At 63.0% G+C, this 54,123-nt stretch carries 60 protein-coding genes; 31 read left to right on the plus strand and 29 right to left on the minus strand.

The window, feature by feature from the left end; genetic code table 11:
* Positions 1–177: 177 nt before the first annotated feature.
* Genes ACGYK7_RS10780 through ACGYK7_RS10790 form a run of 3 tightly spaced genes read left to right on the plus strand, consistent with a single transcriptional unit; the run spans position 178 to position 2,270 of the window.
* The gene (locus ACGYK7_RS10780; RefSeq protein ID WP_394402055.1) at positions 178–1,308 is read left to right on the plus strand and encodes a bifunctional 2-C-methyl-D-erythritol 4-phosphate cytidylyltransferase/2-C-methyl-D-erythritol 2,4-cyclodiphosphate synthase; all 1,131 of its coding nucleotides are present in this window, start codon (positions 178–180) and stop codon (positions 1,306–1,308) included.
* Complete coding sequence (locus ACGYK7_RS10785; protein ID WP_394402057.1) at positions 1,305–1,796, plus strand: phosphatidylglycerophosphatase A; 492 nt, start codon at positions 1,305–1,307, stop codon at positions 1,794–1,796. Before ACGYK7_RS10780 ends, ACGYK7_RS10785 begins: the two co-directional genes overlap by 4 nt.
* Complete coding sequence (locus ACGYK7_RS10790; protein WP_394402059.1) at positions 1,797–2,270, plus strand: CinA family protein; 474 nt, start codon at positions 1,797–1,799, stop codon at positions 2,268–2,270. It begins immediately after the preceding gene.
* Here the strand turns inward: ACGYK7_RS10790 and ACGYK7_RS10795 are convergent.
* Entirely contained in the window at positions 2,267–2,719 is a 453-nt protein-coding gene (locus ACGYK7_RS10795) for a type II toxin-antitoxin system RatA family toxin (protein ID WP_168613460.1), read from the minus strand. The genes ACGYK7_RS10790 and ACGYK7_RS10795 overlap by 4 nt on opposite strands.
* Before the next feature lie 69 nt (positions 2,720–2,788).
* On the opposite strand from ACGYK7_RS10795, the gene hpt reads away from it, so the two are divergent.
* From hpt to ACGYK7_RS10815, 4 genes are all read left to right on the plus strand, one after another.
* Positions 2,789–3,325: a hypoxanthine phosphoribosyltransferase gene (hpt, locus tag ACGYK7_RS10800; protein ID WP_394402061.1), complete on the plus strand. Its 537-nt coding sequence runs from the start codon at positions 2,789–2,791 to the stop codon at positions 3,323–3,325.
* Positions 3,322–3,498 carry a hypothetical protein gene (locus tag ACGYK7_RS10805; protein WP_394402187.1) on the plus strand — a complete coding sequence of 59 codons (177 nt, stop codon included), beginning with the start codon at positions 3,322–3,324 and terminating at the stop codon, positions 3,496–3,498. The genes hpt and ACGYK7_RS10805 overlap by 4 nt, the downstream gene beginning before the upstream one ends.
* 92 nt (positions 3,499–3,590) lie before the next feature.
* Positions 3,591–4,070, plus strand: a complete 480-nt coding sequence (locus tag ACGYK7_RS10810; RefSeq protein WP_394402063.1) for a c-type cytochrome — start codon at positions 3,591–3,593, stop codon at positions 4,068–4,070.
* Between the two features lie 3 nt (positions 4,071–4,073).
* On the plus strand, positions 4,074–4,961 hold the full coding sequence (locus ACGYK7_RS10815; RefSeq protein WP_394402066.1) for a c-type cytochrome: 888 nt from the start codon (positions 4,074–4,076) through the stop codon (positions 4,959–4,961).
* Positions 4,962–4,981: 20 nt separating this feature from the next.
* Here ACGYK7_RS10815 and lipA read toward each other — a convergent pair whose 3' ends face one another.
* The gene (lipA, locus tag ACGYK7_RS10820) at positions 4,982–5,935 is read right to left on the minus strand and encodes a lipoyl synthase (RefSeq protein ID WP_394402069.1); all 954 of its coding nucleotides are present in this window, start codon (positions 5,933–5,935) and stop codon (positions 4,982–4,984) included.
* Positions 5,936–6,177: 242 nt separating this feature from the next.
* Between lipA and ACGYK7_RS10825 the strand changes: the two genes are divergently transcribed.
* Complete coding sequence (locus tag ACGYK7_RS10825; protein WP_394402071.1) at positions 6,178–6,726, plus strand: peroxiredoxin; 549 nt, start codon at positions 6,178–6,180, stop codon at positions 6,724–6,726.
* A 67-nt stretch (positions 6,727–6,793) separates the two neighbouring features.
* On the opposite strand, the gene ACGYK7_RS10830 is transcribed toward ACGYK7_RS10825, so the two are convergent.
* Positions 6,794–7,711, minus strand: coding sequence for a LysR substrate-binding domain-containing protein (locus tag ACGYK7_RS10830; protein WP_394402074.1), 918 nt, complete (start codon positions 7,709–7,711; stop codon positions 6,794–6,796).
* A 95-nt stretch (positions 7,712–7,806) separates the two neighbouring features.
* Between ACGYK7_RS10830 and ACGYK7_RS10835 the strand changes: the two genes are divergently transcribed.
* Positions 7,807–9,303 (plus strand): catalase, encoded by a 1,497-nt coding sequence (locus tag ACGYK7_RS10835; RefSeq protein ID WP_394402077.1) that lies wholly within the window; start codon positions 7,807–7,809, stop codon positions 9,301–9,303.
* A gap of 56 nt (positions 9,304–9,359) precedes the next feature.
* Here ACGYK7_RS10835 and ACGYK7_RS10840 read toward each other — a convergent pair whose 3' ends face one another.
* The gene (locus tag ACGYK7_RS10840; protein WP_394402180.1) at positions 9,360–10,448 is read right to left on the minus strand and encodes a DUF6456 domain-containing protein; all 1,089 of its coding nucleotides are present in this window, start codon (positions 10,446–10,448) and stop codon (positions 9,360–9,362) included.
* Between the two features lie 279 nt (positions 10,449–10,727).
* Here ACGYK7_RS10840 and ACGYK7_RS10845 point away from each other — a divergent pair, with 279 nt between their 5' ends.
* The gene (locus ACGYK7_RS10845) at positions 10,728–11,024 is read left to right on the plus strand and encodes a DUF6477 family protein (protein ID WP_394402079.1); all 297 of its coding nucleotides are present in this window, start codon (positions 10,728–10,730) and stop codon (positions 11,022–11,024) included.
* Positions 11,025–11,056: 32 nt separating this feature from the next.
* Here ACGYK7_RS10845 and ACGYK7_RS10850 read toward each other — a convergent pair whose 3' ends face one another.
* Positions 11,057–12,595, minus strand: a complete 1,539-nt coding sequence (locus ACGYK7_RS10850; RefSeq protein WP_394402081.1) for a trimethylamine methyltransferase family protein — start codon at positions 12,593–12,595, stop codon at positions 11,057–11,059.
* Positions 12,596–12,794: 199 nt separating this feature from the next.
* Between ACGYK7_RS10850 and guaA the strand changes: the two genes are divergently transcribed.
* The 10 genes from guaA (at position 12,795) to ACGYK7_RS10900 (ending at position 22,093) form a co-directional block, all read left to right on the plus strand.
* Positions 12,795–14,357: a glutamine-hydrolyzing GMP synthase gene (guaA, locus tag ACGYK7_RS10855; RefSeq protein ID WP_394402083.1), complete on the plus strand. Its 1,563-nt coding sequence runs from the start codon at positions 12,795–12,797 to the stop codon at positions 14,355–14,357.
* Position 14,358: 1 nt separating this feature from the next.
* On the plus strand, positions 14,359–14,637 hold the full coding sequence (locus ACGYK7_RS10860) for a putative quinol monooxygenase (protein WP_394402085.1): 279 nt from the start codon (positions 14,359–14,361) through the stop codon (positions 14,635–14,637).
* On the plus strand, positions 14,634–15,503 hold the full coding sequence (locus ACGYK7_RS10865) for a DMT family transporter (protein WP_394402087.1): 870 nt from the start codon (positions 14,634–14,636) through the stop codon (positions 15,501–15,503). Before ACGYK7_RS10860 ends, ACGYK7_RS10865 begins: the two co-directional genes overlap by 4 nt.
* Positions 15,504–15,624: 121 nt before the next feature.
* Positions 15,625–16,710 carry an OmpP1/FadL family transporter gene (locus ACGYK7_RS10870; RefSeq protein WP_394402089.1) on the plus strand — a complete coding sequence of 362 codons (1,086 nt, stop codon included), beginning with the start codon at positions 15,625–15,627 and terminating at the stop codon, positions 16,708–16,710.
* 110 nt (positions 16,711–16,820) lie between these two features.
* Entirely contained in the window at positions 16,821–17,753 is a 933-nt protein-coding gene (locus tag ACGYK7_RS10875; RefSeq protein ID WP_394402092.1) for a DMT family transporter, read from the plus strand.
* Between the two features lie 12 nt (positions 17,754–17,765).
* Positions 17,766–18,626 carry an ATPase gene (locus ACGYK7_RS10880; protein ID WP_394402094.1) on the plus strand — a complete coding sequence of 287 codons (861 nt, stop codon included), beginning with the start codon at positions 17,766–17,768 and terminating at the stop codon, positions 18,624–18,626.
* A 56-nt stretch (positions 18,627–18,682) separates the two neighbouring features.
* Positions 18,683–19,600, plus strand: coding sequence for a homoserine O-succinyltransferase (gene metA, locus ACGYK7_RS10885; protein ID WP_394402097.1), 918 nt, complete (start codon positions 18,683–18,685; stop codon positions 19,598–19,600).
* Complete coding sequence (locus tag ACGYK7_RS10890; protein WP_394402100.1) at positions 19,584–20,564, plus strand: alpha/beta fold hydrolase; 981 nt, start codon at positions 19,584–19,586, stop codon at positions 20,562–20,564. The genes metA and ACGYK7_RS10890 overlap by 17 nt, the downstream gene beginning before the upstream one ends.
* A gap of 49 nt (positions 20,565–20,613) precedes the next feature.
* Positions 20,614–21,483 (plus strand): polyphosphate kinase 2, encoded by an 870-nt coding sequence (gene ppk2 / locus ACGYK7_RS10895; RefSeq protein WP_394402103.1) that lies wholly within the window; start codon positions 20,614–20,616, stop codon positions 21,481–21,483.
* Entirely contained in the window at positions 21,476–22,093 is a 618-nt protein-coding gene (locus ACGYK7_RS10900; RefSeq protein ID WP_394402105.1) for a TetR/AcrR family transcriptional regulator, read from the plus strand. Before ppk2 ends, ACGYK7_RS10900 begins: the two co-directional genes overlap by 8 nt.
* Positions 22,094–22,105: 12 nt before the next feature.
* Here ACGYK7_RS10900 and ACGYK7_RS10905 read toward each other — a convergent pair whose 3' ends face one another.
* Positions 22,106–23,101, minus strand: coding sequence for an LLM class flavin-dependent oxidoreductase (locus ACGYK7_RS10905; RefSeq protein WP_394402107.1), 996 nt, complete (start codon positions 23,099–23,101; stop codon positions 22,106–22,108).
* A 236-nt stretch (positions 23,102–23,337) separates the two neighbouring features.
* Between ACGYK7_RS10905 and ACGYK7_RS10910 the strand changes: the two genes are divergently transcribed.
* The gene (locus ACGYK7_RS10910; RefSeq protein ID WP_394402110.1) at positions 23,338–23,805 is read left to right on the plus strand and encodes a hypothetical protein; all 468 of its coding nucleotides are present in this window, start codon (positions 23,338–23,340) and stop codon (positions 23,803–23,805) included.
* On the plus strand, positions 23,802–24,041 hold the full coding sequence (locus ACGYK7_RS10915) for a hypothetical protein (RefSeq protein WP_394402113.1): 240 nt from the start codon (positions 23,802–23,804) through the stop codon (positions 24,039–24,041). Before ACGYK7_RS10910 ends, ACGYK7_RS10915 begins: the two co-directional genes overlap by 4 nt.
* 148 nt (positions 24,042–24,189) lie before the next feature.
* On the opposite strand, the gene rpsI is transcribed toward ACGYK7_RS10915, so the two are convergent.
* From rpsI to ACGYK7_RS10930, 3 genes are all read right to left on the minus strand, one after another.
* The gene (rpsI, locus tag ACGYK7_RS10920; protein ID WP_067266905.1) at positions 24,190–24,690 is read right to left on the minus strand and encodes a 30S ribosomal protein S9; all 501 of its coding nucleotides are present in this window, start codon (positions 24,688–24,690) and stop codon (positions 24,190–24,192) included.
* Positions 24,691–24,692: 2 nt separating this feature from the next.
* Positions 24,693–25,154, minus strand: coding sequence for a 50S ribosomal protein L13 (gene rplM, locus ACGYK7_RS10925; RefSeq protein WP_067266879.1), 462 nt, complete (start codon positions 25,152–25,154; stop codon positions 24,693–24,695).
* 160 nt (positions 25,155–25,314) lie between these two features.
* Complete coding sequence (locus ACGYK7_RS10930) at positions 25,315–26,730, minus strand: PLP-dependent aminotransferase family protein (RefSeq protein WP_394402116.1); 1,416 nt, start codon at positions 26,728–26,730, stop codon at positions 25,315–25,317.
* Between the two features lie 143 nt (positions 26,731–26,873).
* Between ACGYK7_RS10930 and ACGYK7_RS10935 the strand changes: the two genes are divergently transcribed.
* Positions 26,874–27,071 carry a DUF1127 domain-containing protein gene (locus ACGYK7_RS10935; protein WP_333909710.1) on the plus strand — a complete coding sequence of 66 codons (198 nt, stop codon included), beginning with the start codon at positions 26,874–26,876 and terminating at the stop codon, positions 27,069–27,071.
* 253 nt (positions 27,072–27,324) lie between these two features.
* Here ACGYK7_RS10935 and ACGYK7_RS10940 read toward each other — a convergent pair whose 3' ends face one another.
* Positions 27,325–27,753: a PaaI family thioesterase gene (locus ACGYK7_RS10940; RefSeq protein WP_209218884.1), complete on the minus strand. Its 429-nt coding sequence runs from the start codon at positions 27,751–27,753 to the stop codon at positions 27,325–27,327.
* 58 nt (positions 27,754–27,811) lie between these two features.
* Between ACGYK7_RS10940 and ACGYK7_RS10945 the strand changes: the two genes are divergently transcribed.
* The 4 genes from ACGYK7_RS10945 (at position 27,812) to gluQRS (ending at position 31,709) form a co-directional block, all read left to right on the plus strand.
* Positions 27,812–28,597 carry an enoyl-CoA hydratase gene (locus ACGYK7_RS10945; RefSeq protein ID WP_394402119.1) on the plus strand — a complete coding sequence of 262 codons (786 nt, stop codon included), beginning with the start codon at positions 27,812–27,814 and terminating at the stop codon, positions 28,595–28,597.
* Between the two features lie 249 nt (positions 28,598–28,846).
* A complete protein-coding gene (gene trmFO, locus ACGYK7_RS10950) occupies positions 28,847–30,187 on the plus strand; it encodes a methylenetetrahydrofolate--tRNA-(uracil(54)-C(5))-methyltransferase (FADH(2)-oxidizing) TrmFO (protein WP_394402121.1) in 1,341 nt (446 codons plus the stop codon).
* Positions 30,188–30,240: 53 nt separating this feature from the next.
* Positions 30,241–30,855, plus strand: a complete 615-nt coding sequence (locus ACGYK7_RS10955; protein ID WP_394402122.1) for a class I SAM-dependent DNA methyltransferase — start codon at positions 30,241–30,243, stop codon at positions 30,853–30,855.
* Positions 30,852–31,709: a tRNA glutamyl-Q(34) synthetase GluQRS gene (gene gluQRS / locus ACGYK7_RS10960; protein ID WP_394402124.1), complete on the plus strand. Its 858-nt coding sequence runs from the start codon at positions 30,852–30,854 to the stop codon at positions 31,707–31,709. Before ACGYK7_RS10955 ends, gluQRS begins: the two co-directional genes overlap by 4 nt.
* Before the next feature lie 9 nt (positions 31,710–31,718).
* Here gluQRS and hisI read toward each other — a convergent pair whose 3' ends face one another.
* The gene (gene hisI, locus ACGYK7_RS10965) at positions 31,719–32,078 is read right to left on the minus strand and encodes a phosphoribosyl-AMP cyclohydrolase (RefSeq protein ID WP_394402125.1); all 360 of its coding nucleotides are present in this window, start codon (positions 32,076–32,078) and stop codon (positions 31,719–31,721) included.
* A gap of 75 nt (positions 32,079–32,153) precedes the next feature.
* Here hisI and ACGYK7_RS10970 point away from each other — a divergent pair, with 75 nt between their 5' ends.
* On the plus strand, positions 32,154–32,615 hold the full coding sequence (locus tag ACGYK7_RS10970; RefSeq protein WP_394402127.1) for an iron-sulfur cluster assembly scaffold protein: 462 nt from the start codon (positions 32,154–32,156) through the stop codon (positions 32,613–32,615).
* Between the two features lie 189 nt (positions 32,616–32,804).
* Here ACGYK7_RS10970 and ACGYK7_RS10975 read toward each other — a convergent pair whose 3' ends face one another.
* From ACGYK7_RS10975 to ACGYK7_RS10995, 5 genes are all read right to left on the minus strand, one after another.
* A complete protein-coding gene (locus ACGYK7_RS10975) occupies positions 32,805–32,933 on the minus strand; it encodes a hypothetical protein (RefSeq protein ID WP_269451604.1) in 129 nt (42 codons plus the stop codon).
* A 99-nt stretch (positions 32,934–33,032) separates the two neighbouring features.
* Entirely contained in the window at positions 33,033–35,123 is a 2,091-nt protein-coding gene (recG, locus tag ACGYK7_RS10980) for an ATP-dependent DNA helicase RecG (RefSeq protein ID WP_394402129.1), read from the minus strand.
* Positions 35,120–37,240 carry an NAD-dependent DNA ligase LigA gene (gene ligA / locus ACGYK7_RS10985; protein ID WP_394402131.1) on the minus strand — a complete coding sequence of 707 codons (2,121 nt, stop codon included), beginning with the start codon at positions 37,238–37,240 and terminating at the stop codon, positions 35,120–35,122. Before ligA ends, recG begins: the two co-directional genes overlap by 4 nt.
* 101 nt (positions 37,241–37,341) lie before the next feature.
* Positions 37,342–38,049, minus strand: a complete 708-nt coding sequence (gene ctrA / locus ACGYK7_RS10990; protein WP_394402133.1) for a response regulator transcription factor CtrA — start codon at positions 38,047–38,049, stop codon at positions 37,342–37,344.
* A gap of 104 nt (positions 38,050–38,153) precedes the next feature.
* Positions 38,154–38,423 carry a DUF1153 domain-containing protein gene (locus ACGYK7_RS10995; protein WP_394402182.1) on the minus strand — a complete coding sequence of 90 codons (270 nt, stop codon included), beginning with the start codon at positions 38,421–38,423 and terminating at the stop codon, positions 38,154–38,156.
* 120 nt (positions 38,424–38,543) lie between these two features.
* Between ACGYK7_RS10995 and mnmA the strand changes: the two genes are divergently transcribed.
* Positions 38,544–39,686, plus strand: coding sequence for a tRNA 2-thiouridine(34) synthase MnmA (gene mnmA / locus ACGYK7_RS11000; RefSeq protein WP_394402135.1), 1,143 nt, complete (start codon positions 38,544–38,546; stop codon positions 39,684–39,686).
* A gap of 6 nt (positions 39,687–39,692) precedes the next feature.
* On the opposite strand, the gene lpxB is transcribed toward mnmA, so the two are convergent.
* From lpxB to pyrH, 13 genes are all read right to left on the minus strand, one after another.
* The gene (lpxB, locus tag ACGYK7_RS11005; protein ID WP_394402137.1) at positions 39,693–40,844 is read right to left on the minus strand and encodes a lipid-A-disaccharide synthase; all 1,152 of its coding nucleotides are present in this window, start codon (positions 40,842–40,844) and stop codon (positions 39,693–39,695) included.
* Positions 40,841–41,641 carry an LpxI family protein gene (locus ACGYK7_RS11010; protein ID WP_394402138.1) on the minus strand — a complete coding sequence of 267 codons (801 nt, stop codon included), beginning with the start codon at positions 41,639–41,641 and terminating at the stop codon, positions 40,841–40,843. The genes lpxB and ACGYK7_RS11010 overlap by 4 nt, the downstream gene beginning before the upstream one ends.
* Entirely contained in the window at positions 41,638–42,420 is a 783-nt protein-coding gene (gene lpxA / locus ACGYK7_RS11015) for an acyl-ACP--UDP-N-acetylglucosamine O-acyltransferase (RefSeq protein ID WP_394402140.1), read from the minus strand. The genes ACGYK7_RS11010 and lpxA overlap by 4 nt, the downstream gene beginning before the upstream one ends.
* Positions 42,417–42,887 (minus strand): 3-hydroxyacyl-ACP dehydratase FabZ, encoded by a 471-nt coding sequence (gene fabZ, locus ACGYK7_RS11020; RefSeq protein ID WP_271687454.1) that lies wholly within the window; start codon positions 42,885–42,887, stop codon positions 42,417–42,419. The genes lpxA and fabZ overlap by 4 nt, the downstream gene beginning before the upstream one ends.
* Before the next feature lie 82 nt (positions 42,888–42,969).
* Entirely contained in the window at positions 42,970–43,554 is a 585-nt protein-coding gene (locus ACGYK7_RS11025) for an OmpH family outer membrane protein (protein WP_394402142.1), read from the minus strand.
* Positions 43,555–43,558: 4 nt separating this feature from the next.
* A complete protein-coding gene (gene bamA / locus ACGYK7_RS11030; protein ID WP_394402143.1) occupies positions 43,559–45,937 on the minus strand; it encodes an outer membrane protein assembly factor BamA in 2,379 nt (792 codons plus the stop codon).
* 171 nt (positions 45,938–46,108) lie between these two features.
* The gene (locus ACGYK7_RS11035; RefSeq protein WP_269451576.1) at positions 46,109–46,234 is read right to left on the minus strand and encodes a hypothetical protein; all 126 of its coding nucleotides are present in this window, start codon (positions 46,232–46,234) and stop codon (positions 46,109–46,111) included.
* Positions 46,235–46,370: 136 nt separating this feature from the next.
* Entirely contained in the window at positions 46,371–47,723 is a 1,353-nt protein-coding gene (gene rseP, locus ACGYK7_RS11040; protein WP_394402146.1) for an RIP metalloprotease RseP, read from the minus strand.
* 4 nt (positions 47,724–47,727) lie between these two features.
* On the minus strand, positions 47,728–48,903 hold the full coding sequence (gene dxr / locus ACGYK7_RS11045; RefSeq protein WP_394402149.1) for a 1-deoxy-D-xylulose-5-phosphate reductoisomerase: 1,176 nt from the start codon (positions 48,901–48,903) through the stop codon (positions 47,728–47,730).
* 6 nt (positions 48,904–48,909) lie between these two features.
* Positions 48,910–49,701, minus strand: a complete 792-nt coding sequence (locus ACGYK7_RS11050) for a phosphatidate cytidylyltransferase (RefSeq protein WP_394402152.1) — start codon at positions 49,699–49,701, stop codon at positions 48,910–48,912.
* 11 nt (positions 49,702–49,712) lie between these two features.
* Positions 49,713–50,450, minus strand: a complete 738-nt coding sequence (gene uppS, locus ACGYK7_RS11055; RefSeq protein WP_067261562.1) for a polyprenyl diphosphate synthase — start codon at positions 50,448–50,450, stop codon at positions 49,713–49,715.
* 47 nt (positions 50,451–50,497) lie between these two features.
* Positions 50,498–51,064: a ribosome recycling factor gene (gene frr / locus ACGYK7_RS11060; protein WP_007120421.1), complete on the minus strand. Its 567-nt coding sequence runs from the start codon at positions 51,062–51,064 to the stop codon at positions 50,498–50,500.
* Positions 51,065–51,237: 173 nt separating this feature from the next.
* The gene (gene pyrH / locus ACGYK7_RS11065) at positions 51,238–51,963 is read right to left on the minus strand and encodes a UMP kinase (protein WP_394402156.1); all 726 of its coding nucleotides are present in this window, start codon (positions 51,961–51,963) and stop codon (positions 51,238–51,240) included.
* A 130-nt stretch (positions 51,964–52,093) separates the two neighbouring features.
* Here pyrH and miaA point away from each other — a divergent pair, with 130 nt between their 5' ends.
* Together miaA and ACGYK7_RS11075 are read left to right on the plus strand one after the other, a co-directional pair.
* Positions 52,094–52,984: a tRNA (adenosine(37)-N6)-dimethylallyltransferase MiaA gene (gene miaA, locus ACGYK7_RS11070; protein ID WP_394402158.1), complete on the plus strand. Its 891-nt coding sequence runs from the start codon at positions 52,094–52,096 to the stop codon at positions 52,982–52,984.
* A 100-nt stretch (positions 52,985–53,084) separates the two neighbouring features.
* Positions 53,085–53,861, plus strand: coding sequence for a helix-turn-helix domain-containing protein (locus ACGYK7_RS11075; RefSeq protein ID WP_394402160.1), 777 nt, complete (start codon positions 53,085–53,087; stop codon positions 53,859–53,861).
* The last annotated feature ends 262 nt before the right edge of the window (positions 53,862–54,123 follow it).

Below are 54,123 nucleotides of genomic sequence, written 5' to 3' on the forward strand. Positions count from 1 at the left end.
ATCCTTGTGCGGTCCCTTGCTGTGTAGCTCTGCCACGGGGTGACCTCAATAAAACTACCCGGAAAAGCAGCTATGCGCCAAGCCGCTGCCCATTTTTTAGGCAGCCACCCCAGATTGCACCCCGCCGCCGCATTGCCTAGACAGGGTCATGTTCGCCACCTTTTCCGGATTGCCCAAATGAGTATCGCAGCTCTGATCGTTGCCGCAGGACGCGGCAGCCGCGCCGGCGGTCCGCAGCCGAAACAGTGGCTGGCACTGGGAGGGGCACGGGTGATCGACCACACGCTAGCCGCCTTTCGCGCCCTTCCCCAGATCACCGAGATCGTGCTGGTGCTGAACGCGGACGACATGGATCAGGCAGCGGCATTTTCGGCGGATGGCATCACCGTCACCACCGGCGGGGCGGAGCGCGCGGCTTCGGTCCAACGCGGGCTTGCGGCGATCCGGGGGGCGAGGAAGGTGCTGATCCATGATGCGGCACGGCCCTGCGTTTCGGCGCAGATCATCTCAGGCGTGATCGACGCGCTCGACCACCATCAAGCCGCCGCGCCGGGGCTGCCGGTGAGTGACGCGCTTTGGCAGGGGCACGAGGGCCGCGTCACCGGCACCCAAGACCGCAGCGCCCTTTTCGCCGCGCAGACACCGCAGGGCTTTGACCTTACCGCGATCCGCGCGGCCCATGCCGCCTATGACGGCCAAGCGGCGGATGATGTCGAAGTCGCCCGCGCCGCTGGTCTGACGGTTGCCATCACGCAAGGCAGCGCCGATAACCTGAAAATCACCCGGCCCGAGGATTTCGCCCGCGCCGCCCGCATATTGGAGACCCGCATGGACATTCGCACCGGCAATGGATTTGACGTGCACGCTTTCGGCCCCGGAGATCACGTGACCCTTTGCGGCATCGACATCCCACATAGCAACGGGTTGGTCGGCCATTCCGACGCCGACGTGGCGCTGCACACGGTGACCGATGCCATTTACGGCGCGCTTGCACGCGGCGACATCGGCCAGCATTTCCCGCCGAGCGATCCGCAGTGGAAAGGCGCGCGCAGCGATATCTTTCTGCGCCATGCCGTAGAACTGGCGCGCGACATGGGCTTCACCCTCACTCATGTCGACTGCACCCTAATCTGCGAGACGCCCAAGATCGGCCCTCATGTGCAGCCGATGCGCTCCGCGATGGCCGAGATGCTGGGGATTGAGATCGACCGCGTCTCCGTCAAAGCCACTACGAGCGAGCGCCTCGGCTTTACCGGGCGGGGCGAAGGCATCGCTTGTATGGCCACGGCAACATTGGTGAAATCATGACCCCAGCACATCTGATCGCGACACTTCTGGGTGTTGGCCACATCCGCCCCGCGCCGGGCACTTGGGGGTCGCTCATCGCCCTGCCCTATGCCTGGCTCTTGCACGTGTTGGGGGGCTTTCCGCTGCTTGTGATCGGGATCGTCATAGCGATCCCCTTGGGCTGGTGGGCCACCGGGCGCTACACCGCAGGCGGGCCGGATCATGACCCCGGAGAGGTGGTGGTCGATGAATTGGTCGGCCAGTGGATCGCGCTGTTGCCGCTGTCCTATGCCGCTTGGTCGATGCAAATCCCGATCCTTGCTATGTGGCCCGGTTGGATCGCCGCCTTCGCGCTGTTCCGGCTGTTCGACATCACCAAACCGCTGATCATCGGTTGGGCCGACCGTTTGGGCGGGCCTTGGGGCGTGATGCTCGACGATATCTTTGCCGGGGTTTTCGCGGCGCTCGGCGTCATGGCGCTGGCCGCACTTTATCACGGGGTGCTGTAAATGAGCCTTGCCGCGCAACTGTTGGAAAAGGCCCGCGAAACCGGCGCGATGGTCGCCTGTGCGGAAAGCTGTACCGGGGGCATGCTCGCCGCTGCGCTGACCGACCTGCCGGGCTCTTCGGCGCTGCTGGATCGGGGTTTCGTCACCTATACCAATGCGGCGAAGATGGCGATGCTGGGCGTGTCGGAAGAGACGCTCGCGGATTGGGGAGCGGTTTCGGAACAGGTCGCAGAAGAAATGGCGGCGGGCGCTCTGGCGCGGTCCGAGGCGCGGATCGCCGTCTCCATCACCGGCATCGCAGGCCCCGGCGGATCAGAGCACAAGCCCGAGGGCCGCGTCTGTTTCGGCCTTGCCACGGAAGCCGGGGTTCAGACAGAAACAATGGAGTTTGGCGCGCAGGGCCGTGATGCCGTGCGTTTGGCCGCCCGCGACCACGCGCTCGGCCTCTTGCTGCAAGGCTATGCGACGCTTTAACCCTTGGGGCCGTAAAGCTCTTTCGCGCGGTTCTCAAAAGCGCGCACGATACGCTGCATCGCCTCATTGAAAACCACGCCGATGACCTTTTGCAGGATGGCGTTGCGGAATTCGAAATCGACAAAGAAATGCACCTGACAGCCTTCGAGATTATCCTCGAAATGCCAGTTTGATTTCATATACTTGAAAGGGCCGTCCAGATATTCCGTGTCGATCTTCTTGGCCTCGGGCCAAAGCACGACGCGGCTTGTGAACCGCTCCCGAAAGACTTTGAACGAGATCACCAGATCGGCGTCCATCACCCGATGGTCGCCGCGGTCCTCGTCGCTGCGAATGCGCGCGGCGGCGGTCCAAGGCAGGAATTCAGGGTAGCGGCCCACATCGGCGACAAGATCATACATCTGTTGCGCGCTATAGGGCAGTTGGCGGGTCTCTGAGTGCGTAGGCATTGCGTTCCGTAGCGTTGCGGGTTAACCCCCTATTTCACGTCTCAACCCCGCAGATTCAAGGGCAAAACCATGGCACACGGGCCTTATGTCATCGACGAAATGATTTCGGCCAAGGCCATTGCGGCGCGGATCGAAGATCTTTGCCGAGAGATTCACGGTGAATTTGACGGCACCGACAAATTGGTCGTGGTCGGCCTGCTGCGCGGCTCTTTCGTCTTTATCGCCGATCTGGTGCGCGAGTTGGACCTGCCGATCGAAGTCGATTTCCTCGAAGCCTCCAGCTATGGCGACGGCATGGAGAGCAGCCGAGAAGTGCGCATTCTCAAAGACTTGCGTGGTGCCATCGAAGGGCGCGACGTGCTGGTCGTCGAAGACATCGTCGACACCGGCCACACGCTGCACCATGTCACCAACCTGTTGCGCTCGCGTGAGCCTGCGCGGTTGAAATCCATCGCCCTGCTCGACAAACCCACCCGGCGTGAGGTCGACCTCAAGGCGGATTGGACCGGCTTTGAAATCCCCGATGAATTCGTCGTGGGCTATGGCATCGATTTTGCCCAACGCAACCGCAACCTGCCCTTCATCGGGAAGGTCCGCTTTACGTGATGGACCCGCGGTGGCTGCTGCGCATGTCCCAATGGGCGCGCCATCCACCTTCGGGCAAACGGGTGATCTTGGTCTTTGCGATCATCGCTGCGGCCTTGGCCGTGGGGCTTGTCGAATGGCTGGGCTATTGGCCCGACTGGGCCACGGCCGAACGTCTCCCCCGCCGGTTCTGACCCTGCCCGCAGCCTTATCCCGCTGATCACATTTTTGTTTTTTGCGACCTGCCTCTGCCATGTTACGCTACGGCAAGAAAAGGGAGATGACGATGCATTTGACCAAAAGCATTACCGCCATTGGTATCAGCGCCGCCTTGATTGCCACCGCAGGCTTCGCCGCCAGCCATAGTGAGAAAGCCGCCAGTGCCGCCGTGAACGCGCGCCACGCGCAGATGCAGCTGATTGCCTATCATACCGGTATTCTGGGCGGCATGGCCAAGGGCGAGACGGAGTATAACGCCGAGATGGCCACCGCTGCCGCGACCAACCTGAACGCCGCCGCCGGTTTCGCCCCGGGCACCCTCTGGCTTGAAGGGACCGAGCAAGGCGCCGTCGAAGGTTCCCGTGCCAAGGCCGAAATCTGGAGCGATTCCGAAGGGTTCAACGACGCCATGATGGCATTGGAAACCGCCAGCGCGGATATGATCGACGCCGCGGGCACCGATCTTGACGCGCTCAAAGCGGGGATGGGCGCAATCGGCAAGGCTTGCGGCGCATGCCATGACGATTACCGCGGCCCCAAGAACTGATCCTTGCGACGGGTCATTCCTGTACTGCTGGGCTGTGCCGCCCTCGGCGCGGCCCTCGGCTGGGCGCTTACCCGGCCCGATACGCTTGAGCCGTCCTATGGGGCCGGTCTGACACCGGACCCCGAGGCGGGCGCGCTGGTCTTCGCCGCCGGCGGCTGCGTGTCCTGCCACGCCGCGCCCGAAAGTGAAGAGGATGAGAGGCTGGTGCTGGCCGGGGGGCTGCCCTTCGCCAGTGATTTCGGCACCTTCCACGCGCCCAATATCTCCCCCGAACCAGATCATGGCATCGGTGACTGGTCCCTGCCGGAGTTCGCCCGCGCCGTGACGCGCGGCGTATCGCCCGAGGGGCAGCATTATTACCCCGCCTTCCCCTACACCGCCTACCAACACCTCGCCCCGCAGGATGTGGTGGACCTCTTCGCCTATATGCAGACCTTGCCTGCCTCGGATACGCCGAGCCTGCCGCATGAGGTGGGATTCCCCTTCAACGTCCGTCGTGGCCTTGGCGCATGGAAAGCGCTGTTTTCACATGATGATTTTGTGGTGAGCGACGCGCCCGATGCTGAGGTCGAACGCGGGCGCTATCTGGTCGAAGGGCTTGCCCATTGCGGCGAATGTCATACGCCGCGCAATGCCTTGGGCGCGCTCGACCGGGGCGCTTGGCTGACCGGCGCGCCGAACCCTTCGGGCAAGGGGCGTATTCCCGGCATCACACCGGATCAGCTTGATTGGTCCAAGGCCGATCTCGTGGCCTATTTCACCTCCGGCTTCACGCCGGAATACGACAGCGCGGGCGGAGAGATGGCCGAAGTGGTCAGCAACCTCGCGCAGCTCCCCGAGAGTGACCGCGAAGCGATTGCGGCCTACCTCAAAGCCCTGCCCGGCGGTTAACGCCGGGCGCGTCTTTTCGATCAGGCGATACCCAGCTTGCGGTTCCGCGCCTCGCGCAGACGCGCAAAATCGTCGCCCGCGTGGTAGCTCGACCGCGTCAGCGGCGTGGCCGAGACCATGAGGAAGCCCTTGCCGTAGGCCGCCTTTTCGTAAGAGGTGAACTCTTCGGGGGTGACGAACCGATCCAGCGCATGGTGCTTGGGCGTCGGCTGTAGGTACTGGCCGATGGTCAGGAAATCAATGTCGGCGGCGCGCATGTCTTCCATGACCTGAATGACCGCTTGGCGGTCTTCGCCCAAGCCCACCATGATGCCCGATTTGGTGAACATCGACGGGTCCAACTCCTTGACCCGCTGAAGCAGGCGGAGCGAATGGAAGTAGCGCGCGCCGGGGCGCACTTCCGGGTAGAGGCCCGGCACGGTTTCAAGGTTGTGGTTGAACACATCCGGCCGCGATTCGACAACCTTTTCAAGGGCTTCGGGGCCGCAGCGGATGAAATCCGGCGTCAAGATTTCGATCGTCGTGTCGGGGCTGCGGTGACGCACGGCGCGGATCGTCTGGGCGAAATGCTCTGCCCCGCCGTCTTCGATATCGTCGCGGTCAACGCTTGTGATGACCACATGGTTCAGCCCCAATTTGGCAACCGCATCGGCCACGCGGCCCGGCTCGAACACGTCGAGCGCTTCGGGCGGCTTGCCCGTGGCGATGTTGCAGAAGGTACAGGCGCGGGTACAAACCTCGCCCATGATCATCATCGTGGCGTGGCCCTGAGACCAGCATTCACCGACATTGGGGCAGCCCGCCTCTTCGCAGACCGTGGTCAGCTTGTTGTCGCGCATGATCCGCGCGGTTTCGGCATAGCCCTTGCCGCCGGGCGCTTTGACCCTGATCCAGCTCGGTTTTTTCGGCTGGGCGTTGTCGGGCTTGCGCGCCTTTTCGGGGTGGCGCTGTTCGGGTATCTTCAGATCGCGCATCGGGGGCCTCTGATCATTGTGTCGCGCCTTGTTTATCACAGTCCTTAACCCGATGACCACCTACTGCATACGCCCCCGTGACAAGGCAGCCATGCATCAGCGGCATCGCCCCGAATCTTTTCTTTAGAACGTTGATATATAACCGGAAAATTACAGTGCAGTTGCAGCATTGCGAGAGTTGCCGAGCCTCCCTATATGGGCTACCAAGCCACAAAGATTCCAATCCGAGAAAGAGAGACGCGATGAAACCCGGTATCAATGTCCCCAATGTCACCTTCAAGACGCGCGTGCGCGACGAAAGCATCGAAGGGTCCAACCCCTTCCGCTGGGAAGACAAGACCAGCGATGATTTCTTCAAGGGCAAGCGCGTTGTGCTGTTCTCCCTCCCCGGTGCCTTCACCCCGACCTGCAGCACCTACCAGCTGCCCGGGTTCGAAGATAATTTCGCCGCTTTCCAAGAGCATGGCATCGACGCAATCTATTGCCTGTCGGTCAACGATAGCTTTGTCATGAACAAGTGGAAAGAGATGCAGGGCGTCCAGAACATCGACGTGATCCCCGACGGTTCTGGCGAATTCACCCGCCGCATGGGCATGTTGGTTGCCAAAGACAACCTCGGCTTTGGCCCGCGCAGCTGGCGCTATGCAGCGATCATCAACGATGGTCAGATCGAAGCATGGTTCGAAGAGCCCGGCATCCGGGACAACCACGACGAAGACCCCTATGGCGTTTCCAGCCCTGAGACCCTGCTGGAATACCTCCAGAACCAAAAGCAAACCGAAGCGGCCTAAGCGCCCTTTGCAGGATCGGATCGGGCCCATCGGCCCGATCCTTTTGACCCAGCACGCCCCACCGCGCCTAGTATCTTGCGCGCAGTTCTCCGGTCAGCCCCTCCCCCACTTCTTTCAGCGTCTCGGCCAATTGCGCCGCCCAACCGCCGCCCGGCGTGCCCGCCCGGCGGACGAGCCCGATTTGCCGTGCAGGTTCCGGCGCGCCGAAACGGTGCAGCCGCAGCCCCGGCGCGGCGTCAAGCTCGGTTTTGGCGGCAATTTCCGGCATCAGGGTCATGCCAAATCCCGCCTCCACCAGCCGCGACAGGGTGGCGAGTGAGGAGGCGCCAGTGTGAATGCCCGCCTGCGTGCGGTCGCGCTGGCAAACCTCCAGCGCCTGATCGGTGAGGCAGTGGCCATCCTCCAGCAGCATCAGCGGCGTGCGGGCCAGATCGGTCGGGCGGGCGACATCCGCCCCCGCCATCCGGTCGGCGGACCCGGCCAGCAGAAAGCGATCCTCGAAAAGCGGCACCTCGGCGAGACCCGTTTCACCCGAGGGCACCGCCATCACCGCCGCGTCCAGCGCCCCGGCGCGCAGATCGGCCAGCAATTGATCCGTCTGCGCCTCGCGCACCTCGACCCGAAGCGAAATATCCTGCGCCCGCAGCGCGGCCAACACGCCCGGCAACAGATAGGGCGCCACGGTCGGGATCAGCCCAAGGTTCAGCGTGCCTGCCAGCCCGACTTGCTCTCGCGCCGTGGCCTCCAGCAGCTTGGCACCGCGCAGGATATCCTCGGCGCGGGTCAGCACTTCGCGGCCCAAGGGTGTCAGCACCGACGCCCGGCTCTGCCGTTCGATCAGCCGCCCGCCGAGCGTTTCCTCCAAGGTGCGGATCTGCACCGACAGCGCAGGCTGAGAGATATTGCTCGCCTCTGCCGCGCGGCCAAAGTTGCCCAAAGTCGCCAGCGCGCGAAAGTATTCCAGTTGTTTCAGGGTAAAGTTCATAACTTTTACCTATCGCAATTTTATAAAACTGCAATTGGAAATTATGGTCGGAATCGATCATCTTCCGGTCAGACAATAACCGAGGGGAACCCAAGATGAGCAAGCGTCTCACCACCACCGCCGGCGCACCGATGCCGACAAACGACACCAGCAAGACCGCGGGCGCCCGTGGCCCGGTGCTGCTGGACGATTACCAATTGATCGAGAAGCTCGCCCATCAGAACCGCGAGCGGATCCCTGAGCGCGCCGTTCACGCCAAAGGCTGGGGCGCCGAGGGCACCTTCACCGTCACCCATGACATCAGCCAATATAGCTGTGCTGCGATCTTCTCCGAAGTGGGCAAGACCTGCGAAATCATCTCGCGCTGGTCCACCGTGGCGGGCGAGCTTGGCGCCGCCGACAGTGAGCGTGACGTGCGCGGCTTCTCGGTGAAATTCTACACCGAAGAGGGCAACTGGGACGTGGTTGGCAACAACACACCGATCTTCTTTGTCCGCGATGCCTACAAATTCCCGGACTTCATCCGCACCCAGAAACGCCACCCGCGCACCAACCTGCGCTCGCCCGAGGCGATGTTCGACTTCTGGGCGGCCCAGCCGGAATCCGTCCACCAGGTCACCATCCTGATGTCTGACCGCGGCATCCCGGTGAACCCGATGCATATGCACGGCTACGGCAGCCACACCTATTCGATGTGGAACGCCAAGGGCGAGCGTCACTGGGTGAAGTTCCACTTCCGCTGCCAGCAGGAAATCCGCAACCGCACCAATGAAGACGCGGAAAAGCTGATCGGCTCCACCCGCGAGAACTTCCAAGAGGATCTCTTCAACGCGATCGAAGGCGGTGACTACCCGAAATGGGAGCTGAACATTCAAGTCATGCCCGAGGAAGAGGCCGAGACCTGCGGCTTCAACCCCTTCGACCTGACCAAGGTTTGGCCGCATGCGGACTACCCGCTGATCCCGGTCGGCATGTTGGAGTTCAACCGCAACCCCGACAACTACTTCCAGAGCATCGAGAACGCCGCCTATTCGCCGTCGAACAAAATTCCCGGCATCGGCTTCTCGCCCGATAAGATGTTGCAGGCGCGGGTGTTCTCCTATGCCGATGCGCACCGCTACCGTTTGGGCACGCATTACGAGGCCCTGCCCGTGAACGCACCCAAGGCCGCGCCGATGCATCACTACCACAAGGACGGCGCGATGCGGTTCTTCCCGCAGCAGACCGGCCATCCTGACGCCTATTACGAGCCGAACCAATATGAGGAATCGGCCCGTCCCGACCCATCGGTGCAAGAACCACCGCTGCGTATCTCGGGCGATGCGGACCGCTATGTGCAGGAAGAGGCGGATGCCGATTACATCCAGCCGCGCAAGCTCTATACCGAGGTGTTCGATCAGGCGCAGCGCGACCGTCTGCACGAGAATATGGCCGGTGCCATGGCCCCCTGTTCGCAATCGGTGAAAGAGCGCTGGTATGCGGTGCTTGAGAAAGTACACCCCGACTATGCCGCCGGTGTGCGTGCCGCTTGCGAGAAAGACGAAGTGGCGATCTCGGTCACAGATGAGACGCCGGTAAAGGTCGCAGACTAAACAACCGGGGCGGCAGGGTTATCATCCTGCCGCCCCTTCTTTTATCCGACCAGCATTTACCCGATCAGGGGGCCGCCCGGCCCCACGGTTTCATCGTAATGCCGTTTCAGCCGCATCAGCGCGATCCGTAGCACGATCTTGCCCGACCGCGCCGACCAGCCTAGCCGTTTCTCGGTGGTTTCCAACCCTTCCAGATAGCAGCAACAGCGCAGCACCACGTCCGACAGGCCCGGGCCGAGGTCTGCCATGGCATCGGCCACCCTCTTGCGCGCCTCCGCCGCCGCCATGGCGCCGGCCCCGTCACGCCGGCCAGTGGGTTTGGCGCCGAGGGTCAGGAAGTGATCCCAATTCTGCGTAACCTCACCGCCCATCTGCGCCAGTTCGAAATCCTCACGCAGCCTTTCGCCCGCATGGACCAGCCCCTCGTTCAGAAAGAGCGCGCCGGATTTGTCGCGCCGCCGGGCGAGGGTCGAAAGCGGGCTTTCGGACAGGCAATAGCGGCCTCGGCGCGGGGCCGTATCCGCATCCACGCCCACCGCTGCCGCGGGTGCATCCGGCCCGCCCAGAAAGGCGGTCTGATCTTCGGCAAAGCCATCTGCAGCCGCGCCCTGCTCTTCAAGCATCCGCCGCAGCGCCGCGCGCCCCGCGCTGGTGATATGATAGCGTGTCACCCGGCCTGTGCTGCCCGGCGCGATCCAATCTTTCAACGCCATCGCCTGCGCCACGGCGCTTTCCACCACGGCGGTGCGTGCGCCGGGGCCGGTGTCCGTCTCGCGCAGGACAACGGCCTTTTCCATCCCTTCGGCCACGGCAAGGATCGCGCCCGTCTCATGCAGGCGCCGCAAAACGCGCAGCGCCTCGGCGGCGAAAGTGTCCTCGTCAAGAAGGGGGGCGGCGGGTTTGGTCATTGTCGCTGTCTTTCCTGCTGGGGGGCCAGCAGTACAATCCAAAGCGCGCCGCACCGCCCCGAGCCTGCGCAGGGCAGCATCCACCAGCGGATCGTCGCGCCGCGTCTCGATACGGCGGATTTGGCGCATGATGGTCGAGGCATGACAGCCAGCCTGCCGTGCCAAGGCCCGGATCGGGGCGCCGGTCTCCGTATGTGCGAGGTAATGCAGGGCTCCGTGCGGCACCCATCCCGGCAGGACGGACTGTTGAATTTGGTGATGCGCCTTCAATTGACTGCCACTTCCATTTTGGCGGGTCCCCAAGCTGGGCGACTTATCCCCAGAGTTATTCACAACCTATGGATGTTTTGGTTACCCGTTCGTTAAAATCGTCGCATTTCGCAATGATTGTTTCTAAAAGGTAAACGCCATCGAAAGGCGCCGTGCGCCGGGAACCCGCATCACGCAACACCCGTAAGAGTTGTGCAAGACTTCGCCGATCCGGGGTGATTCACCCCCCTGAAATTGGAGAGTGTGATGCAAGATCTACTGACCATGCTGCAAAGTCTTCACCGCCCGCGCCTCTTGATGCGCGCCGCCCGCATTGGGGCCGAGGACTATCGCCGCGGCACCCATCTGCCACGGATACTGGGCTTTGGCATATTGCCGCGCCACGGCACCGCGCTGATCAAACTGATCGAGATCGAGGCCGAGTTGGACACCCAGCGCAGGACGGAGGATGCAAGCTATAGCCTGATCCGCCATGTGGATGTTCTTATTGCCATGGTTGGCGAGGCACGGTTCCTGAAGGCCGCGATGATGCCCAGCGCCTGAATTGCGGGGGGGATCGCCCCGGCCGCAAAGCCTTAGCTAAAGCTATCCGGCTCTGCCGCCTTACGGGTCGCGACAAAGGCATCGAGCGCTTCGCGAATGGCCGGGTCCAATGCGGGCTGCTGATAGTCGGCCAGCAACTTTTCGACCCGCGCGGTGGCAAGGCTCTGGGTGTCGCGCGCGCCTTCGTCCGACCATGTCTCGAAGGGTTTGTAATCCAACAGATCCGACTTCCAAAAGGCATCGCGGAAATTACTCTGCGTATGGGCGCAGCCAAGGTAATGCCCCCCCGGCCCCACTTCGCGGATCGCGTCCATGGCCTGTGCGTTCACGTCGATCTCCACCCCACGGGCAAGGTGATGCAGCGTGCCCAGTTGATCCGCATCCATGACGAATTTCTCGAAAGAGGAAACAAGCCCCCCTTCCAGCCAGCCGCAGGCGTGCAGCATGAAGTTCACCCCCGAAAGCAGCCCCATGTTTAGACTGTTCGAGGTCTCGTAAGCCGCCTGCGCGTCGGGCAGTTTCGAGCCGGTGAAAGACCCGGCGCTGCGGTACGGCAGGTTGAGCCTGCGGGCCAGTTGCCCAGCGCCATAGGTAATATGCGCAGCCTCGGGCGTGCCGAATGTGGGCGCGCCCGAGTTCATGTCGATCGAGGTGACGAAAGCCCCCATGATCACCGGTGCCCCGGGGCGGACAAGCTGGCTATAGGCGATGCCCGCCAGCGTCTCGGCCAAGACCTGTGTCAGCGTGCCTGCCACGCTCACCGGAGCCATGGCGCCGCCCACGATGAAGGGTGAGATGATGCAGGCTTGGTTGTTCTCGGCATAGACCTTGAGCGCGCCCATCATCACATCGTCGAAAGTCATCGGCGAGTTGATGTTGATGAGCGAGGTCATCACCGTGTTTTCCTGCACGAAGTCCTTACCGAACAGAATACCGCACATATCGACGGAATCCTGCGCCCGGCTGGGTTCGGTCACCGATCCCATGAAGGGTTTGTCGCTCAGCGTCATATGGGCATGCAGCATATCGAGGTGACGTTTGTTCACCGGGATATCCGTCGGCTCGCATACCGTCCCCCCCGAATGATGCAGCCATTTCGACATATAGCCCAGTTTCACGAACTTCTCGAAATCCGCCATCGTGGCATAGCGGCGCCCTCCGGCCGCATCGCGAACGAAGGGCGGGCCATAAACGGGGGCGAGGACAAGGCTCCTCCCCCCGATCACCACATCCCGATCTCGGTTGCGTGCCACTTGGGTGATCGTTGACGGCGCGGTGGCGCAGAGCTTGCGGGCCAGACCCCGCGGGATGCGCACTCGCTCGCCCTGAACGTCCGCCCCAGCCTCACGCCAGAGCGCCAATGCCTCGGGGTTGTCGGGGAAGTTCACGCCGATCTCTTCCAGCACCGCGTCGGCGTTCTGTTCGATGATCTCCAGCGCCTCTTCGGTCAGCACTTCGAAGTTCGGGATATTCCGCTCGATATAGCGCGCTGTCTCGAAAGAGACGGCTGTGCGTGCCGCGCGTCTTGCCGCACCGCCACCGCCGCGTGCCCGTCGTGCTGATTCCGCCATTGCTCTATCCTTCCCGCAAGTCTTGGCCCGTCACTACCCCATTCCCGGCAGGCGCTTCGCGCGGATAACGCCCCCTAGCGGCAAAAAGCGACATCGCGTGCCGTCCCCGCGCCACTTGCGCGAATTAAACGCGGGCGGCACCGGTCTTCGGCTTGCTAGAGACTTGCCAGAGCGCGCGCGCGGGCCTAATCACAGCCCCATGACAGATATCACCCATGACCGCATTCTCATCATCGACTTCGGCAGCCAGGTCACGCAGCTTATCGCGCGTCGCCTGCGGGAGCTGAATGTCTTTTGCGAAATCCACCCGTTCAACATGGTGGACGAAGCCTTCCTCAAGGAATTCGCGCCTAAGGCGGTGATCCTGTCGGGTGGCCCGTCCTCGGTGTTTGCTGAAGGTGCGCCGCGTCCGCCGCAGGCTGTGTTTGAACTGGGCGTGCCGATCCTTGGCATCTGCTATGGCCAGCAGGTGATGATGCATTGCCTTGGCGGCCATGTGGAGCGCGGCCATGGCACCGCTGAGTTCGGGCGGGCCTTTGTCACCCCCACGGGGCAACAGCTCGATCTGCTAGAGGGCTGGTTCGCCACCGACCGCGAACAGGTCTGGATGAGCCATGGTGACCACGTCAGCAAGATCGCCCCGGGGTTCGAGGTCTATGGCACCTCCCCCAACGCGCCCTTCGCCATCACCGCAGATATCGAGCGTCACTTCTATGCGGTGCAGTTTCACCCTGAGGTGCATCACACCCCCAACGGCCCGCGTCTTTACGAGAACTTCGTGCGTCTGGCGGGCTTCAAGGGCGACTGGACCATGAGCGCCTACCGCGAGGAAGCCATCGCCGCGATCCGCGAGCAGGTTGGCGACCAGAAGGTGATCTGTGGCCTCTCGGGTGGTGTCGACAGTTCCGTTGCCGCGGTGCTCATCCACGAGGCCATCGGCGACCAGCTCACCTGCGTCTTCGTCGACCACGGCCTGCTGCGCAAAGGTGAGGCCGAAGAGGTCGTCACCATGTTCCGCGACCACTACAACATGCCGCTGATCCACGCCGACGAGCAAGAGCTCTTCCTTGGCGAGTTGGAAGGCGTCAGCGACCCCGAGACCAAGCGCAAGATCATCGGCAAGCTCTTCATCGACGTGTTCCAGAAACATGCCAAGGAAGTGGGCGATGCGACCTTCCTTGCCCAAGGCACGCTCTACCCGGACGTGATCGAAAGCGTCTCTTTCTCCGGCGGTCCCTCGGTCACCATCAAGAGCCACCACAATGTCGGCGGCCTACCTGAGAAGATGGGCCTGAAACTGGTCGAGCCGCTGCGCGAGCTTTTCAAGGACGAGGTGCGCGAACTGGGCCGTGAGCTGGGCCTGCCGCCGTCCTTCATTGGCCGTCACCCCTTCCCCGGTCCGGGTCTTGCGATCCGCTGCCCCGGTGAGATTACCCGCGAGAAGCTCGACATCCTGCGCGAGGCCGATGCGGTCTATATCGACCAGATCCGCCGCCATGGCCTGTACGACGACATCTGGCAAGCCTTCGTGGCGATCCTGCCGGTGCGCACCGTGGGCGTGATGGGCGATGGCCGCACCTATGACTTCGCCTGCGCCCTGCGTGCGGTGACCTCGGTGGATGGGATGACGGCGGATTACTTCCCCTTCTCGCATGATTTCCTTGGCGAGACCGCCACACGGATCATCAATGAGGTGCCGGGTATCAACCGCGTGACCTATGACATCACTTCGAAACCTCCGGGCACCATCGAGTGGGAATAAAATGCGTGTGGCCCTGACCGGCCACCTTCGCTGCGCCACCCGGGCCGAGGCGGACCGGGTGCGCGCAGGACTTGACGCGCATCTGCGTCTCACCCGGGCCGAGCCGGGCTGCCTTCACTTCGACGTGACCCCGACCTACGATCCCCTTGTCTGGCAGGTCGCGGAGCTTTTTACCGACCGCGCGGCCTTCGCGGCACATCGAGCCCGTGCCGCAGCATCGGACTGGGCGAGGCTTACCGCCGAGATCGCCCGCGACTACCGGATTACCGAGAACTCATGAGCCCCACCTTCCGCGCCGCACTCTGGATGATCGGCTCCATCGGGTCATTCTCCACCATGGCCGTGGCGGGGCGCGAACTCTCGGCGCGGTTCGACACTTTCGAAGTGATGCTCTACCGCAGCGTGATTGGCGTGATCATCGTCCTGTCGCTTGCCTGGGCCACGGGCGCGTGGCGGCAAATCAACACCCGCAACTTTGGCCTGCAATTGCTGCGCAACCTTGCGCATTTCACCGGGCAGAACCTGTGGTTCCTCGCCGTGTCGCTGATCCCGCTGGCGCAGGTCTTCGCCTTGGAGTTCACATCGCCCCTATGGGTCATCGTCCTGTCGATTTTCCTGCTGGGCGAACGGCTGACCGCGACACGGGCGCTGGCCGCCGTACTGGGGTTCATCGGCATCCTGATCGTGGCGCGCCCCGATATCGGCAATCTCAACACAGGCATTCTGGCGGCGGCGGGCTGTGCCGTCTTCTTTGCCCTGACCAATGTGCTGACCAAACGGCTGACGCGGACCCAAGGGATCACCACGATCCTCTTCTATCTCACCACGCTGCAACTGCTGTTCGGCCTGATCGCGGCAGGCTACGATGGCGATATCGCCAGCCCCACGGCTGAGACGATGCCCTTCCTGTTGCTGGTCGGCGCCTGCGGCTTGCTTGCGCATTACTGCCTGACCAACGCGCTGAGCCTCGCTCCCGCGACCGTGGTGGTGCCGATTGATTTCGTGCGCCTTCCGGCCATCGCCGTGGTCGGAATGCTGCTCTATGCCGAAGCGCTGGATATCTGGGTCTTTGTCGGGGCCGCGATCATCTTTGCGGGCAACTATCTCAACATCTGGTTTGAGACCCGCAAAGCACACCCCAGGTAATGTTTGCCCAGATTTCAACCTGACCCAAGGTCAGCGATTGACGCAAACGGCAGCAATCCGCTTAGATCACTTCCAAGCTGTGCCGGGGAGGAACCGCACAGAACTCTTGGGAGGAAAGCAAATGAAAACCTATTTCTTGGCAATTCCGGCACTGTTGGCATCTACGGCAATCGTTCACGCTGGCGGCATCGATCGGTCGGGCCAATCCATCAACGCCCTGTTTGAAAGCGGCCGCTATGCGGAGTTCAGCTTTGGGCATATTTCGCCCGACACTTCGGGCACATCCGTCGCGGGCCTTGGCAGCCGGGATTCGGGCAATGCCACCGAAAGCTACATGCAATTCGGGGCCGCCTATAAGGCCGACATCAACGACAAACTGTCCTATGCGATCATCTATGACCAGCCTTTCGGCGCGGATGTCGATTACCCTACGGGCACAGGCTACTACGCTCAGGGCGCGCAGGCCGATCTTGATGCGCATGCGCTGACCGGCCTGCTGCGCTACCGCATGAACGAAAACTTCAGCGTTCACGGCGGTCTGCGCGTGCAAACCATCGAAGCAACCGCTGCGGTGCCCTTCGTTGGCGGCTATACGGTAAACGGCGAGCGTGACACCGGCGTCGGCTATGTTGCGGGTGTCGCCTATGAGCGCCCCGACATCGCCATGCGCGTCGCGCTGACCTACAATTCCAGCATCGACCACGATGTCGACACGACCGAATTCGGCGCCGCGATGAGCACCACCGAAATCGAAACACCGCAATCGGTGAACCTTGATTTCCAGACCGGCATCGCCGCCGACACGCTGCTCTTCGGTGGTATCCGCTGGGTCGATTGGTCGTCGTTCGACATCACCCCGGCCCAATACCAAGGCGCGACCGGTGGCTCGCTCGTCAGCTACGAAGATGACGTTTTCACCTACTCGCTCGGCGTGGGCCGTCGCCTGAATGACAACTGGTCGGTCTCGGCTTCCGTCGGCTATGAGAAGTCCAACGGCGGGTTCGCCTCCAACCTCGGGCCGACCGATGGCAACAAGAGCCTTGCTCTGGCCGCCGTCTATACCCGCGACAACATGAAGATCACCACCGGCGTGCGCTACGTCAACATCGGCGACGCGCAGACCGCGATCCCGGGCTTCGCCCCGGCGGCGGACTTCGAAGACAATGATGCCGTGGCCTTTGGTGTGAAAGTGGGCTTCACCTTCTGATCCACACCAGACCTGTTAAGGTCACGCCGCCCGAGCCTCTCGGGCGGCGTTTTTTATGCATGCGCATCTTTCGGGTCGTGGCGCTCCGTGGAACAGCCTAAACCCAAGCCATGATCACACAGAAAACCATCCCCCCGCGCGCTTGGATCGAAATGGGCTGTCTCGCTCTGCTCTGGGGCGCGTCCTTTGTCGCCGTGCGGGTGGCCTTGGATGAGATCGGGCCGCTGACCTCGGTGGCGCACCGGGTGTTCTGGGCGATGCTGGTGCTTTGGGCCGCCGTCGCCGCCATGCGCCTGCCGCTGCCGCGCGAGCCGCGCATCTGGGCGGCCTTCCTGCTGATGGGGCTTTTGAACAATGTGATCCCCTTTTCGCTGATGGCATGGGGGCAATTGCACATCCCTTCGGGGCTGACCTCGATCCTCAATGCCGCCACCGCGATCTTTGGCGTGCTGGCCGCCGCGATCTTTCTGGCGGATGAGCGGATCACCCCGCGCAAGGCGATTGGCGTCGGCCTAGGCTTCGCGGGTGTCAGCACCGCCATCGGGCTGGAGAACCTCACGAATTTCGACCTTGGCAGCCTTGCGCAGCTTGCGGTGCTGGGCGGGGCGATGTCCTATGCCATGGCCGGTGTCTGCGCGCGCAAACTGCTGCCGGGCCAGCCGCCGCAACTGGCCGCCGCCGGGATGCTGACCGGAGCCACGCTGATCATGCTGCCGCTGGCATGGGTGGCGGAGGGGCCGCTGACGCTCAACCTCGCCCCGGCCACGCTTGCCGCCATCGCCTATTACGCGCTGGCCGCGACGGCGCTGGCCTATCTGCTCTATTACCGCGTGCTCGGCATGGCGGGCAGCAGCAATCTGATGTTGGTGACACTGCTGGTCGCCCCTGTGGCCATCCTGCTGGGCGCATGGCTGCGTGATGAGACCCTGCGCCCCGCCGCCTATGGCGGTTTCGCCCTTCTCGCACTCGGGCTTCTGGTGCTCGATGGCCGCATCTGGCGTCTGGTGAAACACTGGGGTACTCAGGGGAAACGAAGCACTTAACCTTGGTGACACATGCTCTACCCCACGGCTGACGATTGGCGCGCGGCGCCGCGGCGCAAAGTTCTGATCTTCGGCATGTCGGGCTTGGGCAAGACCCATCTCTCCAGCCTGCTGCGCGCCAGCGGGGATTGGTTTCACTACTCCATCGACTACCGCATCGGCACCCGCTATCTGGGCGAACTCATCGCCGACAACGCCAAGGCCGAGGCGATGAAAGTGCCCTTCCTGCGTGATCTGCTGCTCAGCGACAGCATCTACATCGGCTCGAACATCACCTTCGACAACCTGTCGCCCGTGGCCACATGGTTGGGCAAACCTGGCGACCCTTCGCGCGGCGGGCTGCCGATGGCGGAATACGCCAAACGGCAAGAGGCTTTCCGCCGGGCCGAGATCAACGCCCTTCAAGACACCGCCTATTTCGCCACCCGCGCCGAAGCGCTCTATGGCTATCCGCATTTCATCTGCGACACCGGTGGCTCGATCTGCGAATGGGTCGATCCCGAAGACCCGAACGACCCGCTGCTGCGGCAATTGGCTGAGGAATGCCTGCTGGTCTGGATCAAAGGCGACGAGGCCCATACCGAGGAACTCATCCGCCGCTTTGACAAAGCGCCCAAACCGATGGCCTATCAGCCCGAATTCCTCGCCCGGGCATGGGCCGACTATTTGGCCGAAAAGAACATCACCGAAGACGCGGTGAACCCCGACGATTTCATCCGCTGGACCTATGCCGCCGCCCTGTCGCACCGCCAACCGCGCTATGCGGCGATGTCGAAATGGGGGGTCACCATCACCCCCGCTGACATCGACGCGCTGAAAGCGCCCGACGACTTTACCGATCTCATCGCCCGCCACCTGCCCGCGGGCGGTTGAACCCGCCCCGCCCAAGATTATCTGACTGCACTGGCTACCCCTGAAAGACCTGTCTCATGCCCATCAAGATCCCCTCCCGCCTGCCTGCCTTCGACGTTCTGCGCAACGAAGGGGTCATGGTGCTGGATGAGGAACTGGCATCGCGGCAAGACATCCGCCCGCTGCGCATCGCCCTGCTGAACCTGATGCCCAAGAAAATCCAGACAGAGAACCAGTTTGCCCGGCTGATCGGTGCCACCCCCCTGCAGATCGAACTGAGCCTCATCCGCATGTCCGATCACCAGGCCCGCAACACCGCCGCCGAACATATGGAAAGCTTCTACCGCCCCTTTGAAGAGATGAAGGCCGAGAAGTTCGACGGGCTGATCATCACCGGCGCACCGATCGAACATCTCGACTTTAACGAGGTGACCTATTGGGATGAGCTGCGCGAGGTGATGGAATGGACCCAGACCAACATCCACTCCACCTTTGGCGTCTGCTGGGGCGGCATGGCGATGATTAACCACTTCCATGGCGTCAAAAAACACATGCTGAGTGAAAAGGCTTTCGGCTGTTTCCGGCACCGCAACCTCGCGCCCGCCTCGCCCTATCTGCGCGGCTTTTCGGATGATTGCACCGTGCCCGTCTCGCGCTGGACCGAGATGCGGCAAGACGAGGTTGACGCGCGTCCCGGCCTCACCACGCTTCTGGGCAGTGATGAGGTCGGCCCATGTCTGATCGAAGACCCCGCGCACCGCGCGCTCTATGTCTTTAACCATTTTGAATACGACCGCGACACGCTTAAGCAAGAGTATGACCGCGATGTCGAGAATGGCGTGCCGATCAACGTGCCCTGCAACTACTACCCCGAGGATGACCCCTCGCGCACGCCCGTGAACCGCTGGCGCAGCCATGCGCATCTGCTTTACGGCAATTGGATCAACGAGATATACCAAACCACCCCCTTCGATATGAATGAGATCGGCCATTAAACTCCTGCTTGCCCTCCTCCTCGGGCTGGCGCTGCTCACCGCGCTTGTCCAGTGGCGCGCCGCGCGGCATGAGGCGCGGGCCGAGGCGAGCCATCCGCCCGAGGGTGAGATCATCACGGTGGACGGCCTGCCGGTCCATGCCAAGGTCATCGGCAGCGGGCCCGATCTGGTGTTGATCCACGGGGCCAGCGGCAATCTGCGCGACTTTACCCTTGGCTTCGCAAAGCGGCTGAGCGAGCGCTACCGCGTCATCATGTTCGACCGTCCGGGCATGGGCTATACCGCCCGCCTGCCCGGCGCGCGCGGGCCTTGGAACCCGCGCGGCGAATCCCCACAGGAACAGGCCGCACTCTTGCAGAAAGCGGCGGATCAACTGGGCGTCGAAAACCCCATCGTGCTGGGCCATTCCTTTGGCGGGGCCGTGGCGCTGGCTTGGGGGCTGCAACGCCCAGATGAGACCGCAGCACTGGTGCTGGTCTCTGCCGTGTCGGAGCCTTGGCCCGGCGGTCTGGGCTGGCTTTACAACGTCAGCGCCTCACGGCTGGGCGGCGCGCTCTTTATCCCTGCCGTCACCGCCTTTGTCCCCGACAGCGTGGTGCAAAGCAGCATCGCGGCGATTTTTGCCCCACAACAGCCGCCCGAAGGCTATGCCGATCACATCGGCACGGGCCTCACCCTGCGCCGCAGCGCCAGCCGCGCCAATGCGCAACAGGTTCACCAGCTTCGCCCGCATGTGGTTGAAATGGCAGCACAATATGACCGGCTGACCCTGCCGGTCGAGATCCTTCACGGCGATGCCGATACCATCGTGCCCATGCATATCCACGCCGAGGAACTGATCAAAGACCTCCCCAATGGCGCCCTAACCCGCCTGCCCGGCATGGGCCATATGCCCCATCACGCCGACCCGCAGGCGGTGGTCGAAGCCATCGACCGCGCCGCCCTGCGTGCCGGTTTGCGTTAAGCGCCTTAACATCCCATATTGAAACAAGAACAACCCGCGAGGAGCGCCCATGGACCTGCCCTTTGACGGCGCGATCAGCGCCTTTTTCGAGACTGACGCCCCCGAGGACATCCGCCAAGCGATCCAACGGGCCGATAAGGACGATATCCTGTCGCCCAGTTACCCGCATGACGAACGTCTGTCGCGCAAGACCTATGAGCGTGACTACGAGCGGCTTCAGATCGAAATGGTCAAACTGCAATCATGGGTGCGCGAAACCGGGCAGCGCGTCGTCATGGTTTTCGAGGGGCGCGACGCCGCTGGCAAAGGCGGCACGATCCGCCGTATGCGCGAGAACCTCAGCCCGCGATCCGCGCGGGTGGTCGCCCTGTCGAAACCCACCGAGACCGAGCAGGGCGAGTGGTATTTTCAGCGCTATACCAAACACCTGCCCACGGCGGGCGAGATGGTTTTCTATGATCGCTCTTGGTACAATCGCGGGGTGGTGGAAAAGGTTTTTGACTTCTGCACCCCCGAACAGCGCGCGCATTTCTTTGAACAGGTCACCCCGTTCGAACAAATGCTCGTCGAAGACGGTATTCACCTGATTAAGTTCTGGCTCAACGTGGGCCGGGCCGAGCAGCTGCGCCGCATGTTGTCGCGCGAATCCGATCCGCTGAAACAGTGGAAGCTGAGCCCCATCGACGTTAAAGGTCTCGCGAAATGGGAGGAGTATTCCGCCGCCATCGCCGAGACGCTGATGCGCAGCCATACGGATGAAACCCCTTGGACGGTGATCCGCTCCGACGACAAACGCCGCGCCCGTCTCGCGGCCATGCGCCACCTGCTCCACCGTTTCGACTATCCTCAGAAAGACGCCAAGGCGATCGGCAAGATCGACGATGAGATCTGCGGCGGGCCGGACATCTGGGATGCCTAAGCGCGGCTACCATCACGGCAACCTGCGCCAAGCGCTGATCGACGCGGCGCTCGAGTTGATCGAGCAGCGCGGCCCCACGGGTTTCACCCTCTCCGAGGCGGCCAAAAGCGCGGGCGTCACCCCGGCGGCGGTCTATCGCCATTTCGAGGGCCGCGAAGACCTGATCGCCGAGGCCGCGCATCAAGGCTATGATATCTTTGCCGATTTGATGGAATTTGCCTATCAGTCCGGCCAGCCCTCGGCGCTTAAAGCCTTTGAGGCGACGGGCCGCGCCTATCTCGCCTTCGCCCGCAAACATCCCGGTCATTACATCGCAATGTTCGAATCCGGCATCTCGGTCAACCGCACGCCGGAACTGGCCCATGCCGCCAACCGCGCCAATGCGGTGCTGGAACGCGCGGCAACTGACCTCAGCCAGCATATCCCGGCGGACAAACGCCCACCCGCCTCGATGTTCTCGGCCCATATCTGGGCGATGAGCCACGGCGTGGTCGAACTGTTTGCCCGAAACTCGCCCGGGCGCGCTTCACCCTTCCCGCCCGATGACCTGCTGGAAACCGGGATCGGGATTTACCTGCGCGGGCTGGGCTTGGTCAGCCCTGACGAATGAGGTCGGCGGCCCTTAGGCCGCCACTTTCATCTCCTGCAAAACATCCGCCGCAATCTCGAACGAGCGCAGCCTTGCGCTGTGATCGTGGATCTGCCCGGTCAGGATCACCTCATCGGGGCGGTGCTGTGCGATCAGCGTCTCAAGCTGGCGTTTCACCGTCTCAGGGTTGCCCACGGCAGAGATGCGCAGCGCGTGGTCGACCCCTTGGCGCAGGCCCGCGCCGATCTCGGCGTCGATGTCACGCACCGGGGCCGGCAGCTTGCCGGGACGGCCTGTGCGCAGACGGGCAAATGCCTGCTGCATGGTGGTCCGCAGATAAGCGCCCTCCTCATCCGTGTCGGCGGCAAAGACGTTCACCGCCAGCATGAAACGCGGCTTCGGGCAGGCTTCGGACGGTTTGAAATCCCGGCGGTAGATCGCCGTGGCCTCTTCCAACGCATCCGGCGCGAAATGCGAGGCAAAGGCATAGGGCAGCCCGAAATGCGCTGCCAGTTGCGCGCCATAGAGCGAAGAACCGAGGATCCAGATCGGCACATGCGTCCCCTCACCCGGATGGGCGCGGACCGGCGCGCGGGGATCGGGGGCGCCCAGATAGGCCATCAACTCGGCCACGTCATCGGGAAACTGGTCGCCCGCGCTCATGCCCCGGCGCATCGCGCGCATCACCGCCTGATCTCCGCCCGGCGCGCGGCCCAGCCCCAGATCGATCCGGTCGCCATGAATCGCCGCCAGCGTGCCGAACTGTTCGGCAATGGCCAAGGGCGCATGGTTGGGCAGCATCACCCCGCCTGCGCCGACGCGAATCTCTTTCGTGTGATCCGCCACATGCCCCAGCAGAACCGAGGTCGCCGCCGAAGCGATGCCGGGCATGTTGTGATGCTCCGCCATCCAAAACCGGTGATAGCCCTTGGCCTCGGCCAGTTGTGCCAAAGCAACGGAATTGGCGATGGCGGTGGGGGTGTCCGACCCTTCGGGCACGGGCGCAAGGTCGAGAACTGAATACTGCATGACTGTCTCCTGTGTTGGGACCGATATAGGCAGGCACAGCCCCGCCCGGAACCACGTCGCCCCAGAAAAACCAACGGCTTGGGCGAAATTTCCGTCGATCACAATGTTATGTTCTAACGCATGCCAGATATGCGCAATCGGGCCTTGCCGCCCCCGGTGAGCGCCCTATCCCAGAAGCCTTCACAACCGACCTCGCCAGTCGCAGACAAGCCACGGTCCAAAACTAGGCAAATGCCATGAATATCAAACATCTTATCGGGTTCGGCCTTACCGCCGGGCTGCTCTCTTCTGCTGCCTATGCGCAGGAAAACGTCACCACCGGTTTCGACCCGGTCATCGAAGACCGCAGCATGACCTCCATGGTTGGCTGGACCGCTGGCGTCTCTGCCGCGACACGGTTCAACACGTCGGATGACTTCGATCACCTTGAGAACGAAGTCGAAGGCTTCGTCGAGCTGACCTACGGCGGCTTCCACACCGGACTGAGCGCAACATCGCTTTACCAAGACCCCACCGATGACGTCGAATTCGAAGCGAACCTCGGCTACGGCGCGGAATTCGGTCAAGGCCTGAGTTGGGATCTGACCTATGGCTACATCTGGCTGAACGATTCCAAAGATCACAGCGAAGAGATCACAGCGAAGAGATCACAGCGACGCTGGGCTTCCCCATCGGGCGTGACGCCTCGGGCGCATTCGCCGTGATCATCGACCCCGACACTGGCGAAAGCGATCAGGAAGTCGCGTTTGAAGCGCCCCTGTCCGAGCGTTGGACCGCCGTTGGCCTCATCGGCAACAGCGACCGCGACGACAACATCTATGCCGAAGCCGGTGCCGTTTATGACTTCGGCGATGGCGTCTCCTTCGAAGCGCTCTACGAAGACACCAACGATGGCGACGGCGTGTTGGGCTTCACCGTAAGCTACGAAATCGGCGGCTGAGCCGCTTTAGGATCAGAAGCGATCCGACCCTAAGGCCGTTGCGGGAGACCGCGGCGGCCTTTCTCATGTGCCGCGGCCAGCCATGCCCACCGCAACGAAAAAGGGCCACCCCAAAGGGCAGCCCTTTCGCAGAATATGACCGGTAAGCTTAACGCTTGGAGAACTGGAAGCTCCGGCGCGCTTTGGCCTTACCGTATTTCTTACGCTCGACGACACGGCTGTCGCGGGTCAGGAAGCCTGCCGCTTTCAGCGCACCGCGCAGGGAGGGATCGTAGAGTTGCAGCGCTTTGGAGATGCCGTGCTTGACCGCGCCCGCTTGACCGGACAGACCGCCGCCTTTGACAGTCGCGATCACGTCGAACTGGCCTTCGGTGTTGGTGATGCCGAAAGGCTGGGCGAGGATCAGCTGCTGCACGGGGCGCGCGAAGTATTCGTTCTGCGGCTTGCCGTTCACGATGACCTTGCCGGAGCCCGGCTTGATCCAAACGCGGGCGACCGCGTCTTTACGCTTGCCGGTGGCATAGGCGCGGCCCAGTTCGTCACGAACCGGCTCACGGGGGGTCACTTCGGTCTCGGTGCCCTGCACGCCGCCGATGTTGTCGGTCACGGCTGCTTCCAGACCGTCGAGGGATTTGATTTCGTCAGCCATGCTCATGCACTCCGCGTGTTTTTCTTGTTCAAGGATTTGACATCCAGAACTTCGGGGCTCTGCGCCTCATGGGGGTGTTCGCTACCTGCATAGACGCGCAGGTTGGTCATGATCTGGCGGCTCAGGCGGTTGCCGGGCAGCATGCGCTTGACCGCTTGGGTCACAACACGCTCAGGATGCGCGCCTTCGAGGATCTGTGCCTTGGTGCGCGATTTGATGCCACCGGGGTGGCCGGTGTGCCAGTAGAAGTGCTCTTCGCGCTTCTTGCCGGTCATCTGCACCTTGTCGGCGTTGATGACGATCACGTTATCGCCGCAATCCATATGCGGCGTGAAGGACGGCTTGTGCTTGCCGCGCAGGCGCATGGCAACGATCGAGGCGAGACGGCCCAGCACGACGCCTTCGGCGTCGATGATGATCCATTTCTTGTCGATATCTGCCGGTGTCGCAGAAAAGGTTTTCATGGATGAATTCCCGTTTGAGGTTGGTCGGAACGAGGATTCCCCGCCCGGTGTCTGATGGAGGCGTTATAAACCTCTGCATCGCCGGGTCAAGCGCAGCAATCTCTGATTTTTCTAGCCAAAACAATGCGTTGTGATTTAGGTATAATAATACCCCATATTTCTACACGCTGATCTGCTCCGGTGGATTGTCGAGAAGGCAGCGCAGCCGCTGCATCGCCGCCTCGAAAGAGCGCAGGGAGACATGGGCGTTCACCGCGATGCGCACCGCATGAGGCGCGCGGCCATCGCGCAGGGCGAATTCATCGGCAGAGCGGATCTGCACGCCCTGCGCCTCTGCCGCGCGGCAGAACCCGGCGGCCCGCCACCCCGGCGGCAGTTGCAGCCAGAGGAAGGGCACATCGCGCGACCATTCCAAATCGTGGCCGCCCAGATGGTTCACCGCCACTTCGACATATTCCGCCAGTCTTTCGCGAATATCCGCGCAGATCGCCTTGAGCCGCGGGTCGGTCAGGAGGATCCGCGTCGCCTCGGCCAAGGGCCGGGCAAGGCCGAAATACCCGTATTCCGCCACCCGCCGCAGATCCGCCGAGCGCCCCGCCGGGGCCAGCGCAAAGCCGACGCGCAGGGCGGGCGTCAATTCCTTTGAGATCGAAGAGACATGCCAGACATGTTCCGGCCAGAGCGAGCGATAGCTCGGCGCGCGGGCGAGCCCCATGCGGTAGCAATCATCCTCCAGGATCTCCAACCCATGCCGTTTGGCAACTTTTAACAGCGCGCGCCGCCGCTCAAGGCTGGTGTGGCTGCCGGTGGGGTTATGCACCTCTGGCGTCGTGCAAAAGACCTGCGCCCCGCTGTCGCGCGCAGCTTTGTCCAGCGCCTCAGGCAGAACGCCGTGTGCGTCCATTGCCACGCCGACCACCTCGGCGCGCAGCACCTCCGCCGCGCGGCGAAACCCGGCGTAGGAGAGGTCTTCGACCAGCATCACCGGCTTTGGTCCTGAAAGGATCGCTTGCAGTACCAATACAATCCCACTCTGCCCGCCGTGCGAAAGCACGACGTCTCGTTCGTTCAACGGCCCGAGCGCGAGATGCGACAGCCAGTCGACCACCGCCTGCCGCACCGGGGCATAGGCGTCACGGGTGGGATAATTCATCAGGTCTTCGCCCGGCACATCCGCCACCTGCCGCAGGGCGCTGCGGATCAGCGCCACCTGCCCCATGTCCGGCAGCCGCGGACTAAAGAGGCTGACCGCATCGGTGTCGGCGACCTCCAACTCCTTGATCCAGCTGTCCTGTTCGCGGTTCCAGACATCCTCACGAATGGCCGCCTGCGGCGGGGCAACAAAGGTGCCACGGCCCACCTCGGCCTCCAACAGACCCTCATCGGTGAGGATGGTATAGGCCCGCGCCACGGTGCCGGGAGTGATCCCCAATTGCCACGCCAGTTCTCGCACCGGCGGCAGCTTATCCCCCACCGCCAGAGCGCCGGAGTTGATCCCCTGCCGGATGGTCAGCGCGACGAGCTTGTACTTCGGCCCCTGCCCCTCGGCCAACTCTGGCTGCCAAATTGTACCCATTACAATATTCCTGTGGTCAAATTGTATCGCGCTTTGTACCGTTGCACCTGTAGATATTCTACACTTTGTGTCAATACAATTTCGTCAATACAAATTCAAGGAGTTCCCCCATGACACAGGCACGCCCCCTTACCGCTGATGCAATGACATTGATGACATACCGCGCCCTGCCGGTCCCTGCGGTGATTGCGCTGCGCTTTGCGGCGGTCGTGACCACATGGGCGGCCCGCCGACGCACCCGGATCGCGCTTGCCGCGCTCGAACCTTGGGAGCTTGAAGATGCGGGACTTACACCGGAACAAGCCTCAGCCGAGGCTTCCCGCGTGTTCTGGCAGGCGTAGCTTCCCTGTGGCGGCTGCCAGACCTCTTCCTCGGGCCGGGTTTTCCCGGCCCTTTTTTGTGGCCTCTGAGAATTCCTCGGCCCGGAATCAAGCAGCAGGCGCCGGGCCATCGCCTGCCCATCTTGGCGGGCTGGCGATTTGGTGAGGCTGGGCGCTTCTGCGATAAGGCGCATCACGGCTGCGCCCTAAAGTGGCATGGACCAGCGTCGCAATCGCCACCCCACGGTCAGGCGCTGGCCCTAAACTCTGCCCCTCACCCCATTGACGCAGGCGGAATCGCATAGGTCAGCCCGGCCCGCGCCACCGGCTTGTCCGACCCTTCGGAATAGATCAACACATCCGTCACCGACAGCTGCCGCCCCAGCTTCAGCAGCTTGGCATGGGCCACCAGCGGCACATCCGCCAAGGGTTTGCGCATGAAATCTATCGAGCAATTCGTCGTCACCGCCAACGCCTTGGGACCGATCATCGCCAGCGTCACCAGATAGGCCGAGACATCCGCAAGCGCGAACATCGACGGCCCCGAAACGGTGCCTCCGGGGCGCAGGTGGCGACGGCTGGTCAACAGACGCATGGTGATCTCGTTCTCGGCCACATGATCCACGGCGAAATCATCCGCCACCTGATCGAACACCTCCCGCATGAAGGCTTCCAACGCCTCCGCATCCATCACCACGGCCATACTTGTCCTCCCTGCTGTCCTCGGCGTAACGTTGGCGCGATCAACCGGGGAGGGCAAGGTGGCAATTCTTGACGTTACGGCACGCGGGCCGGTGACCCACCTGCGCATGAACGCCCCCGAGCGGCTGAACGCGCTGTCGGATGAAATGCTGGCCGCCCTGCACGCGCGTTTCGACCAATTGGCCCAAGACCGCACCACGCGGGTCATCATCCTGTCGGGCGCAGGCAAAGCCTTCTGCGCAGGGCACGATCTGCGCCAGATGACCGCCATGCGCCAAGCCGAAGACGGCGGAGCCGCCGCCTTCAAAGACCTTTTCGACCGCTGCGCCGCCCTGATGGCCCGCATCCAAAGCCTGCCGCAACCGGTCATCGCCCAAGTACACGGCATCGCCACCGCCGCGGGCTGCCAGCTTGTCGCCACCTGCGATCTGGCCATCGCCGCGGATGACTGCCGCTTTGGGGTCAACGGCGTGAACATCGGCCTCTTTTGCTCCACCCCCATGGTCGCCCTGACCCGCAGCATCCCGGGCAAACAGGCGTTCGAGATGCTCACCACCGGAGAGTTCATCTCCGCCCCCCGCGCCGCTGAACTGGGCCTGATCAACCGCGCCGTACCGCGCGACCAACTGGCCCAAGAGACCGAGGCGCTGGCCAAGAAGATCGCCGCCAAACTCGGCACCGCCGTCGCCCATGGCAAAGGTGCCTTCTACCAACAGATGCAGATGCCCACCGAACAGGCCTACGCCTTTACGGGCGAGGTCATGGTCCGCAACATGCTTGAGGCCGAAACGCGCGAAGGCATCGACGCCTTCTTGGAAAAACGCCGCCCCGATTGGCCCCAATGATTGTTTCCAAAACCGTCAGGCTTTGTTGCCACGCCGGGGCTGGCAAATCTGGCAAAATCACGGCATGGTTATGTTAGGGCTTAGAAACCCTGATGATTTTGGGTCGCCGCGGGCGGAAGGTCCCTCCGGGTCAGCCTCTCACTGACCGACCATTCCCGCAGCGGCGACCCCAAAACCATTCCTCTCCCGCAGCCTCATCGCGCCCTCTTGCCTGTTGCGTGCGACGCTGCCCTGCCCTACATCGCCCCCATGACAGATACATTGCACATCATCGGCGGCGGCATGGCCGGATCAGAGGCGGCTTGGCAAGCGGCGAACGCGGGCGTGAAGGTCGTGATCCACGAAATGCGCCCCAAGGTCGAAACCTTCGCCCACCAAACCGGGCTTCTGGGCGAGATGGTCTGCTCCAACTCCTTCCGCTCGGATGATGACGAACAGAACGCCGTGGGCCTGCTGCATTGGGAAATGCGCGCCGCCGATGGGCTGATCATGGCCTGCGCCGACAAGAACCGCCTGCCCGCAGGCGGCGCATTGGCGGTAGACCGCGACCCCTTCGCGCAGAGCGTCACGGACACGCTGCTCGCCCACCCCAATATCACCGTGGAATATGGCGAGATCACCGAACTGCCGCGCGATGGCAAATGGATCATCGCCACCGGTCCGCTGACCTCTGGCAAGCTCGCCGAAGCCATCGCGGCCGAGACCGGCGCCGAGGCGCTGGCCTTTTTCGACGCCATCGCGCCCATCGTCTATTACGACAGCATCGACATGTCCAAAGCCTGGATGCAGTCGCGCTATGACAAGGGCGAGACCGAGGAAGAGCGCACCGCCTACCTCAACTGCCCGATGGACAAAGAGCAATACGACGATTTCATCGACGCGCTGCTGGCCGCCGATAAAACCGAGTTCCGCGAGGGCGAAACCGCAGGCTATTTCGACGGCTGCCTGCCCATCGAAGTCATGGCCGAACGGGGCCGCGAAACCCTGCGCCACGGCCCGATGAAACCCGTGGGGCTGACCAATCCGCACCAGCCCGAGGTCAAGGCCCATGCCGTCGTGCAACTGCGCCGCGACAACAAACTGGGCACGCTTTACAATATCGTCGGCTTCCAAACCAAGATGAAGTACGGCGCGCAAACGAATGTTTTCAAACGCATTCCGGGGCTCGAAAATGCACGCTTCGCCCGCTTGGGCGGCATCCACCGGAACTCCTTCATCAACTCGCCGACACTGCTCGACGACCAGATGCGCCTGCGCAGCCGCGACAATATCCGCTTTGCGGGTCAGATCACCGGTGTCGAAGGCTATGTCGAAAGCGCCGCCATGGGCCTGCTGGCGGGCCGCATGGCCGCTGCTGAAATCAAAGGCGGCAGCCTGCCCACCCCGCCCGACAGCACCGCCATGGGCGCGCTGATCACCCATATCACCGGCGGCGCGGAGGCAAAGACCTTCCAGCCGATGAACGTGAACTTCGGCCTTTTCCCCCCGGTCGAAGGGCTGAAATCGGGCCGCCGGGGCCGCAAGGACCGCTACAAAGCCTATACCGATCGCGCAAAGGCCGATTGGCAGGCATGGCTTGATCAAGGTTAACGCGACCGGGGTTAACGCTGGATCCTTGCGCCCATCCCCCATATCCTAGGGGGATGACACAGCATTTCTTTGACAAGGCCTACGCGGCGCGGGACACGAAGGTGATCCGCAGCCTCTATGACGAATGGGCGCGCAGCTATGACGAGGACATCAAGGCGCAGGGCTACGCCACGCCCGACCGCGCCGCTGCCACGCTCGCCGAATTTCTCGACGACAAAGACCTGCCGATCTTTGATATCGGCTGCGGCACCGGGATGTCCGGCACGGCGCTGAAACAGGCGGGCTTCACCACCATTGACGGCGGCGATGTATCCGCCGCCATGCTGGCGGAAGCGCGCAGAAAAAGCATATACCGCAACCTGTTAGAACTCGACGTTGACGCCCCACTCCCCTTCGCGCCCGGCGCTTATGCCGCGATCAGCGCCATCGGCGTGATCGGCCCCGGTGCGGCCCCGATCACCCTTTTCGATACGCTGATGCATGGGTTAGCAAAGGGCGGTAAGTTGCTATTTTCGCTCAACGAAAAGGCACTGGAAGATCGCGGCGCTTTGGGCATGATCCACGAATGGACCGATTGCGGCGCGGCAATCCTCCTCTTTGCCGAGGAAGGGCCGCACCTGCCCGGGATCGACATGAAGTCTACCGTATATCTGATTGAAAAGAATTGACACTTACCACCAGATTCGCGCCATCCCCAACCGGGCCGCTGCACCTCGGCCACGCCTATTCCGCGCTTTTGGCCCATGATCTGGCACAGGCGGCAGGCGGCGATTTTCTGCTGCGGATCGAAGACATCGACCAATCCCGCGCGCGCGTTCATTGGGAGGCGCAGATCTACGAAGACCTTGCATGGCTCGGCATCGATTGGTCGCAACCTGTGCTGCGGCAATCGGATCGAATGGCGGCCTATCAAGCCGCCCTAGACGCCCTCTGGTCGCGCGGCCTGCTCTATGCCTGCACCTGCAACCGCCGCGACATCGCCGCCGCCACCAGCGCGCCGCAAGAGGGAGCTGAACCCGTCTATGGCCCCGATGGCCTCATCTATCCCGGCACCTGCCGCGCAGCAGGCCACCCCAAAGGCAGAGGCGCGCTGCGCCTCGATATGCGTAAGGCACTGGAAAAACTTGGGAATACCAGGCTAATCTTCACCGAAAACGGCCAGGGGCCGAATGCCGAAACCGGAAAGATCACCCTCTCGCCCGATCAGTTGATCGACACGGTCGGGGATGTGGTCTTGGCCCGCCGCGACATGGGCACGTCCTATCACCTCTCCGTCGTACTCGACGACGCCGCGCAGGGGGTGTCGCTGGTCCCACGCGGGGCCGATCTGTTCGAGGCGACCTACATTCATGTGGTGCTACAGGCGCTGCTGGACCTGCCCACGCCGCTGTATCATCATCACCGCTTGATCCGCGACGACAGCGGCAAACGACTGGCCAAACGCGATGACGCCCGCGCCATCGCGCTCTATCGCGAGAACGGCACCACACCCGAAGAAATTCGTGAAATCGTCGGACTTTAGCGCGCGGTCTTAATCCATTGCCTTCATCAGTTCGACTTCTTCACCGTCTTGAATGCCGGTGTAGAAACAGCTTCGCCGCCCGGTGTGACAGGCCGGCCCGGTCTGATTGACCATCACCAATAGGCAATCCCGGTCACAGTCGACACGCATCTCGACGAGCTTTTGCACATTACCGCTGGTTTCGCCCTTGACCCAGAACGCTTGCCGCGAGCGACTCCAATAGGTGACCTTGCCGCTCTCAAGGCTGCGCGCAATGCTCTCGGCGCTCATCCACGCGAGCATCAGCACCTCGTGGGTCTCGGCGTCCTGCGCGATGGCCGGGATCAGACCCGCTTCGTTGAACTGAAGGCTTGCAGGATCAAATGTCATCGGGCACCTCGTCGAAATATTTGCATCTGTCTCTGCGGCGCTTATGTAGGGTTTCAGCACGAAAAGGAACAGCCCATGTCGGATGAGACGGACCTCATCAAGCTCTACTCCGCGCGCATTCTCGCACTCGCGGCCGAGATCCCCCACTTGGGCCGAATGCAAGCGCCGCAGGCCAGCGTGAAGCGCCGCTCTCCGCTTTGTGGCTCAACCGTGACAGTCGATGTGCGGGTTAAGGATGGGCATCTGGTCGAGATGAAGCAGGACGTGAAAGCCTGCGCTCTGGGGCAGGCCGCCGCCGCCGTGGTGGGCGATGCCGCCCCCGGCAGGTCGCTTGCGCAGATCACAACCGCCCGCGATCAACTGCGCGCCATGCTCAAGGGCGAAGGCCCGGTGCCGGATGCCCCCTTTGACGGTTTCGAAGTGCTGACCCCCGCCACGGCCTATAAAAACCGCCATGCCTCTATCATGCTTAGCATCGAAGCCTTGACGGAGGCGATGCAAGAGGCCGAGGCACCTGCGGACGCGGGCGAACGCTGATCGCCGCCAGTCTCTACAACGCTCCCCCTGAAAGCCAAAAAAACGCCGCACATCCTGCGAAGGATGGCGGCGTCAGTCGGCGTGCCTCATGTGGGACCCGCTTTGCCGAAACCCGACGCGGACAGGCAAGTCGGCGCATCAAATTGGGACGGATGCAGCGGCAAAGCGGCATGAGAGCCTTGGCAGAACTCAGATAAAGGCGGGCAGATGCAGACCTACCACCAACATCACGATCAAAGCGGCGGCCCCTGCTGCATCTTGCAACAACGTGGCCTGTGACCTGACGGCGATAGATTTCAGGGCAGTGTAAGTCATCATCAGTACCTCCTTATCTGTGTTGCCTCTTTGTTCTCACTTCTTCACCCGCAAGTAAAGAACTTTTTGAGAACATCCGCGAACATAAAGAGTCTATATGCGCTAACCCACTGTTATCAAACGGATCGCCTCGTCCTGCCGCATGAGCCACAAAAGCACCCTCACGGCCTTGCCGCGCGGCCCTTCGAGGCGGGGGTCATCGACCAAAAGCTTACGGGCATCCGATTGCGCCACCGCCATCAGGCCCGCCTGACGCTCTAGGTCCGCCACGCGGAAACGCGGCACGCCGGACTGCGCGGTGCCGATCAAATCCCCCGTACCGCGCATCTGCAGGTCGGTTTCGGCGATGACAAACCCGTCCTCGGATTCGCGCAGCACCTCAAGCCGCTGGCGGCCCGTCTCGCTCACCGGCGCTTGATACATCAAAAGGCAGGTCGAGGCGCCTGAGCCGCGACCGACCCGACCCCGCAACTGGTGTAGCTGCGCGAGACCGAAAATCTCGGCCCGCTCCACCACCATGATCGTCGCATTGGGCACGTCAACGCCGACTTCGATCACCGTGGTGGCGACCAGCACTTTGGTCTCCCCCGTTTGGAAGGCGCGCATGGCGGCGTCCTTCTCGGCGGGCGGCATCTGGCCGTGGACCAGCCCGACAACGCCCTCGCCCAGAGCGGCACGCAGACGTTTGAACCGGTCCTCCGCCGCCGTAAGATCGCTGACCTCGCTTTCCTCCACCAGCGGACACACCCAGTAGCACTGCCGCCCCTCGCCGATCGCATGGCGCATCCGATCAATGACCTCATCCATCCGTGAGGTCGAGACGAGCGCGGTGCGAATGGGCTGCCGCCCGGGGGGCTTTTCGTCGAGGATCGACACATCCATATCGCCGTATTGCGCCAGCGCCAGACTGCGCGGGATCGGCGTGGCGGTCATCACCAAAACATCGGCGAGCTTCCCCTTGCGGCCCAGTTCCAGCCGCTGCCGCACGCCGAAACGGTGCTGTTCGTCAACCACGGCAAGGCGCAGATCGGCAAAGCTGACATCGGCCTGAAAGACCGCATGGGTGCCGACGAGGATTTGGATATCGCCGCGTTCCAGCGCCGCGAGCTTGGCCCGACGCTCGCCCCCCTTGTCGCGCCCGGTGAGCAGTTCCAGCACAACGCCCGCCTGTTCCGCCAGCGGTTGAAGCCCCATAAGGTGCTGACGGGCAAGGATTTCCGTCGGTGCCATCAGCACCGCTTGTCCTCCCGCCTCAACCGCGCGCAAGAGCGCCATGAAGGCCACGAGCGTCTTGCCCGCCCCCACATCGCCCTGCAACAGGCGGTTCATCCGGGTCTCACGGCCCATGTCGGCGGTGATCTCTTCGATCGCGCGCTGCTGCGCGCCGGTGGGGCGGTAAGGCAAGGACGACAGCACCTTTTGCTGCAGCCGCCCGTCGCCCCGGTTCGCCCGCCCCATTTTGCGCCGCTCATTCTGTCGCGCCAATGCCAATGTGACTTGATGGGCGAAAAGCTCATCATAGGCCAACCGCTCGCGGGCGGGCGCGGTGGCGGTCAGGTCTTCGGCCTTCTGCGGATCATGGGCGGCCCCTGCGGCGGCGGCGAAATCGGGCCAACCGGCCTGCGCCACCTGCCCCGGATCGGCCCATTCGGCCACCACCGGCAGCCGTTTCAACGCACCGCGGGTGGCCTTGTACATCAGTTTCTGCGTCAGCCCGGAGGTCAGCGGGTAGACCGGTTCGAAATCGGGAATGCTGCTGGCCTGATCCTCCGGCACCGCGAAATCGGGGTGGACCATCTGCGCCATCCCGTCGAAAAACTCCACCCGGCCCGAGACGATGCGGCGGCTGCCTTCGGGCAAGTGCCGCTGCCAGTAATCACCCCGCGCGTGGAAATAGACCAGTTGAAAACTGGTCTGCGCGTCTTCGACCATGATGCGATAGGCGCCACCCTTGTTGCGGGCCGGGCGATGCGCGCCAATGGTCACGGCGACGGTCAGCGTCGCGGGCAGATGGGCGTCCTTCACGCTGTCGCGCAGGCGGCGGTCGATGCCGGAATGCGGCAGGGTAAAGATCAGATCGCGCGGCGCTTCGATGCCCAATTGCCCCAGCAATTGCGCGGTCTTAGGCCCCACCCCTTCGAGCGTTTCCAGCCCGGCAAAAAGCGGGAAAAGCTGCTCCGGTCTGCCGCTCATTGGCCGTCGATCAGGGCCAGCCAGCCGTCTTCATCCAAGGTCTCGATCCCCAGTTCCGCGGCCTTCTTGGCCTTGGACCCGGCCCCCGGCCCGGCGACCAGAATGTCGGTCTTGCCGCTGACCGAGCCCGAAACCTTGGCCCCCAAACGCTCCGCCCGGGCCTTGGCCTCGGCACGGCTCATCTTCTCCAAAGTGCCGGTGAAGACGACCGTTTTGCCCGCCACGGGGCTGCCTTCGGTGTCGGGCCGCTCGGCAGGGACTACGGTCAAATGGGCCACCAGCCGGTCGATGGAGGCGCGCTCCGCCTCCTGCGCGAAGGCCGACACGAGCGACCCTGCCATGACGCTGCCCACCCCATCGACCCCAATCAGATCGTCCCAGGCCGGGCCGTCCAGCCCGCGCGCCTCGGCCATGGCGGCCTCGAAACTCTGCCAATCGCCGTAGTGCAGGGCGATCAGGTTCGACGCCGCCTCGCCCACATGGCGAATGCCCAAGGCAAAGATCAGCCGCGCCATCGGGATTTCGCGCCGATCTTCAATGGCTTGGAACAGGTTGTCGGCCGATTTCGGCCCCCAACCTTCGCGGTTTTTCAACTGCTGCACGCCGCTGCCGTAACGCTCTTTCAGAGTGAAGATATCCGCAGGCTCTGCAATCCAGCCGTCGTGGTAGAACTGTTCGACCTGTTTGGTCCCCAGACCGTCGATGTCAAAGGCTTTGCGGTTCACGAAATGGATCAGCTTTTCAACGGCTTGGGCCGGACAGATCAGCCCGCCGGTGCACCGCCGCACCGCATCGCCCGGCTCGCGGATCGCATCCGATCCGCATTCAGGGCAGGTTGTCGGAAAGACGAAAGGCGCCGCATCCTCGGGGCGTTTCGACAGGTCCACATCAGCCACTTTCGGGATCACATCGCCCGCGCGGTAGATCTGCACCCAGTCGCCGACGCGCACATCCTTGCCGCCGCGAATTTCGGCCCCCTTGCTGTCGAGCCCCTTGATGTAATCCTCATTGTGCAGCGTGGCGTTGGAGACGACGACACCGCCCACCGTGACCGGCTGCAGCCGCGCCACGGGAGACAATGCGCCGGTTCGCCCGACCTGAATGTCGATGGTCTCAAGCCGGGTCCATGCCAGTTCGGCGGCGAATTTATGGGCCACGGCCCAACGCGGGGTGGTCGAGCGGAAACCGAGCCGGTCCTGTAGGGCGAGGTCATCGACCTTGTAGACCACGCCGTCGATGTCATAGCCAAGGGTGGCGCGCTGCGCCTCGATCGTCTCGTAATGGGCGACCATTTCGCCCGGCCCCTCGCAGAGCGCGGTCAGAGGGTTGGTCGAAAACCCCAGTTCCGCCAAACGGTCGATGGCCGCCTTTTGGGTGTCGGCCAGGGGGGCCGAAAGCGCGCCCCAGGCATAGGCGAAGAACCGCAGGGGCCGCGCGCGGGTGATTTCGGGGTCCAATTGGCGCAGCGATCCGGCGGCGGCGTTGCGTGGGTTGGCAAAGGTCTTGCCGCCCCTTTCGGCCTGCCGCGCGTTCAGGGCCGTAAAATCGGCGTGGCTCATATAGACCTCGCCGCGCACCTCCAGCAGATCGGGCGCGTTCTTGAGCTCTTGCGGGATGTCTTGGATTGTGCGGGCGTTCGCAGTGACATTCTCACCCACAGCACCATCGCCGCGGGTGGCGGCTTGGACCAGCACGCCGTTTTCGTAGCGCAGAGAAAGTGACAGCCCGTCGATCTTGGGCTCGGCCGTATAGGCCAGCGGCGCATCGGCGCCGAGGCCGAGGTATTTGCGGATTCGTCCGTCGAATTCGGTGACTTCCTCGGCGTCGAAAGCATTGGCGAGCGAGAGCATCGGCACCGCATGGCGTATCTTGCCAAAGCCTTCGGCAACCGGCGCGCCGACCTGTTCGGAGGGGCTATCGGCGCGCTTGAGGTCCGGGAAACGCGCTTCGATCTTGGCATTGCGGCGTTTGAGCGCGTCATATTCCGCATCGGAAATTTCCGGTGCATCATCCGTGTGATAGGCGGTATTGGCCGCGCTCAACACCTCGGCCAGCCGGGCCAATTCCGTCTCTGCCTGCGCTTTGGTCAGCGCTTCAACCTCGATCTGGGATGTCACGATCTGCCCCCGATATTGTCATCTGTCGCTTAGATAGGTGGCGATCAGGGGCAGGTCTAGCGATTTCAGGGCGAATGATTTCAAGCCCGAGCCGAGGGGGATCAGGCGCTGGCGGCCAAGTCCAACGCGACCGGGTCAGGATCGCGCAGCACATAGCCGCGGCCCCAGACCGTCTCGATATAGCTCTCCCCGCCGGTGGCCTGGCTCAGCTTTTTGCGAAGTTTGCAAATAAAGACATCAATGATCTTCAACTCAGGCTCATCCATGCCGCCATAGAGATGGTTGAGAAACATTTCCTTGGTCAGGGTGGTGCCCTTCCGCAGGCTCAGGAGTTCGAGCATCTGATATTCCTTGCCGGTCAGATGCACGGGGGTATCGTCCACGCTGACGGTCTTGGCATCGAGGTTCACCGCCACTTGGCCCGTCTTGATGATGGATTGCGAATGCCCCTTGGACCGCCGAATGATGGCATGGATCCGGGCGACCAGTTCCTCCCGATGAAAGGGTTTCGTCAAATAATCGTCGGCGCCGAAACCAAAGCCCCTCAGCTTGTTTTCTGTATCGTCGGAGCCTGAAAGGATCAGGATCGGCGTTTCGATCCGGGCGAGCCGCAACTGGCGCAGCACGTCATGGCCGTTCATATCCGGCAGATCGAGGTCGAGCAGGATCAAATCATAATCGTAAAGCTTGGCCAGATCGATTCCCTCTTCGCCCAGATCGGTGGCGTAGACGTTGAGATTCGCATGGGTCAGCATCAGTTCGATACTGCGAGAGGTCGTCGGGTCGTCTTCAACTAACAATACACGCATTTCGGTTACTCCGGCTCATCTTGGACGATGAGCTCACCCTGAGCAAAAAAGGTTAACTACCCGTTACCGATACTCGACAGGATAGATTAACAACTTAAAGTTGTCTATATTCTTTTCAAGGCCGTGGCCTTCAGAGCCGCCTCTCCATGTTCGGTAACCGCATGTAACCACTCCATAAATTCTTCATCACTGATACCGTAACGCTCCAGCGCTTCGGATTGGGTGATCAGCCCATAGACCACCCCCCGCACCACCGCCGCCTTGCGCGAGGCGACCCATCTGCGGGTTTCGGCGCTTGGCAAATCGGCGCGGGACATCACGCTCCCGTCAGCGAGGGTAACAGACCGTGGTCCATCGACTTTTTTCAGGTACATCGCATCATCCGCCATTGTTTTGGCGTCCAATAACCCCCACCTGCCTTAACGCTGCGTGAAGCCTGCCCTTGTGACTAGGTAGGATTTTCCTATATTCGCGCACAAACTCCGGAGAGACCCATGGCCCTTGATCAGACCCCGCCGCTCAATTCGCTTGGCTTTGCCAAAGCGCCTGCCGATACGCGCGTCGTCGTGGCGATGTCGGGCGGCGTGGACAGTTCCGTCGTCGCGGCCATGCTCAAGGATGAGGGCTATGACGTTGTGGGCGTCACCCTGCAGCTCTACGACCATGGCGCGGCGCTGGCCAAAAAGGGCGCCTGCTGCGCAGGGGTCGACATTCAGGATGCCCGCCGCGTGGCCGAGGAGATGGGCTTCCCGCATTACGTGCTCGACTATGAAAACGTCTTCAAAGACGCCGTGATCGACGAGTTTGCCGACAGCTACCTTGGCGGTGCGACGCCGGTGCCCTGCATCCGCTGCAACGAACGGGTGAAGTTCAAAGACCTGCTGGAAACCGCCAAGGATCTGGAGGCCGACTGTATGGCCACCGGTCACTATATCCAGCGCAAGATGGGTGAGCACGGCCCCGAACTCCACGCTGCCGCCGATGGCAACCGCGACCAGAGCTATTTCCTCTTCTCCACCACCGAAGAGCAGCTTTCCTACCTGCGCTTCCCGCTGGGCCATCTGCCCAGCAAGGACGACACCCGCAAGCTCGCCGCGAAATACGGGTTGGAGGTTGCCGACAAGCCCGACAGCCAGGACATCTGCTTTGTCCCCAACGGCGACTATGCTGCGGTGATCCGTAAACTGCGCCCCGAGGCCGCCGATCCGGGCCATATCGTCGATACCGAGGGCAACGTGCTGGGCCACCACGAGGGCGTGATCCACTACACCATCGGCCAACGCCGGGGTCTTGGCATCGGGGGTCTGGCCGATCCGCTCTACGTTGTGAGGCTCGACCCCGAGCGGAAAGAAGTTGTCGTCGGTCCGAAATCCATGCTCGCCACCCGCAAAATCCCGGTGCGCGAGATCAATTGGCTGGGCGATGCGCCCCTGACCTCGCAGGCAGAATGGAACATCGCCGTGCGCGTGCGCTCCACCCGTCCGCCGCGCGATGCGATCCTGCGCCCGATTTCCGAGACGGAGGCCGAGGTCGAGCTGCTCACCGCCGAGGAAGGCGTCTCACCCGGGCAGGCCTGTGTTTTCTATGACCCTGAAAGCACACGTATCTTCGGCGGCGGCTGGATTCACCGGGGCTGACGGCCCCTAGAGCCGTGCCAGCACCGCGCGCGCGGCCCGCAGGCCGGGCGCCTCCCCCCCCTGCCCCAAACGCGCCATCGTCAGCGCCATGGCGTCCTTCTGAGCGCCGGGCGCGCGCAGCACCTGCAAGACGCCTTCGGCAATCGGGCCGGGGCGGCAGTTCGCGCCAATGAACTCCGGCACCACGCGGGTTTCCGAAACGAGGTTGACCAGCGTCACCGTATCCACCCGCAGCATCCGCCCGATGATCTGGCGGCTGATCCAATTCATGTCATAGGCGATGACCATCGGCGTGTTCACCGCGGCCAGTTCCAGCGACACGGTGCCCGAAGCCGCCAGCGCCACATCCGCTGCGCGGAAAGCAGCGCGTTTGCTCGCGGTGAACGCCTCGGCGCTTTGCTCGCGCGGGTCCAGCACCAGCGGATTGCCCGCCCAATTGCGCGTGACCTGTTTGACCAAGGCCGCCACGGGGGAGGCCGCAGGGACCACGACGCGCAAGGCCGGCTCGGCCTCCACCAATCGCGCGACGACCTGCTGGAACACCGGGGCCAGCCGCGTGACCTCCCCCCGGCGCGAACCGGGCAAGGCCAAGAGCAGCGGCGCATCGGCGAGGCGGTGTTCGGCGCGGAACGACGCGGCGGCGGCGTCATCTGCCACGGGCTCGGCCACCACCGGGTGGCCGACGAAGTCACAGGCCATGCCCGCCGCTTCCATATAGGGCGGCTCGAAGGGGAACAGGGCGAGGACGTGATCGACAGAACGGGCCATTTTCTCGGCTCTGCCGGGGCGCCATGCCCAGACGGTCGGGGCCACGTAATGCACGGTTCTGATGTCGGATTTTTCTTTCACCTTTCGCGCCACGCGCAGTGAGAAATCAGGGCTGTCGATGGTGATGAGCACATCCGGCCTCGTCTCGACCACCGCCTGTGCCGTCTCGTTGATCCGGGCCATCAACGCGCGGTATTTCGGCAGGATCTCGGCCAGCCCCATGACGCTGAGCTCATCCATATTGAACCGGCTTGCCAGCCCCTCAGCCATCATCTGCGGGCCGCCGATGCCGTCGAATGTCACCTCGGGGCAAAGCTCTTTCAGCCCTGCCATCAGCGCGCCGCCCAGCCGGTCGCCCGAAGGCTCGCCTGCCAGAATGAACACCCTCATCCCGCGTCCCCCTCTCGAACCCACAGCACCAATCCCAATTCATCGGCCAGCGCCGCGCATGCATCCCGCTCCAGCAGCATCACGCCGCCCGCCTTGACCACCACGCCCGCCAGCCCCGCCGCATGGGCGGCACGCAGCGTGTCGGGGCCGATGGTGGGCAGGTCGATCTCACGGATTTGGCCGGTTTTCGGACCTTTGCAAAGCACTGCGCGCGCGCCCTGCACCGCTTCCGGCAGGGTTGCGAGCAGGTGATCCGTGCCCCCGATGGTCTCAACCCCATAGACCTGTTCACGCCCGATCACGCAGGCCTGCCCGATGTCCAAGCGAGCCAACCCATCGAGCACTGCCGTGCCGCGCGCCGCGTCCCGACGCATCTGATCGTCGGGCAGTTCGCGGGACAGCACACCGCTGTCGGCCAGCAGGTCCGGGACCAGTTCATCGGCCCCGACCACCCGCAGGCCATGATCTTCGAAAATCCTCTTGATCACCTCAAGCGCGCCATTGTCCCCCGCGGCAAGGGCGGCTTTGAACTGCGGCACCAGAGGTGCGGTGCGCATGTCGAGCTTGGCAGGATCGAGCGTAGGGCGGTCAATCGCCCCGCAGAGGCACACCTCACGGATGCCAAGGCCCAGAAGATGCGCAAGCAGGCTGCCCAAAGTCTCCAACCGGAAGGTCAGATCGGCCTTCAGCCCATCGGGGGCGCAGCCCTCATAGGCGCAGACCAAGGGCGGCACCTCCTGCGCCGCCGCCACCCGCGCGGGCAGGCCACCGCGCCCGGCGATCAGCGCAAGACTCATTTCGGCGTCAGGAAATGGCGGCCCGTGTCGGCCATGACGAAATCGACGATCTGGCGGACGTAATCGCTTTGGGTCTCGTCTCCCAAACGCCGCGCCCGGTCCGAGAATGTCCCCTCGCCCTGCGCCAGCATCTGGAACGCGGCCCTGAGCGCCGTAATGTCGCTGCGCGCCACGCCTGCGCGTTTCAAGCCGACAAGGTTCAGCCCATCCAGATCGCCGCGCGGCGCTTGCACGAGGCCGTAGGGGATCACGTCATTGGTCACCATCGTCACCGCGCCGATGATCGCACCCTGCCCGATCCGCACCCATTGATGGATGCCCGACAGCCCGCCAATGATTACGTCGTCTTCGAGCACGCAATGCCCGGCGACGGCGGCGTTGTTCACCACGATCACACGATTGCCGACCACGGCGTCATGGGCGATGTGACAGCCAGCCATGAAGAGCCCGTCATTGCCCACGCGGGTCACCCCGCCGCCACCTTCGGTGCCGCAGTTCATGGTGACATGTTCGCGGATGCGGTTCCGCTCCCCGATGATCAGACGGCTGGCTTCGCCCTTGAACTTCAGATCCTGCGGGATCTCACCGATCACCGCGAATGGGAAGATCACCGTGCCCGCGCCGACCTCGGTCCGGCCGGTGACGACGACATGTGATTTCAGTTCCACATCCGCCTTCAGCACGACCTCGGGCCCGACCACACAGAAGGGGCCGACGCGCGCCGAGGGGTCGATCTGCGCGCCCTCTTCGATCACGGCACTGGGGTGGATATTGCTCATGCTGCGTCCTGCGGGAGATCCAACATCGCCATGAACTCGGCCTCGGCGGCCATTTCGCCCTCGACGGTGGCCACGCCGCCGAATTTCCAGATCTTCGCCCCCGGCTTGCCGCGCAGGGTCTTGAGGTCCATCCGCAGCACATCGCCGGGGCCGACCTTGCGGCGGAACTTACATTTGTCGATGGACATGAAATAGATCAGCATGTCGCGGTCCTGCATGCCAAGGGCCGTGCCCACCATCACGCCCGCGGTCTGGGCCATCGCCTCGACGATGGTCACGCCCGGCATGATCGGCGTGCCGGGGAAATGGCCCTGAAAATGCGGCTCGTTCATGGTGACGTTCTTGTAGCCGACAGCACTCTGGGTGCCCGCGATCTCTTCGACCTTGTCGACCAGCAGAAACGGGTAGCGGTGCGGCAGGATGCGCTGGATCATTTGGATATCGGCGCGCAGCAGCTCTTCGGTCATGGACTGTCCTTTGTCTCAGAAGGTTGCTGAAGGGCTACCAATTCGGACGGCTGGGGGCAAGCATCGCGGCAGGGTGCCGCGGCTACTCGGTGTCCGCCAGCCCGCTGCCAATCGTCTCGTCCAGCAGCGCAATCGCCTCATCCGTGACCTCAATCGCAGAGGAAGAGACGAAGACCCGCCGCCGTTCCAGAATGACCGCCGCGTCGGAATTGCGCATCAACTGCTCCAGCACCGGGGCCGCCGCCGCCAGAAACCGCTCCCGCTCGAGATCCAGCGCCTCGCTCAGCGCCCGGTTCTTTGCCGCCTGCTCTGCCCTCGTGCGCTGAACCTTTTCGTCAAAGGCATCGGCCAAAAGCCGAAACTGCGCCGGCTTCATCTGTGATCGCTTTTCGGTAAGTTCGCGCTCTTCCGCTTCAAGCGCCGCTTCGATCTCGCGGTTCTCGGTGGCCAAATCCTCGCTCTGAGCTTCGATCTCGCGGCTGACGCGCTGGCCAAAGGCGCTCTCGCGGAACAGGCGTTCGGAATCAATGGTGAGCACCGGGCTGATCACGCCGCCCCGCGCCGGGGCTTGCGTGTTTGTCTGAGGCTCTGTCCCGGGCGCCTGCTGCGCAAGGCCGGGGGTGGCCCCGGCCAGCATCATCACCAAGGGGATGAAAGCGCGGCGCATCGGCTTAGAACGTGGTCCGCAGGGTGACCTCAAAGCTTTGCTCTTTGTCAAAGCTCTCTTTCTTCAGCGCGTCGGAGACGTTGAACTGAAGCGGGCCAAGCGGCGTGTCCCAAAAGAGCGAGAGGCCGATCACATGACGGAACGAACCGCTTTCGCCGACGATGCTGCCGCCGGTGGTGTTGACGTCACTCAGATCCCACAGGTTGCCCACGTCATAGAAGACGCCGCCGGTGATGCCATATTCCTCAGGCAGACCCAGCGGGAACTCCGCCTCGAAACGGGCCACGGCAAAGAGGTTGCCGCCAAGCGCGTCGTCCACACCGTTGCTCTGGTCGCGCGGCCCAATGCCGCCCGGCTCGAAGCCGCGCATGATGGACGGGCCAAGGATAAAGCGGTCCACTGCGCGGTTGGTGCCGCTGTTCCAAGACAGCGCACCACCTTCAAGCGTGGCACGCAGGGTGACTTCCTCGTTAAAGATACGTTTCTCGCCCGCGATTTTGGCCGTGGTCTTGATATATTCGTTATCCCCGCCCAGACCGGCGAAGTCCTGCCCGAACTCGAAAAGAACGCCCTGCGTCGGGTCCAGCCCGCTGCGACGGGTGTCATAGGTATAGGTGTAGCCGACGGAGGAGGAGAAAAGCGCGCCGGCGTCGATTTCGTTCTGGATCGTGGCACTGTTGGTTTGGGGAACAGGCGTTGCCGTCTGATCATCCCGCTCCAGCATCTCGATCCCTTCGAAGGTATAGCGCGTCGACAGACGGCCATTCTCGCTCACCGGGAAGGTCAGGCTGGGCTGGAACACCAGACGTTCGGTGTCATAGCTTGTGTAGGAGGAATTGGTCTCGGCATAGTCCAGTTTGAGGCCAAGCGCCACGTCGCGGCCAAGGAAGCGCGGCTCGACGAAGGTCACGCCATAGCGGGTGGCATCCTCAGCGGTGGAGATCGACAGGTTCAGCCGCTGGCCGCGCCCGAGGAAGTTTTCCTCTTGGAAGCTGACCGCCACACCGAAACCATCGTTGTTCGAGAAGGAGCCGCCGAAGTTCAGCGAGCCTGTGGGCTTCTCTTCGACATCCACGTCGATCACGACCTGCTCTGGGCTGGAGCCTTGGCGGGCGTTGACCTCTGCCGTCTCGAAATACTGCAGCGCGCGGATGCGTTCCGCCGCTTGGCGAATTTCGCGCGGGTTGAAAGGGTCACCCTCGACGCTGTCGAACTCGCGCCGGATCACACGGTCGAGCGTGGTGGTATTGCCTTCGATGTCGATCCGCTCGACAAAGATGCGCTCCCCACGAGAGAGCCTGTAGGTCACGTTGAGCGACAGATCGCGGTCATTGCGGTCGATCACCGGCTCGACGCGAAGGAAATCGACACCATCGCGGATTGCTTGGCGCTCGATCCGGGCGATGTCATTCTCGATCAGGGTCGGGGAATAGATCACGCCGGGGCGGATCTTGAGCAGGTCGCGGTAAGCCGCCGCATTCAGGCCGGGCACGTCGGATTCCAGCTTCACCTCGCCGAAACGGAACTGCTGCCCCTCGGTGATGTTATAGGCCACAAAGACGCCATCACGCTCTTCGGTCAACTCGGCATTCACCGCCTCGGTCCGCATGTCAACATAGCCGCGCGACAGGTAAAAATCCCGCAGCATCTGTTTGTCGGCCTCGACGCGGCCCTCGACATAGGTGTCGCGTTTGACCAAACGGCGGAACAGACCGGCCTGTTTGGTGCCCAACACACGGCGCAGGCGGCGATCGGAATAGACGCGGTTGCCGACAAAGCTCAGACGCTCGATCTCGACATTGTCGCCCTCGAAAATCTCGAACACCAGATCGACGCGGTTCTGGTCGCGGCGGATGATGCGCGGCTGTACGCGGGCCGACAGGCGGCCCTCGTTGCTATAGGCTTCCGCGATGGCGGCGGCGTCTTGTTCGGCTTGGCTGGGGTTGAACACCCGGCGCTCGGTCGACCCGATGAGCTCGGCCAACATCTCATCCTTGATGCGGCGGTTGCCTTCAAAGCTGACACGGTTCAGCGTGGGCAGTTCGACCACGGTGATGACCAGCGTGCCGCCCTGCGGCTCAAGCGAGACAGATTCGAACAGGCCCGAGTTTTGCAGGTTCTGATAGGCGTCGTTCAGCTGACCGCCCGTCACCGCCTGCCCGCGCCCGATGCCCGCGCGGCGCAGAATGGCGCTGTCACCGATCCGCTCGTTGCCGTCGATGACGACCGTGTTGAACTGATATTGCTGTGCCTGCGCTTGGCTGCCGGGCACGAGCCAGGCGACGGACAACATGACACAAAGCGATGCCCCCCGAAGGGTCTTGCCGATATTGCTGCGCTCTGCCCATTCGACGGGCATTCTGCCCTCGTTCCTCAGTCCCATTACACCGACCCGTTTTTTTACGACATTGTTGTCAACCTGACTACGCAGGTTAACGGGGTTTGTCAAAAGCAACGGCGGGAAAAATAGTCCATATCATGCGGCAGCTTGGGCCGGAATGACATCATGAGCCGATAACGCTCAAATGCGCACGTTCAGGGCGTGGGGAGGCGGTTAAAGAGAGGCGACGAAAGCCCCGGCGGAAAGTGCGGCGGCGATGGCCGCGCCAAAGAAGGCACGGTCCCAGTTCAGGTCCAAAAGCAGGCTCAGGCCGCGGTATGTTCCTTGCAAGACGTGCATTTCCGGTTCCTTCTCGATGAAAGAAAACCATAGCCAAGGATTGCGGCACGATTTTGTTCAATTGTGGCCATTTGAAGGCATTGCGCCCTGCCCCGAATGGCAAGGCGCAGGCTGTCTTTCGCAGTCGCCGTGCCGCTTAGGGGCAGAACAGATCGTTGCCGAGTGCAAAGAGCATCAGGGTCAGCACCAAGGCGATGCCGATGCTCATCAAAAAGCGCAGCGCGCCATCGCTGGGCGGTTTGCCGGTCACCGCCTCATAGGCGTAGAACACCAGATGCCCGCCGTCCAAGGCCGGGATCGGGAACAGGTTCAGCAGGCCGACCGCCGTGCTCAGCACCGCGATGAAATAGATGAAGGACTGCGCCCCTTGGCTGGCCATCGCGCCCGAGGTCTGAGCGATCCCCACCGGGCCGCTGAGATTGCAGGTACTGATATTGCCCACAATCATCTCACGCAGGCCCGAGATCGACCCGGTGATGATGCGCCAAGTGTTGCCCAAGCCGGTGCCGAGCGCCTCGCCCACGCCGGGGGTGTCGGTCGCAGGCACAAAGGCCATGCCGCCGACGATGCCGATGCGCAGGTTTTGCTTGAAACTGCCATCGGGCTGCGGCTCATCCGTGGCTTTGGGGACAAGGGTGAAAGGCAGGCTCTCGCCATCGCGCCAGACGGTCAATTCCTGCGGCGCCCCTTCCGAGGCTTCGACCACCTCTTTCAATTCCCCGAAGGCCACGATCTCTTGCCCATTCACCGCAGTGATCACATCGCCGCTGCGCAGACCGGCCTCTTGCGCTGCAGATTGCGGGGCGACATTGCTGACCAGCGGCGGCATCAGATAGGGGCCGGGCACGGTCAGCTCTTCGCCATCGCGGGTGATGTCATAGCTCAGAACCGCTGCCTGCGGCAGGTTGGTCAGGAAATCGCCATAGCCTTCCCCGGCAGAGAGGGACGGCACCGGGGTGCCTTCGACCGCGCGCAGAATATCGCCCGGGGCGAGCTCATAGGCATCACTGGGCAGCGCGCGCAGCGCGCCCACGGTCAGCGGATCACGGGCGGTGCCCGCTGTCATCGCCACGGCAAAGAAGATGAGGATCGACAGGGCAAAGTTGAACACCGGCCCCGCCGCCACGGTCAGCGCACGGGCATAGAGCGGCGCGCCGTGCATCGTGTGGCGCAGCGCCTCGGGGTCGTCGGCCAGCGCTTCCATCGCGGTCTCATCCTTGCCCGAGGCCGCGTTGGAGTCGCCTGCGAATTTCACATAGCCGCCAAAGGGCAGCAGCGCGAATTGCCAGCGCGTGCCGCGCCTGTCGACGCGAGAAAAGAGCACGGGGCCGAAGCCGAGACTGAAGACATCCGCCTTGATCCCGGTCCAACGGCCCACGATGTAATGCCCGTATTCGTGGATCGCCACGATCACCGACAGCGCCACGACAAAGGCCAGAATCGTCCAGATCAGCCCGCCGAACTCCGGCAAAAACCCCATGATGTCCAACGTGCTACCCTGCCTTTTTCTGAATTGCGGCCTCTGCCGCCTTGCGTGCGAGATGGTCCGCCTGCGCCACCAATTCAAGTGTCATGTCGTCGCGGCCCTGCGCGGCCTCTTCGGCGCGACGCTCCAGCACCTCTTCGACGATCTCGGCCATCTGGGTGAAGCGCAGCCGCCCGTCGATGAACCCGTCAAGCGCCACCTCCTTGGCCGCGTTGAAAACCGCGCCCATCAGACCGCCCGCCGCCATGACTTCGCGCGCGAGCCGCAGCGCGGGCCAGCGGGCGTCATCGGGGGCGGTGAAATCGAAACGCCCGATCTTGGTCAGGTCCAACCGCTCGACCGGCAGAGGCCCCCGCGCGGGGTGGTGCAGCGCATAGCCGATGGCATGGCGCATATCCGCGGGGCCGACATGGGCCATCAGCCCCCCGTCGCAAAAGCCCACCAGCGCATGGATCATCGACTGCGGATGCACCAGCACCTCGATCGTCTCCGGCGAGACGCCGAAAAACTCACGTGTTTCAATAACTTCCATCGCCTTGTTAAACATCGACGCCGAGTCGATGGTGATGCGCTGCCCCATGTCCCAATTGGGATGGCTAGAGGCTTGGTCGAGCGTGGCATGGGCAAGGTCTTCGAGCGGCCAATCGCGAAACGCGCCGCCGCTGGCGGTGATGATAACGCGCTCGACGGCGGCCATGTCTTCGCCGACCAGCGCTTGAAACACGGCGGAATGTTCACTGTCCACGGGCAGGATCGTGGCGCCGTGGCGGTCGGCCTCGCCCATGATCAGCGCCCCGGCGCAGACCAGCGATTCCTTGTTGGCCAGTGCCAGCGTGCCACCTTGGCGCAGCGCCGCCAAACCCGGAGCCAGCCCCGCCGCTCCGATGATCGCCGACATGGTCCAATCCGCCGGACGCGATGCGGCTTCGGTGATCGCCTCGGCCCCCGCTGCGGCTTCGACCCCGCTGCCGCTGAGCGCGTCGCGCAGATCCTCCAGCAGGTCTTCGCGGGCGGTGACCGCAACCTCGGCCTTCAGCGCGGTGGCATCCGCCGCCAATTGCGTGATATTGCCCGCGCCAGTCAGGGCGACGACCTCATAGGCGTCGGGCGCGCGGCGGATCAGGTCAATCGTGTTCTGACCGATGGACCCGGTCGCCCCCAGTATCGAAATCGTGCGCGGCATAGCGGGTCAGTTCACGCCCGGCGGGAAGCCGATCAGCGGGCCGACGATCAGCAAGAAGACGGCAGCGCCCAGCATCCCGTCAAAACGGTCCAACAGACCGCCATGCCCGGGGATCAGCGCCGAGCTGTCTTTGACGCCCATCTTTCGCTTCATGCCCGACTCCGCCATATCGCCCATCTGAGAGGCCATCGACAGCGCCACTGAGATGCCGACGAGTTGCAGGCCAAAGCCCGTGTTGAACGAGAAAATCAGCCCGACAACAGCCGCCCCGACCCAGCCCGAGGCGGTGCCGGACCATGTTTTCTTGGGGCTGACCTTGGGCCAGAACTTGGGCCCACCGATGGCGCGGCCCGCGAAATAGCCCACCACATCGGTCACCACGACCACCAGAACCAGCCACATCAACCAGCCAAAGCCCATGTCATCGCGCAACTGGATCAGGCCAAAGCCCGCCAGCAGGATCAGTGCGGTGAAACTCATGTAAAGCGTGCGGTTGGCGCTCAATAGCGCGAAGCCCGCCAGCGCCGGGGCCAGCAAAAGCGGCAGGCCAAAGCCCACCGGCAGATAGATTGCCGCCAGCACCGCCGCGCCGGTCACCAGCCCCAGTTGCCAAGCTGCCGCCTGCCCCGGCCCGCGCAACATACCGACCAATTCCCAGACCATCATGCCGCAGATCAGCGCGACCAGCAGATGAAAGACGGTCCCGCCCAGCCAGATGCCCAAGAGACCGATCAGGATCATCGCGCTGGCCGACAGCATGCGGGCGCGCAGGTCGGACCATTGTTCAGGTGATTTCATCGCAGCTCTCCTCAGGTCTTGACCGCACCGAACCGCCTGTCGCGCCCGCCATAGGCGGCGCAGAGCCGGGCGAATTCCTCGCGGGTGAAATCCGGCCACAGCGTGTCGATGAACTCATATTCCGCATAGGCCGATTGCCACAGCAGAAAGTTCGAAATCCGCGCCTCGCCGCTGGTGCGGATCACCAGATCGGGGTCGGGCAGCACATGGGTGTCGAGGTAGCGCGGCAGGGTCTCTTCGTCCACCGAGTCAGGATCGAGCTTGCCGCTGGCGACGTCTTGGGCCAAGCGATGGGTGGCGCGGGCCACCTCGTCGCGGCCGCCATAGTTCAACGCGATGGTCAGATTGATGCGTGTGTTATGGGCGGTATGGGCCTCAAGCTCTCCCATGAGCTTGATCAGCTTGTCATCCAGCCGGTCGCGGTCCCCAATGAACCGCACCCGTGCGCCATAGTCGCTCAGGCTGCGCATTTCCTTGGAAATATAGCGCCGAAACAAGGACATAAGCCCCGCGACTTCGACCTGCGTGCGTTTCCAATTCTCGGTCGAGAAGGCAAAGATCGTCAGATACTCCACCCCCACATCGGGGCAGCATTCGACAATCTCGCGCACGCGTTTTGCCCCGGCGTGATGCCCAAAAAGCCGGGGCCGCCCGCGTTGGGTGGCCCAACGGCCATTGCCGTCCATGATGATCGCCACATGGCGTGGCCCGCCGGGTATCGTTTGGGGCTGAATTTCGGCGGTGCTCATGTCTCGACCTTTTCTTTCAAGTTCTGTTTCCCGGCGTCTTGGCGGGGTCAGACTTGCATGATTTCGGCCTGTTTCGTCTCAAGCTGGTCGTCGATAAGCGTGATGAAACGGTTGGTCAGATCCTGCACCTCGCCTTCCCAGATTTTCTGGTCGTCCTCGGACATGGCGCCGTCGTTCTTGGCCTTCTTGATCTGGTCCATCCCGTCGCGGCGAATGTTGCGGATCGAGACGCGGGCGTGTTCGGCATATTGGCCCGCGACCTTGGTCAGCTGGGTCCGGCGCTCTTCGTTAAGCTCGGGGATCGGCAGCATGATGATGGTGCCATTGAGCTGCGGGTTGATGCCCAGACCGCTTTCGCGGATGGCTTTCTCAACCTTGCCGACGAGACCTTTGTCCCAAACGTTGATCGTGACCATGCGCGGCTCGGGCACGTTGACGGTGCCGACTTGGTTCACCGGGGTCATCTGGCCGTAAGCCTCGACCATCACCGGCTCCAGCATGGAGGCCGAGCCACGCCCCGTGCGCAGCGATGCGAACTCGGTCCGAAGCGACGCAATCGCGCCGTTCATCCGCCGTTCAAGATCATCGGTATCGAGCATAAATTCGTCTGACATGGCGAGCCTGCTTGTTGTTTCCTTGCGTTACGGCTTTCTAACGGTGGCGCGGCGCTTTCACAACTGCCCATTGTTGTGCCACCATATGCGCACCGCGCCCCTGTTGTAAGAGGCGCGGGCAGCATGAGGCCAATCGCCCCGCCGTGGGGCGATGCCGTGGAATGCGGGCGGAATTACCCGACGCGGGTATAGGTGCCCTGCCCCGCCAAGATGCCTTGGAAGCCGCCCGGCTCATCCAGCGAGAAGACGATGATCGGCAGGTTGTTGTCCCGCGCCAGCGCAATGGCAGAGGCGTCCATCACGCCGAGCCGCTTTTGCAGCACGTCGTCATAGCTCACCAGATCATAGCGTTTCGCATCTTCGAACTTGGCCGGGTCCTTGTCATAGACACCGTCGACCTTGGTGCCCTTGAAGATCGCCTCGCAGGACATCTCATTCGCGCGCAGGGTCGCGGCGGTGTCGGTGGTGAAATAGGGGTTGCCGGTGCCCGCGGCAAAAATGCAGACCCGCTTCTTCTCAAGGTGACGCACGGCGCGGCGACGGATATAGGGCTCGGCCACTTCGTTCATGGTGATGGCGCTGATCACGCGGGTGTGGATGCCCAAGCCTTCGAGCGCCGATTGCATCGCCAGCGCATTCATCACGGTGGCGAGCATCCCCATGTAATCCGCCGTGGTCCGCTCCATCCCCTGTGCCGAGCCCTGCAGCCCGCGGAAGATGTTGCCGCCGCCGATCACCATGCAGATCTCGACGCCCAGACTGTGCACCGATTGCACCTCACGGGCGATACGTTCGACGGTTGGCGGATGCAGACCATAGCCGAGGTCACCCATCAGCGCCTCCCCGGAAATCTTTAGCATCACGCGGTTAAAGGAGACTTGGGGGGTGTCTTGGGACATCGGGCACACCTAATTATTTCACCAACCGGGGGAGATTTTAGCCTAGCGGCGGTGAAGGGTTTTCATTTCGCGCCAAAATGTCGCAAATACGCCCAAGGTTCAATGCGGGACGTAAGGAAGACGCAAAGAAATGCCGGATATTCCCAAGGCCCAGATGGACGCCCTGTTGCAAGGCTTGCCGCCCGAACGGCCCGTTTTGATCGCCGGGCCGACCGCCAGTGGCAAATCCGCCCTCGCGCTCGCCATTGCCGAGGCGCAGGGCGGCGTGATCGTCAACGCCGATGCCAGTCAGGTCTACGCCCCCCTGCGCATCATCAGCGCCCGCCCCTCGCCCGAGGAAGAGGCCCGCGCGCCGCATCTGCTTTATGGTCACCTGGCCGAAGATGCGCCCTATTCCACCGGCCATTGGCTGCGCGAGGTGGCCCCGCTGTTGGGCGGCGATCAGCGGGTGATCATCACCGGCGGCACCGGGCTTTACTTCTCGGCCCTGACGCAGGGGCTGGCCGAGATACCGGCCACCCCGCCGAAGGTCCGCGCGCAGGGCGATGAGATGGCGCTCGAAGACCTGTTGGCGGGGCTGGACGCCGAGACCGCCGCCGGCATCGACCAGCGCAACCGCGCGCGGGTGCAGCGCGCTTGGGAAGTGTGGCAGGCCACCGGGCGCGGCCTGTCGGACTGGCAGCGCGACACCGGCGCGCCGCTTTTGCCGCTGGCGGACTGCCTGCCGATCGTCTTCGATGTCGAGCGGGATTGGCTGAACGCCCGCATCGCGCAGCGCTTTGACCTGATGCTAGAGCAAGGCGCCTTGGAAGAGGTCGCCGCCCTTCGCCCGCGCTATGACCCATCCCTGCCCGCCCATCGCGCCATTGGCGTGCCGGAACTGATCCGCCACCTCGACGGCGATTGGCCGCTGCACCGCGCCCGCGAAGCCGCCGTTGTCGCCACCCGCCGCTTTGCCAAGCGACAGCGCACTTGGATGCGCAGCAAGATGGCAGATTGGCGGCGGGTGACGCCGGAATAGCCGCCGAACGGGCGGAATTTCTTGCGTTATCCCAACCCTTCGCTAGCCTGACGTTGATGATTGCTCTTGTAAGGTTTCCATTTCTCAACGAAAGCGCCGCGTGCCCGAGACAGAGATTCAAACCCAGTCCTTGGCCCAGCTTTCGGCGGGGCAAGACTGGCGGCTGACCCTCGCCCATGACCGGGACCACCATCTTTTGATCTGGATCACCCGGGGCCAAGGGCGGCTGTTGCTCGATGGTCAACGCCGCGGCATCAGCCCGCATAACGCACTTTGGATACCGGCGCGGTCGCTCTTCGCGCTGGAACTGGGCTATCAATGTCTGGGCCATGCGGTGCTGATCCCCGAAGACAGCGATCAAAGCCTGCCCGAGACCCCGCACCAATTGCGTATCCGAGACGGGGCCGCGCAATCGGAGATCTCGGCCCTCATCGAACAGACCCAAAGGGAGGTCCAGCAGGGCCGCCCCCTGCACCAAGATGCGCTTAAAGCGCAGGTGGCGCTGATGTCGGTCTGGCTGCGCCGCCAGATAATGGCAGAGGCGCATACCGCCCCCCGGCCCAAGGCAGGCGACAGGCTGAGCGCGCGGTTTTGCGCCTTGGTCACCCGACACGCCCCCAAGGGCACCAGCATGGCCGAACACGCCGCAGCTCTCGGCGTGACCCCAACCCATCTGACCCGCGCCGTCAAAGCGGCCACCGGCAAATCCGCCGCCGACCTTCTGACCGAGCGCAGTTGCCATGCCGCCCGCCGTCTGCTGGCCGAAACCGACCACACCGCTGCCGAGATCGCCGCCACCTTGGGCTTCGGCTCTGCCGCCTATTTCACCCGTTTCATGCAACAGCATAGCGGCCTTCCCCCCAGCAAGCTGCGCTGAGAGCCGGGCCAAAATGTCGCTTTCAGACCTTTGCAATGTCGCAAAAACTCCTCGAAGCCCCCGCGCCGATTGTTGACGCGCGACCATTTTCCGTGCCTCATGGCTGAACCGCTCCAAAAAGGGGCGGGGCAATGAACAAGCGCAGACTGCCAGAAAGACCGCGAAAAGGTCTTCGGCATGCCAACGCAACAAGGCAGAAAAACTGCCAAAAGAGGACCGGCGCCCTTAAGGCGCCGCACGAATTAAAAAGGCCAAAAGGCCG

Origin of the sequence: Sulfitobacter sp. 1A15299 (genome assembly GCF_043556915.1) — a bacterium.
In the GTDB taxonomy this organism is placed as follows: Bacteria; Pseudomonadota; Alphaproteobacteria; order Rhodobacterales; family Rhodobacteraceae; genus Sulfitobacter.

What these genes read in the sequence shown, in the direction of transcription:
- ACGYK7_RS10780 (WP_394402055.1), top strand. Translation starts at nt 178, where the DNA reads ATGAGTATCGCAGCTCTGATCGTTGCCGCAGGACGCGGCAGCCGCGCC.
- ACGYK7_RS10785 (WP_394402057.1), top strand. Translation starts at nt 1,305, where the DNA reads ATGACCCCAGCACATCTGATCGCGACACTTCTGGGTGTTGGCCACATC.
- ACGYK7_RS10790 (WP_394402059.1), top strand. Translation starts at nt 1,797, where the DNA reads ATGAGCCTTGCCGCGCAACTGTTGGAAAAGGCCCGCGAAACCGGCGCG.
- ACGYK7_RS10795 (WP_168613460.1), bottom strand. Translation starts at nt 2,719, where the DNA reads ATGCCTACGCACTCAGAGACCCGCCAACTGCCCTATAGCGCGCAACAG.
- hpt (WP_394402061.1), top strand. Translation starts at nt 2,789, where the DNA reads ATGGCACACGGGCCTTATGTCATCGACGAAATGATTTCGGCCAAGGCC.
- ACGYK7_RS10810 (WP_394402063.1), top strand. Translation starts at nt 3,591, where the DNA reads ATGCATTTGACCAAAAGCATTACCGCCATTGGTATCAGCGCCGCCTTG.
- lipA (WP_394402069.1), bottom strand. Translation starts at nt 5,935, where the DNA reads ATGCGCGATCTGAAGATACCCGAACAGCGCCACCCCGAAAAGGCGCGC.
- ACGYK7_RS10825 (WP_394402071.1), top strand. Translation starts at nt 6,178, where the DNA reads ATGAAACCCGGTATCAATGTCCCCAATGTCACCTTCAAGACGCGCGTG.
- ACGYK7_RS10830 (WP_394402074.1), bottom strand. Translation starts at nt 7,711, where the DNA reads ATGAACTTTACCCTGAAACAACTGGAATACTTTCGCGCGCTGGCGACT.
- ACGYK7_RS10835 (WP_394402077.1), top strand. Translation starts at nt 7,807, where the DNA reads ATGAGCAAGCGTCTCACCACCACCGCCGGCGCACCGATGCCGACAAAC.
- ACGYK7_RS10845 (WP_394402079.1), top strand. Translation starts at nt 10,728, where the DNA reads ATGCAAGATCTACTGACCATGCTGCAAAGTCTTCACCGCCCGCGCCTC.
- ACGYK7_RS10850 (WP_394402081.1), bottom strand. Translation starts at nt 12,595, where the DNA reads ATGGCGGAATCAGCACGACGGGCACGCGGCGGTGGCGGTGCGGCAAGA.
- guaA (WP_394402083.1), top strand. Translation starts at nt 12,795, where the DNA reads ATGACAGATATCACCCATGACCGCATTCTCATCATCGACTTCGGCAGC.
- ACGYK7_RS10860 (WP_394402085.1), top strand. Translation starts at nt 14,359, where the DNA reads ATGCGTGTGGCCCTGACCGGCCACCTTCGCTGCGCCACCCGGGCCGAG.
- ACGYK7_RS10865 (WP_394402087.1), top strand. Translation starts at nt 14,634, where the DNA reads ATGAGCCCCACCTTCCGCGCCGCACTCTGGATGATCGGCTCCATCGGG.
- ACGYK7_RS10870 (WP_394402089.1), top strand. Translation starts at nt 15,625, where the DNA reads ATGAAAACCTATTTCTTGGCAATTCCGGCACTGTTGGCATCTACGGCA.
- ACGYK7_RS10875 (WP_394402092.1), top strand. Translation starts at nt 16,821, where the DNA reads ATGATCACACAGAAAACCATCCCCCCGCGCGCTTGGATCGAAATGGGC.
- ACGYK7_RS10880 (WP_394402094.1), top strand. Translation starts at nt 17,766, where the DNA reads ATGCTCTACCCCACGGCTGACGATTGGCGCGCGGCGCCGCGGCGCAAA.
- metA (WP_394402097.1), top strand. Translation starts at nt 18,683, where the DNA reads ATGCCCATCAAGATCCCCTCCCGCCTGCCTGCCTTCGACGTTCTGCGC.
- ACGYK7_RS10890 (WP_394402100.1), top strand. Translation starts at nt 19,584, where the DNA reads ATGAGATCGGCCATTAAACTCCTGCTTGCCCTCCTCCTCGGGCTGGCG.
- ppk2 (WP_394402103.1), top strand. Translation starts at nt 20,614, where the DNA reads ATGGACCTGCCCTTTGACGGCGCGATCAGCGCCTTTTTCGAGACTGAC.
- ACGYK7_RS10900 (WP_394402105.1), top strand. Translation starts at nt 21,476, where the DNA reads ATGCCTAAGCGCGGCTACCATCACGGCAACCTGCGCCAAGCGCTGATC.
- ACGYK7_RS10905 (WP_394402107.1), bottom strand. Translation starts at nt 23,101, where the DNA reads ATGCAGTATTCAGTTCTCGACCTTGCGCCCGTGCCCGAAGGGTCGGAC.
- ACGYK7_RS10910 (WP_394402110.1), top strand. Translation starts at nt 23,338, where the DNA reads ATGAATATCAAACATCTTATCGGGTTCGGCCTTACCGCCGGGCTGCTC.
- rpsI (WP_067266905.1), bottom strand. Translation starts at nt 24,690, where the DNA reads ATGGCTGACGAAATCAAATCCCTCGACGGTCTGGAAGCAGCCGTGACC.
- rplM (WP_067266879.1), bottom strand. Translation starts at nt 25,154, where the DNA reads ATGAAAACCTTTTCTGCGACACCGGCAGATATCGACAAGAAATGGATC.
- ACGYK7_RS10930 (WP_394402116.1), bottom strand. Translation starts at nt 26,730, where the DNA reads ATGGGTACAATTTGGCAGCCAGAGTTGGCCGAGGGGCAGGGGCCGAAG.
- ACGYK7_RS10935 (WP_333909710.1), top strand. Translation starts at nt 26,874, where the DNA reads ATGACATTGATGACATACCGCGCCCTGCCGGTCCCTGCGGTGATTGCG.
- ACGYK7_RS10940 (WP_209218884.1), bottom strand. Translation starts at nt 27,753, where the DNA reads ATGGCCGTGGTGATGGATGCGGAGGCGTTGGAAGCCTTCATGCGGGAG.
- trmFO (WP_394402121.1), top strand. Translation starts at nt 28,847, where the DNA reads ATGACAGATACATTGCACATCATCGGCGGCGGCATGGCCGGATCAGAG.
- ACGYK7_RS10955 (WP_394402122.1), top strand. Translation starts at nt 30,241, where the DNA reads ATGACACAGCATTTCTTTGACAAGGCCTACGCGGCGCGGGACACGAAG.
- hisI (WP_394402125.1), bottom strand. Translation starts at nt 32,078, where the DNA reads ATGACATTTGATCCTGCAAGCCTTCAGTTCAACGAAGCGGGTCTGATC.
- ACGYK7_RS10970 (WP_394402127.1), top strand. Translation starts at nt 32,154, where the DNA reads ATGTCGGATGAGACGGACCTCATCAAGCTCTACTCCGCGCGCATTCTC.
- ACGYK7_RS10975 (WP_269451604.1), bottom strand. Translation starts at nt 32,933, where the DNA reads ATGATGACTTACACTGCCCTGAAATCTATCGCCGTCAGGTCACAGGCC.
- recG (WP_394402129.1), bottom strand. Translation starts at nt 35,123, where the DNA reads ATGAGCGGCAGACCGGAGCAGCTTTTCCCGCTTTTTGCCGGGCTGGAA.
- ctrA (WP_394402133.1), bottom strand. Translation starts at nt 38,049, where the DNA reads ATGCGTGTATTGTTAGTTGAAGACGACCCGACGACCTCTCGCAGTATC.
- ACGYK7_RS10995 (WP_394402182.1), bottom strand. Translation starts at nt 38,423, where the DNA reads ATGTACCTGAAAAAAGTCGATGGACCACGGTCTGTTACCCTCGCTGAC.
- mnmA (WP_394402135.1), top strand. Translation starts at nt 38,544, where the DNA reads ATGGCCCTTGATCAGACCCCGCCGCTCAATTCGCTTGGCTTTGCCAAA.
- lpxB (WP_394402137.1), bottom strand. Translation starts at nt 40,844, where the DNA reads ATGAGGGTGTTCATTCTGGCAGGCGAGCCTTCGGGCGACCGGCTGGGC.
- ACGYK7_RS11010 (WP_394402138.1), bottom strand. Translation starts at nt 41,641, where the DNA reads ATGAGTCTTGCGCTGATCGCCGGGCGCGGTGGCCTGCCCGCGCGGGTG.
- lpxA (WP_394402140.1), bottom strand. Translation starts at nt 42,420, where the DNA reads ATGAGCAATATCCACCCCAGTGCCGTGATCGAAGAGGGCGCGCAGATC.
- fabZ (WP_271687454.1), bottom strand. Translation starts at nt 42,887, where the DNA reads ATGACCGAAGAGCTGCTGCGCGCCGATATCCAAATGATCCAGCGCATC.
- ACGYK7_RS11025 (WP_394402142.1), bottom strand. Translation starts at nt 43,554, where the DNA reads ATGCGCCGCGCTTTCATCCCCTTGGTGATGATGCTGGCCGGGGCCACC.
- bamA (WP_394402143.1), bottom strand. Translation starts at nt 45,937, where the DNA reads ATGGGACTGAGGAACGAGGGCAGAATGCCCGTCGAATGGGCAGAGCGC.
- ACGYK7_RS11035 (WP_269451576.1), bottom strand. Translation starts at nt 46,234, where the DNA reads ATGCACGTCTTGCAAGGAACATACCGCGGCCTGAGCCTGCTTTTGGAC.
- dxr (WP_394402149.1), bottom strand. Translation starts at nt 48,903, where the DNA reads ATGCCGCGCACGATTTCGATACTGGGGGCGACCGGGTCCATCGGTCAG.
- ACGYK7_RS11050 (WP_394402152.1), bottom strand. Translation starts at nt 49,701, where the DNA reads ATGAAATCACCTGAACAATGGTCCGACCTGCGCGCCCGCATGCTGTCG.
- uppS (WP_067261562.1), bottom strand. Translation starts at nt 50,450, where the DNA reads ATGAGCACCGCCGAAATTCAGCCCCAAACGATACCCGGCGGGCCACGC.
- frr (WP_007120421.1), bottom strand. Translation starts at nt 51,064, where the DNA reads ATGTCAGACGAATTTATGCTCGATACCGATGATCTTGAACGGCGGATG.
- pyrH (WP_394402156.1), bottom strand. Translation starts at nt 51,963, where the DNA reads ATGTCCCAAGACACCCCCCAAGTCTCCTTTAACCGCGTGATGCTAAAG.
- miaA (WP_394402158.1), top strand. Translation starts at nt 52,094, where the DNA reads ATGCCGGATATTCCCAAGGCCCAGATGGACGCCCTGTTGCAAGGCTTG.